The organism is Nocardiopsis lambiniae (assembly GCF_031845465.1).
Classification (GTDB): domain Bacteria; phylum Actinomycetota; class Actinomycetes; order Streptosporangiales; family Streptosporangiaceae; genus Nocardiopsis; species Nocardiopsis lambiniae.
The window spans coordinates 228766-285462 of record NZ_JAVREP010000007.1; the positions used below are offsets into that span (position 1 = coordinate 228766).

51 protein-coding genes, 1 pseudogene and 2 riboswitches (2 of these 54 cut by a window edge) are annotated in these 56697 nt (G+C 73.4%); of the genes and pseudogenes, 35 read left to right on the forward strand and 17 right to left on the reverse strand.

Features of this window, described 5'->3' with window-relative positions; genetic code table 11:
• A protein-coding gene (locus RM479_RS13195; protein ID WP_311512013.1) for an ATP-binding cassette domain-containing protein crosses the window boundary here: on the reverse strand, nucleotide 1 shows a 1-nt sliver of it. Its footprint begins 2255 nt before the window's first position; just 1 of its 2256 coding nucleotides falls inside the window; only part of the start codon is in view: it crosses the left edge, with 1 base visible at nucleotide 1; its stop codon lies off the left edge, out of view.
• Between the two features lie 62 nt (nucleotides 2–63).
• Here RM479_RS13195 and RM479_RS13200 point away from each other — a divergent pair, with 62 nt between their 5' ends.
• Nucleotides 64–1029 (forward strand): helix-turn-helix transcriptional regulator, encoded by a 966-nt coding sequence (locus tag RM479_RS13200; protein ID WP_311512014.1) that lies wholly within the window; start codon nucleotides 64–66, stop codon nucleotides 1027–1029.
• Between the two features lie 69 nt (nucleotides 1030–1098).
• On the forward strand, nucleotides 1099–2211 hold the full coding sequence (locus RM479_RS13205) for an NADH:flavin oxidoreductase/NADH oxidase (RefSeq protein WP_311512015.1): 1113 nt from the start codon (nucleotides 1099–1101) through the stop codon (nucleotides 2209–2211).
• 30 nt (nucleotides 2212–2241) lie between these two features.
• On the opposite strand, the gene RM479_RS13210 is transcribed toward RM479_RS13205, so the two are convergent.
• Nucleotides 2242–3705: an alanine/glycine:cation symporter family protein gene (locus RM479_RS13210; RefSeq protein WP_311512087.1), complete on the reverse strand. Its 1464-nt coding sequence runs from the start codon at nucleotides 3703–3705 to the stop codon at nucleotides 2242–2244.
• A 332-nt stretch (nucleotides 3706–4037) separates the two neighbouring features.
• On the opposite strand from RM479_RS13210, the gene RM479_RS13215 reads away from it, so the two are divergent.
• A complete protein-coding gene (locus RM479_RS13215) occupies nucleotides 4038–4160 on the forward strand; it encodes a hypothetical protein (RefSeq protein WP_311512016.1) in 123 nt (40 codons plus the stop codon).
• Nucleotides 4161–4679: 519 nt separating this feature from the next.
• Here RM479_RS13215 and RM479_RS13220 read toward each other — a convergent pair.
• From RM479_RS13220 to paaK, 4 genes are all read right to left on the reverse strand, one after another.
• Nucleotides 4680–5081: a RidA family protein gene (locus RM479_RS13220; protein ID WP_311512017.1), complete on the reverse strand. Its 402-nt coding sequence runs from the start codon at nucleotides 5079–5081 to the stop codon at nucleotides 4680–4682.
• A 19-nt stretch (nucleotides 5082–5100) separates the two neighbouring features.
• Nucleotides 5101–6342, reverse strand: coding sequence for an MFS transporter (locus RM479_RS13225; RefSeq protein WP_311512018.1), 1242 nt, complete (start codon nucleotides 6340–6342; stop codon nucleotides 5101–5103).
• Nucleotides 6343–6433: 91 nt separating this feature from the next.
• The gene (locus RM479_RS13230; RefSeq protein ID WP_311512019.1) at nucleotides 6434–6907 is read right to left on the reverse strand and encodes an RrF2 family transcriptional regulator; all 474 of its coding nucleotides are present in this window, start codon (nucleotides 6905–6907) and stop codon (nucleotides 6434–6436) included.
• Between the two features lie 243 nt (nucleotides 6908–7150).
• Complete coding sequence (gene paaK, locus RM479_RS13235) at nucleotides 7151–8512, reverse strand: phenylacetate--CoA ligase PaaK (RefSeq protein ID WP_311512020.1); 1362 nt, start codon at nucleotides 8510–8512, stop codon at nucleotides 7151–7153.
• A 249-nt stretch (nucleotides 8513–8761) separates the two neighbouring features.
• Between paaK and RM479_RS13240 the strand changes: the two genes are divergently transcribed.
• From RM479_RS13240 to paaI, 10 genes are all read left to right on the forward strand, one after another.
• Nucleotides 8762–9997: a thiolase family protein gene (locus RM479_RS13240; protein ID WP_311512021.1), complete on the forward strand. Its 1236-nt coding sequence runs from the start codon at nucleotides 8762–8764 to the stop codon at nucleotides 9995–9997.
• 11 nt (nucleotides 9998–10008) lie between these two features.
• Nucleotides 10009–10767, forward strand: coding sequence for an enoyl-CoA hydratase/isomerase family protein (locus RM479_RS13245; RefSeq protein ID WP_311512022.1), 759 nt, complete (start codon nucleotides 10009–10011; stop codon nucleotides 10765–10767).
• Complete coding sequence (locus RM479_RS13250; protein ID WP_311512023.1) at nucleotides 10764–11663, forward strand: 3-hydroxyacyl-CoA dehydrogenase family protein; 900 nt, start codon at nucleotides 10764–10766, stop codon at nucleotides 11661–11663. Before RM479_RS13245 ends, RM479_RS13250 begins: the two co-directional genes overlap by 4 nt.
• A 4-nt stretch (nucleotides 11664–11667) precedes the next feature.
• Nucleotides 11668–12456: an enoyl-CoA hydratase/isomerase family protein gene (locus tag RM479_RS13255; protein WP_311512024.1), complete on the forward strand. Its 789-nt coding sequence runs from the start codon at nucleotides 11668–11670 to the stop codon at nucleotides 12454–12456.
• 152 nt (nucleotides 12457–12608) lie between these two features.
• Complete coding sequence (gene paaA / locus RM479_RS13260) at nucleotides 12609–13601, forward strand: 1,2-phenylacetyl-CoA epoxidase subunit PaaA (protein WP_311512025.1); 993 nt, start codon at nucleotides 12609–12611, stop codon at nucleotides 13599–13601.
• A complete protein-coding gene (gene paaB / locus RM479_RS13265) occupies nucleotides 13598–13930 on the forward strand; it encodes a 1,2-phenylacetyl-CoA epoxidase subunit PaaB (protein WP_311512026.1) in 333 nt (110 codons plus the stop codon). The genes paaA and paaB overlap by 4 nt, the downstream gene beginning before the upstream one ends.
• A gap of 40 nt (nucleotides 13931–13970) precedes the next feature.
• Nucleotides 13971–14849 (forward strand): 1,2-phenylacetyl-CoA epoxidase subunit PaaC, encoded by an 879-nt coding sequence (gene paaC / locus RM479_RS13270; protein ID WP_311512027.1) that lies wholly within the window; start codon nucleotides 13971–13973, stop codon nucleotides 14847–14849.
• Complete coding sequence (paaD, locus tag RM479_RS13275) at nucleotides 14843–15364, forward strand: 1,2-phenylacetyl-CoA epoxidase subunit PaaD (RefSeq protein ID WP_397222068.1); 522 nt, start codon at nucleotides 14843–14845, stop codon at nucleotides 15362–15364. Before paaC ends, paaD begins: the two co-directional genes overlap by 7 nt.
• 2 nt (nucleotides 15365–15366) lie before the next feature.
• Nucleotides 15367–16467 (forward strand): 1,2-phenylacetyl-CoA epoxidase subunit PaaE, encoded by a 1101-nt coding sequence (gene paaE, locus RM479_RS13280; RefSeq protein WP_311512029.1) that lies wholly within the window; start codon nucleotides 15367–15369, stop codon nucleotides 16465–16467.
• Complete coding sequence (gene paaI, locus RM479_RS13285; RefSeq protein WP_311512030.1) at nucleotides 16464–16889, forward strand: hydroxyphenylacetyl-CoA thioesterase PaaI; 426 nt, start codon at nucleotides 16464–16466, stop codon at nucleotides 16887–16889. The genes paaE and paaI overlap by 4 nt, the downstream gene beginning before the upstream one ends.
• Before the next feature lie 108 nt (nucleotides 16890–16997).
• On the opposite strand, the gene RM479_RS13290 is transcribed toward paaI, so the two are convergent.
• Entirely contained in the window at nucleotides 16998–18656 is a 1659-nt protein-coding gene (locus RM479_RS13290) for a catalase (RefSeq protein WP_311512031.1), read from the reverse strand.
• Nucleotides 18657–19812: 1156 nt separating this feature from the next.
• On the opposite strand from RM479_RS13290, the gene lhgO reads away from it, so the two are divergent.
• From lhgO to RM479_RS13310, 4 genes and pseudogenes are all read left to right on the forward strand, one after another.
• Nucleotides 19813–21027 carry an L-2-hydroxyglutarate oxidase gene (gene lhgO, locus RM479_RS13295; protein ID WP_311512032.1) on the forward strand — a complete coding sequence of 405 codons (1215 nt, stop codon included), beginning with the start codon at nucleotides 19813–19815 and terminating at the stop codon, nucleotides 21025–21027.
• 50 nt (nucleotides 21028–21077) lie between these two features.
• Nucleotides 21078–21218, forward strand: a complete 141-nt coding sequence (locus tag RM479_RS13300; RefSeq protein ID WP_311512033.1) for a hypothetical protein — start codon at nucleotides 21078–21080, stop codon at nucleotides 21216–21218.
• A 76-nt stretch (nucleotides 21219–21294) separates the two neighbouring features.
• Nucleotides 21295–23625: a serine/threonine-protein kinase gene (locus RM479_RS13305; protein ID WP_311512034.1), complete on the forward strand. Its 2331-nt coding sequence runs from the start codon at nucleotides 21295–21297 to the stop codon at nucleotides 23623–23625.
• A gap of 449 nt (nucleotides 23626–24074) precedes the next feature.
• A pseudogene (locus RM479_RS13310) lies at nucleotides 24075–24413 on the forward strand (ADP-ribosylation/crystallin J1); the annotation flags it as partial.
• A gap of 385 nt (nucleotides 24414–24798) precedes the next feature.
• Here RM479_RS13310 and RM479_RS13315 read toward each other — a convergent pair.
• Nucleotides 24799–24975: a hypothetical protein gene (locus RM479_RS13315; RefSeq protein ID WP_274813010.1), complete on the reverse strand. Its 177-nt coding sequence runs from the start codon at nucleotides 24973–24975 to the stop codon at nucleotides 24799–24801.
• Between the two features lie 275 nt (nucleotides 24976–25250).
• Between RM479_RS13315 and RM479_RS13320 the strand changes: the two genes are divergently transcribed.
• The 4 genes from RM479_RS13320 to RM479_RS13335 all read left to right on the forward strand — a co-directional run bounded on the left by RM479_RS13320 (nucleotide 25251) and on the right by RM479_RS13335 (nucleotide 29576).
• The gene (locus tag RM479_RS13320) at nucleotides 25251–26354 is read left to right on the forward strand and encodes an LLM class flavin-dependent oxidoreductase (RefSeq protein ID WP_274813009.1); all 1104 of its coding nucleotides are present in this window, start codon (nucleotides 25251–25253) and stop codon (nucleotides 26352–26354) included.
• The gene (locus RM479_RS13325; RefSeq protein ID WP_311512035.1) at nucleotides 26351–26971 is read left to right on the forward strand and encodes an FMN reductase; all 621 of its coding nucleotides are present in this window, start codon (nucleotides 26351–26353) and stop codon (nucleotides 26969–26971) included. Before RM479_RS13320 ends, RM479_RS13325 begins: the two co-directional genes overlap by 4 nt.
• Before the next feature lie 112 nt (nucleotides 26972–27083).
• Nucleotides 27084–27752 carry a maleylpyruvate isomerase family mycothiol-dependent enzyme gene (locus tag RM479_RS13330; RefSeq protein WP_311512036.1) on the forward strand — a complete coding sequence of 223 codons (669 nt, stop codon included), beginning with the start codon at nucleotides 27084–27086 and terminating at the stop codon, nucleotides 27750–27752.
• A 441-nt stretch (nucleotides 27753–28193) separates the two neighbouring features.
• Nucleotides 28194–29576: a cellulase family glycosylhydrolase gene (locus RM479_RS13335; RefSeq protein ID WP_311512037.1), complete on the forward strand. Its 1383-nt coding sequence runs from the start codon at nucleotides 28194–28196 to the stop codon at nucleotides 29574–29576.
• 69 nt (nucleotides 29577–29645) lie between these two features.
• Here the strand turns inward: RM479_RS13335 and RM479_RS13340 are convergent, their stop codons facing one another.
• On the reverse strand, nucleotides 29646–30242 hold the full coding sequence (locus RM479_RS13340) for a flavin reductase family protein (protein WP_311512038.1): 597 nt from the start codon (nucleotides 30240–30242) through the stop codon (nucleotides 29646–29648).
• 69 nt (nucleotides 30243–30311) lie between these two features.
• Here RM479_RS13340 and RM479_RS13345 point away from each other — a divergent pair, with 69 nt between their 5' ends.
• Nucleotides 30312–31277 (forward strand): threonine ammonia-lyase, encoded by a 966-nt coding sequence (locus RM479_RS13345; protein ID WP_311512039.1) that lies wholly within the window; start codon nucleotides 30312–30314, stop codon nucleotides 31275–31277.
• Between the two features lie 75 nt (nucleotides 31278–31352).
• Here RM479_RS13345 and RM479_RS13350 read toward each other — a convergent pair whose 3' ends face one another.
• On the reverse strand, nucleotides 31353–31529 hold the full coding sequence (locus tag RM479_RS13350; protein ID WP_311512040.1) for a hypothetical protein: 177 nt from the start codon (nucleotides 31527–31529) through the stop codon (nucleotides 31353–31355).
• Between the two features lie 197 nt (nucleotides 31530–31726).
• The gene (gene purB / locus RM479_RS13355) at nucleotides 31727–33157 is read right to left on the reverse strand and encodes an adenylosuccinate lyase (RefSeq protein ID WP_311512041.1); all 1431 of its coding nucleotides are present in this window, start codon (nucleotides 33155–33157) and stop codon (nucleotides 31727–31729) included.
• A gap of 132 nt (nucleotides 33158–33289) precedes the next feature.
• On the opposite strand from purB, the gene RM479_RS13360 reads away from it, so the two are divergent.
• Both RM479_RS13360 and RM479_RS13365 read left to right on the forward strand, forming a co-directional pair.
• Nucleotides 33290–34675 carry a sensor histidine kinase gene (locus tag RM479_RS13360; RefSeq protein ID WP_311512042.1) on the forward strand — a complete coding sequence of 462 codons (1386 nt, stop codon included), beginning with the start codon at nucleotides 33290–33292 and terminating at the stop codon, nucleotides 34673–34675.
• Entirely contained in the window at nucleotides 34642–35325 is a 684-nt protein-coding gene (locus RM479_RS13365) for a response regulator transcription factor (RefSeq protein ID WP_311512043.1), read from the forward strand. The genes RM479_RS13360 and RM479_RS13365 overlap by 34 nt, the downstream gene beginning before the upstream one ends.
• A 72-nt stretch (nucleotides 35326–35397) precedes the next feature.
• On the opposite strand, the gene RM479_RS13370 is transcribed toward RM479_RS13365, so the two are convergent.
• A complete protein-coding gene (locus RM479_RS13370; protein WP_311512044.1) occupies nucleotides 35398–36108 on the reverse strand; it encodes a nuclear transport factor 2 family protein in 711 nt (236 codons plus the stop codon).
• A 249-nt stretch (nucleotides 36109–36357) separates the two neighbouring features.
• Here RM479_RS13370 and RM479_RS13375 point away from each other — a divergent pair, with 249 nt between their 5' ends.
• The 8 genes from RM479_RS13375 to RM479_RS13410 all read left to right on the forward strand — a co-directional run bounded on the left by RM479_RS13375 (nucleotide 36358) and on the right by RM479_RS13410 (nucleotide 44440).
• Nucleotides 36358–37287 carry an oxygenase MpaB family protein gene (locus RM479_RS13375; RefSeq protein WP_311512045.1) on the forward strand — a complete coding sequence of 310 codons (930 nt, stop codon included), beginning with the start codon at nucleotides 36358–36360 and terminating at the stop codon, nucleotides 37285–37287.
• Between the two features lie 148 nt (nucleotides 37288–37435).
• Nucleotides 37436–37969 carry a GNAT family N-acetyltransferase gene (locus RM479_RS13380; protein ID WP_311512046.1) on the forward strand — a complete coding sequence of 178 codons (534 nt, stop codon included), beginning with the start codon at nucleotides 37436–37438 and terminating at the stop codon, nucleotides 37967–37969.
• A gap of 314 nt (nucleotides 37970–38283) precedes the next feature.
• Nucleotides 38284–39774: an aminopeptidase P family protein gene (locus RM479_RS13385; RefSeq protein ID WP_311512047.1), complete on the forward strand. Its 1491-nt coding sequence runs from the start codon at nucleotides 38284–38286 to the stop codon at nucleotides 39772–39774.
• A gap of 253 nt (nucleotides 39775–40027) precedes the next feature.
• Complete coding sequence (locus tag RM479_RS13390; protein ID WP_311512048.1) at nucleotides 40028–40228, forward strand: hypothetical protein; 201 nt, start codon at nucleotides 40028–40030, stop codon at nucleotides 40226–40228.
• A gap of 156 nt (nucleotides 40229–40384) precedes the next feature.
• A riboswitch (cobalamin riboswitch) is annotated at nucleotides 40385–40588 on the forward strand.
• A 54-nt stretch (nucleotides 40589–40642) separates the two neighbouring features.
• Complete coding sequence (locus RM479_RS13395) at nucleotides 40643–41518, forward strand: nitrite reductase (protein WP_311512049.1); 876 nt, start codon at nucleotides 40643–40645, stop codon at nucleotides 41516–41518.
• Nucleotides 41515–42180 carry a precorrin-8X methylmutase gene (locus RM479_RS13400; protein WP_311512050.1) on the forward strand — a complete coding sequence of 222 codons (666 nt, stop codon included), beginning with the start codon at nucleotides 41515–41517 and terminating at the stop codon, nucleotides 42178–42180. The genes RM479_RS13395 and RM479_RS13400 overlap by 4 nt, the downstream gene beginning before the upstream one ends.
• Nucleotides 42177–43694: a precorrin-2 C(20)-methyltransferase gene (locus tag RM479_RS13405; protein WP_311512051.1), complete on the forward strand. Its 1518-nt coding sequence runs from the start codon at nucleotides 42177–42179 to the stop codon at nucleotides 43692–43694. Before RM479_RS13400 ends, RM479_RS13405 begins: the two co-directional genes overlap by 4 nt.
• Nucleotides 43679–44440, forward strand: coding sequence for a cobalt-precorrin-4/precorrin-4 C(11)-methyltransferase (locus RM479_RS13410; protein WP_311512052.1), 762 nt, complete (start codon nucleotides 43679–43681; stop codon nucleotides 44438–44440). The genes RM479_RS13405 and RM479_RS13410 overlap by 16 nt, the downstream gene beginning before the upstream one ends.
• 39 nt (nucleotides 44441–44479) lie before the next feature.
• Here RM479_RS13410 and cbiE read toward each other — a convergent pair whose 3' ends face one another.
• Nucleotides 44480–45712: a precorrin-6y C5,15-methyltransferase (decarboxylating) subunit CbiE gene (gene cbiE / locus RM479_RS13415; protein WP_311512053.1), complete on the reverse strand. Its 1233-nt coding sequence runs from the start codon at nucleotides 45710–45712 to the stop codon at nucleotides 44480–44482.
• A 19-nt stretch (nucleotides 45713–45731) separates the two neighbouring features.
• A riboswitch (cobalamin riboswitch) is annotated at nucleotides 45732–45902 on the forward strand.
• Between the two features lie 25 nt (nucleotides 45903–45927).
• On the opposite strand from cbiE, the gene RM479_RS13420 reads away from it, so the two are divergent.
• From RM479_RS13420 to RM479_RS13430, 3 genes are all read left to right on the forward strand, one after another.
• Complete coding sequence (locus RM479_RS13420) at nucleotides 45928–48036, forward strand: VWA domain-containing protein (protein WP_311512054.1); 2109 nt, start codon at nucleotides 45928–45930, stop codon at nucleotides 48034–48036.
• Nucleotides 48036–48650: a cob(I)yrinic acid a,c-diamide adenosyltransferase gene (gene cobO, locus RM479_RS13425; protein ID WP_311512055.1), complete on the forward strand. Its 615-nt coding sequence runs from the start codon at nucleotides 48036–48038 to the stop codon at nucleotides 48648–48650. Before RM479_RS13420 ends, cobO begins: the two co-directional genes overlap by 1 nt.
• 77 nt (nucleotides 48651–48727) lie before the next feature.
• A complete protein-coding gene (locus tag RM479_RS13430) occupies nucleotides 48728–51178 on the forward strand; it encodes a cobyrinate a,c-diamide synthase (RefSeq protein ID WP_311512056.1) in 2451 nt (816 codons plus the stop codon).
• An 826-nt stretch (nucleotides 51179–52004) separates the two neighbouring features.
• Here RM479_RS13430 and RM479_RS13435 read toward each other — a convergent pair.
• The 4 genes in view from RM479_RS13435 to cobN are tightly spaced (each overlapping or abutting the next) and all read right to left on the reverse strand, a layout consistent with a single transcriptional unit that may run on beyond the window.
• Nucleotides 52005–52724: a cobalt-precorrin-6A reductase gene (locus RM479_RS13435; RefSeq protein ID WP_311512057.1), complete on the reverse strand. Its 720-nt coding sequence runs from the start codon at nucleotides 52722–52724 to the stop codon at nucleotides 52005–52007.
• Entirely contained in the window at nucleotides 52721–54250 is a 1530-nt protein-coding gene (locus RM479_RS13440) for a cobyric acid synthase (protein WP_311512058.1), read from the reverse strand. The genes RM479_RS13435 and RM479_RS13440 overlap by 4 nt, the downstream gene beginning before the upstream one ends.
• A complete protein-coding gene (cobF, locus tag RM479_RS13445) occupies nucleotides 54211–54933 on the reverse strand; it encodes a precorrin-6A synthase (deacetylating) (protein WP_311512059.1) in 723 nt (240 codons plus the stop codon). Before cobF ends, RM479_RS13440 begins: the two co-directional genes overlap by 40 nt.
• Nucleotides 54930–56697 carry the 3' end of a cobaltochelatase subunit CobN gene (cobN, locus tag RM479_RS13450; protein WP_311512060.1) on the reverse strand. 1823 nt of this gene lie beyond the right edge of the window, so 1768 of the gene's 3591 nt are visible here — the last part of the coding sequence; its start codon lies off the right edge, out of view; its stop codon occupies nucleotides 54930–54932. The genes cobF and cobN overlap by 4 nt, the downstream gene beginning before the upstream one ends.

Genomic DNA, 56697 nt, shown 5'->3' on the forward strand with positions numbered 1-56697 from the left:
TGGCGGCGAGGCTAGAACCGGATGTGGCCGGAAAACGACCGCGATCTCGGCGAGACTGGACCCATGGCGGACGTCACCGGGCGCATCCTCGCCCTGCTCACCACCCTCCAGTCCGGGCGTTCCTTCACCGGGGAGGAACTGGCCGCGCGGCTCGACATCAGTCCCCGGACCCTGCGCCGCGACGTCGAACGCCTGCGCGGCTACGGCTATCCGGTGAGCACCCGCCCTGGGCCCGGCGGCCACTACCGGTTGGTGGCGGGCGCCGCCATGCCGCCGCTGGTGTTCGACGACGACGAGGCCGTCGCCACCCTCCTGGGGCTGGCCGCCCTCGCCGTCGGAGGCGACGCCGAGGGCGGGAGCGTGGAGGAGGCCGCGACCCGCGCCTACGGCAAGGTCGACCAGTACCTGCCCGCCCGGCTGCGGCACCGCGTCGCCCGGCTCCGCGAGAGCCTGGAGAGCACCGCCGTGCCCGGTCCGGCCACCGCGGCCCGGGACCTGTCGACCCTCGCCGACGCCGTCCGGCGTCGACGGATCGTCGCCTTCGACTACCGGGGTCGTACGGGGGAGGTCTCCTCTCGACGGGTCGAGCCGCACCGCCAGATCCACCACCGACGACGGTGGTACCTGCTGGCCTGGGACGTCGACAAGGAGGACTGGCGACTGTTCCGGACGGACCGCGTCACCGACCTGCGGGTGACGCACGGGGTGCACGGGCCGCGACCGCTGCCCGCCGACACCGCCGCGGACTACCTGCGGCGAGGGCTGGACCGCGACCGCACCCGGGTCGTCCTCACCGTGGACGCGCCCTCGGCGGCGGTGGCGGACGCCTTCGCCGAGCACGACGCCGAGTTCGAGGCCCTCGACGACGCCCGGACCCGCGTCGCGGTGATGACCGACACCTGGGAGTGGCTGTTGCCGCCCCTGGCGTTCCTGGCCGCCGGGGTCACCGTCCACGAACCCGACGCGATCCGTGAGGCCCTGCGCGGGTTCGGCGCGCGCCTGCGCGGGGGCGACGCGATGGTCCGATGAACACCGTAGTACGATGTTCGTCGTACCAAAGTCCGCCGGACTCCCCCCACCGAGGAGCGAAGAGCCGCCGTGAGCTCCCTGTTCACCCCGCTGACCCTGCGGTCACTGACCATCCCCAACCGCGTGTGGATGGCCCCGATGTGCATGTACTCGGCCGCCGACCAGGGCCCCGAGGCCGGTGTGCCCACCGACTTCCACCTCGCCCACCTGGCCTCCCGCGCCGCCGGCGGAACCGGCCTGGTCATGGCGGAGGCCACCGCCGTGCGGCCCGAGGGCCGGATCAGCCCCGCGGACCTGGGCCTGTGGAACTCCGCCCAGCAGGCCGCCTTCACCCGCGTCACCTCCGTCATCGCCGACCACGGCGCGGTCCCCGCCGTCCAGCTCGCCCACGCCGGCCGCAAGGCCTCCGTCGACCGCCCCTGGAACGGCCACCGCTCCGTCCCCGGGAACGAGGGCGGCTGGACCCCCGTCGCCCCCAGCGCCGAGGCCTTCCCTCCCCTGCCCGTGCCCCACGAGCTCACCGTCGACGAGATCGAGCGGCTGATCGCCGACTTCGCGGCCTCCGCCGAACGCGCCCTGGCCGCGGGCTTCCGCGTGGTGGAGGTGCACGGTGCCCACGGCTACCTCCTCAACTCGTTCCTGTCCCCGGTCGGCAACCACCGCACCGACGCCTACGGGGGGAGCTTCGAGAACCGACTCCGCCTCCCGCTCGCCGTCGTCGACGCGGTGCGCGCGGTCTGGCCCGAGGACCTGCCGGTGTTCTTCCGGGTCTCGGCCACCGACTGGCTCACGGAGAACACCGAGGATCCCCGCGAAGGGTGGACCGGCGAGGACACCGTCCGCCTGGCCAAGGAACTCCAGGCCCGGGGCGTGGACCTGCTCGACGTCTCCACCGGGGGCATGGCGCCCAAGGCGCGCATCCCGGTCGCGCCGGGCCACCAGGTGCCCTTCGCCGAACGGGTGCGCGCCGAGACCGGCATGCCCACCGGAGCGGTCGGCCTCATCACCGAACCGGCCCAGGCCGAGGAGATCGTCGCCTCCGGCCGCGCCGACGCCGTCCTGCTCGGCCGTCAACTCCTGCGCGAGCCCTACTGGGCCAACAGGGCCGCCGCCGAACTCGGCGCCACGCCCCGCTGGCCCGAGCAGTACGGCTACGCCATCACCCCGCGCGCCGGGAGGTAGCGGACGCGGTGGGAGGGCGGGAGGAGGAGGTCAGACACCGGCCTCCTCCTTCCGCTCCGGGGCCGGGTCCGGGGCCCAGCACCGGACGTTGGGCAGCTCCGGCAGCCGGTCGGCGGTGAACACCGGGTCCAACCCCTGCCCGCGCTGCTCCGTGTAGTCCTTGAGGAGCTTGAGCGCGACGCCCGCCAGCGGCACGATCGCCGCCAGGTTGAGCAGGGCCATGAACCCCATGGTGGTGTCGGACAGCGTCCACACCAGCTGGATCGAGCCGATGGAGCCCAGGAAGGTCGCCACCAGGAAGACCCACTTGTAGGCGGTCAGCAGCCTCTCGCTCGGGTTGAGGAAGCCGATGTTGGACTCCCCGTAGTAGTAGTTGCCCAGCACCGAGCTGAAGGCCAGCAGGAAGATGATGACCGTCAGCGCGTGCACCGCCCAGGCGCCGAGGTTGGCGCCCAGCGCGTCCTGGGTCATCGTGGCGCCCAGATTCTCACCGTAGGAGGGGTTGGAGAGCAGGATGATGAAGGCGGTGACCGAGCAGACGACCAGGGTGTCGAAGTAGACGCCCAGCGTCTGCACCAGCCCCTGCTTCACCGGGTGGCTGACGCTGGCGGTGGCCCCGGCGTTGGGGGCCGAACCCAGTCCCGCCTCGTTGGAGAACATCCCGCGCCGCACGCCCTGGATGATCGCGGTGCCCAGGCCGGCGGCGGCGATCTCGCGCAGACCGAACGCGTGCGCGAACATGAGCGAGACGACGCCGGGGATCTGCTCGATGTTCATGAGCACGACGGTGATGCCCAGCAGCAGGTAGGCCAGCGCCATGAACGGGACCAGCAGCTGCGCGACGTGGGCGATGCGCCGGATGCCGCCGAAGATGACGCCCGCGGTCAGCGCCACCAGTGCGACGCCGACGGCGGCGGGCAGCCACGGCATGGCGTCGGTGTCGGCCCCCAGTTCGGACGCGGAGCCGACGAGGGTGCTGGAGATCGTGTTCGCCTGCACGGCGTTGAAGACGAAGCCGAAGGTCACCGTGATGGTGATCGCGAAGACCACGCCCAGCCAGCGCTTGCCCAGTCCGTACTGCATGTAGTAGGCCGGGCCGCCCCGGAAGCCGTCCTTGTAGGGCACCTTCCACAGCTGCGCCAGCGTGGACTCCACGAAGCTGGCGGCGCCGACGAGGAGCGCCATGAGCCACATCCACACCACGGCGCCGGGGCCGCCCAGGGAGATCGCGGTGGCCACGCCCGCGACGTTTCCGGTCCCCACCCGGGCCGCGGCGGACACCGCGAACGCCTGGAAGGAGGAGATGGACCGCCTGTTCCCGTCGTCCGCGTGCCCCGAGCCGGCCAACGCACCGAACATGGCGGGGAGGAGCCGGAACTGCACCAGCCCCAGCCGGACGGTGAAGTAGAGGCTCGCGGCGACCAGCACCACGATGACCAGGGGCCAGAAGAGTTCGTTGTTGAAGACGCCGATGGCGTCGGTCAACCCTTGCATGAGAGGGGAGCTCACCGTTTCCACAGAGGATGGGGGATGTCCGTACGGAGGCCCTTACTCGCCCGATTCGTCCGGATTAAACACGGTGCGTCCGTTCGGAGTTCTTCCGTCATGGAATCGTTGCCGACGAGCGGTGCGGAGCCCCCCGGGGGCCTCGCGAGCGCCGCCGGCCCCGCCCGCCCGGTGCCCCTCGCCCCGGCGCGCGCCGCCCGCTCAAGAGAGAGTCCCGGCCCCGCCCGGCGGTGGCCCCTGGAAAACCCGGAGGACACGTGAACTGAATCTCCCCGGGTGTGATGGAGGCTCTGGCATGTACCGGCAACACACCCCGGGTGATGGCCTCCCCCCGCAGCACCGCGATCGGGCTGCTCCGAGTGGTCGGGTTCGACAACCTCACCGAGGCCAACCGCCACATGATCCGCGACGAGATCCGTCCTCTCGGACTCCTACAGACCTGACTTCGCCGGGACCCCGGGTGCTCAGAGATCCCGTGCGGAGTGGGCAGGTGAGCCTGGTCAGGTTCTGGCCGCAGTCGACCACGGCCGGGAACTCGCTCCAGGAGACCTCGACCTCGTGATCGAGCGGACCGAGCGGACACAGTGAGGCGGCGAGCATCGCGCTCCGTTCCGCCGCCTCCCGCTCGACGCCCGAAGTGCGAATCCGCTGGACAACGCCTTGTGGGCCGAATCGCCCCACCCCGGGGATGCGTTCGGCGCGAGAACCTGGCAGGCTTCCACCACGGTGTGACCGGGTGGGAAGCGCAGCCTCGCGGGGCCAACGACACCCACCCGGCGCACGGTCACCGCCTCGCGGGGCGATGACGAGGCCCTCACCTCCCCGGTCGAGCCGACGAGTGAACGCTCGGAGGCCGTAAGGCCGACGCCACGGGGACCACGCCCCGCCCCACACCCCCGCACGACGGCGGCCGGAAGGACATGGCGGGCCTGTGCCGCGCCCCTCCGGCCGGCCTCCTTCCCTCAGCCCCGGTCGCGAACGGCGATCGCGTCGACCTCGAAGAGCATCCCCGGCAGGGCCAGGGCGGCGACGCCGAGCAGGGACTGCGTGGGCGGCCGAGCGCCCCAGGTCCGCTCGACGCGCGCGGTGAGCACCCCGAGCCGGTCGAGGTCGAGCCCCACGACGTAGGTGCGCAACTGGACGACGTCCCGCGGGCCGACCCCGCCGGCGGCCAGGGCGGTCTCCAGGTTCTCGAAGGAACGCTCCACCTGTCGGGCGAAGTCGTCGGGGGAGACGACCCCGCCGTCGGCGTCGGAGGCGTACTGGCCGGCGACGAACACGAATCCCTCGGTGCTCGCCAGATGGCTGTAGCCGAACCCGACGGGGTCGTGCAGGGTGGCCGGGTTGATGACGGTGTGGCTCATGGTTGTCTTCCTTCTTCTTTCATTCTCGATGTCGAGGTCGGCCGCGCGGCGGTGACGTTCGGGGGAGCGCCGGGCCACGGACGGTCAGCAGGAGCAGCGCCGCCGCGAGGAGGATCCCGGCGAGGGCGAGCACCCCGGTCGGATTCGTCAGGGTCAGGGCCAGCCCTCCGAGCAGGGCACCGAGGGCGATGGCGGCGTTGAAGGCCGCGACGAACAGGGAGGTGGCGGGTTCGGCGGCCTGCGGGGCGACGGTGAGCATCCACGTCTGGAGGCCGACCGAGACGCCCCCGTAGGCCAATCCCCACAGGCCGACCACCAGGAGGGCCGCCCACGGGGTGTGGCCGACCAGGGCGAACACGAGCATCGTCAGCGCGAGCGTCGCCGTGATGGTCCACAGCGCCCCGCGCACATGATCGGCGCCGAGCATCCCCGCCATGAAGTTGCCTACCAGACCGGCCGCCCCGAACAGCAGGAGCGCTCCGCCGACCGCCGTGGCGGTCATGCCGGCCTCCTCGTGCAGCAGGGGGCGGACGAAGGTGTAGGCGGTGAAGTGCCCGGCCACCAGGAGCAGGGTCAGGATCACGCCGAGCCGGACCCCACCGTCGCGGCCGAGCAGCAGTCCCCCCAGGTCGGCCTGCCGCAACGACCGTTCGACGGGCAGGGACGGCACGGCGGCGAGCACCCCGGCCAGAGCGATGAGCCCGAGCAGGCCGGCCGCCCCGAAGGGGAGGCGCCACCCGTGCGCCTCGGCGAGCAGCGTGCCGAGCGGCACCCCGACCACCGAGGCGGCGGCGACCCCGCTGAAGATGACCGCCGTGGCCCTGCCGACGTGGCGCGCCGGGACCAGGCGCGGCGCCAGACCTCCGGCGACGGCCCAGAAACCACCGATCGCCGCGCCGATCGCCACCCGTGCGGCGAGTACGGCCGTGAGGCTCGGGCCGACGGCGGTGACGACGTTCCCCGCGATCAGCAGCGCCAAGAGACCCGCCAGGACGAGACGCCGGTCGAGGCGGCCGATGACGGTCGCGGTGAGCGGCGCGGACACCGCCGCGACGATGCCGGGGACGGTGACCGTCAGGCCCGCGCGGGCCTCCTCGACCCCGAGGTCCCGGGCCATCGGGGTGAGCAGGCCGACGGGCAGCAGCTCGGTCGTCATGAGGGCGAAGATGCCCAGGGTGAGGGCGCCGACGGCGCACCACCCACGTGTCCCGCCCGGTGCGGTCCGGGCCGGCACCGGGGGAGAGGACGGTTCCGGGCTCATCGGGACCTCCTGTCAAGGAGTTCCCGGATATTTGATATCGATGATATGTCCATGCCAAGGTCTCCTGTGGGGGAGTGGATCGGGGAAGGTCCTACCGGAGTCGCTCGCGGGTGGCCTCCGGGGCCGTCGGGTCCCGCTGTTCCACGGTGCGGCGGACGTCGGCGATCGTCTGCTCGGCCAGCGCCGTGCGCCAGGCGAGTTCGGCCTTGCGCATGGCCTGGGAGATCGTGCAGGTGCGCCGGTAGTCGACGTCCGGGCGTCCGCCCGGCCCGTCCTTGAGGATCTGGCGGCAGCGGAAGGCGTCCTCCGGGCCCTCGATCGCGGTGACGACGTCCAGCAGGGTGATCGAGGCGGGGTCGCGTCCGAGTCGGAAGCCGCCGCGCGGTCCCGTCGTGGAGATGAGGATGCCGGCCCGGGCCAGGGCCTGGAGGTGCTTGCTCAGGTAGGCCGTCGGCAGTGAGAAGACCTCCGCGAGCCGCGCGGCGGGCACGGCGTCACCGGGGTCGGTCCAGGAGAGGTTGACGCAGGTGTGCAGCGCCCACTCGACCCCTTCGCTCATCTTCATGATCCCGGATGTTATATGTCCTGAATGGGTCGTGGCAACACGCCGTGCGCCCGTCTCCTCGGCCCGTACGCCCCTCCCGCCCTGTCGGTGGTCTTGGACCACGCGCCCTTGTGGAGTCCGACGGGCCCGGCACCCGGCGCACGGTCCCACCCCGCGCACGGCGACGGCCCCGTCCCCACCCGCCGTGGCCGCCCGCCGCGGCACGGGTGGGAGCGGGGCCGACACGGGCCCCTCTCCGGGGTCCTACTCCTTGGGGCGGTCGTCGATGACGCGGCGGAACTTGCCCACCGACCGCTCGATCCGCTCCGGGTCCACCACGTCCACCGTCACGCTCACCCCGACCCGGTCCTTCACCGTCGCGGTGATCTCCCGGGCCAGCGCCTCGCGCCGGTCGGCCGTGCAGTCCGGCGCCGCCTCGATCCGCACCGTCATGCGGTCCAGGCGCCCCTCCTTGGTGAGCACCAGCTGGAAGTGCGGCGCCAGCCCGTCCAGGCCCAGCACGATCTCCTCGATCTGGGTCGGGAACACGTTCACCCCGCGCAGGATGATCATGTCGTCGCTGCGACCCGTCACCTTGTCCATCCGCCGCATCGGCCGGGCGGTGCCCGGGCGCAGCGTGGTCAGGTCGCGGGTGCGGTAGCGGATGACGGGCATGGCCTGCTTGGTGAGCGAGGTGAAGACCAGTTCGCCCTCCTCGCCGTCGGGCAGCACCTCGTGGGTGATCGGGTCGAGCACCTCGGGGTAGAAGTGGTCCTCCCAGACGTGCAGGCCGTCCTTGGTCTCCACGCACTCGTTGGCCACGCCCGGACCCATGACCTCCGAGAGCCCGTAGATGTCCACGGCGTGGATGTCGAAGCGCTCCTCGATCTCGGTGCGCATCTTCTCGGTCCACGGTTCGGCGCCGAAGACGCCGATCTTCAGGGACGTGGTGCGCGGGTCGATGCCCTGGCGCTCGAACTCGTCCATGAGCGTCAGCATGTAGCTGGGCGTCACCATGATGATCTCGGGCTCGAAGTCCTGGATCAGCTGGACCTGTTTGGCCGTCTGCCCGCCCGAGGCCGGGATGACCGTGCAGCCGAGCTTCTCGGCGCCGTAGTGGGCGCCCAGGCCGCCGGTGAACAGCCCGTAGCCGTAGGACACGTGCACCTTGTGCCCCGGGCGGCCACCGGCCGCGCGGATGGAGCGGGCCACCACGGTCGCCCAGGTGTCGATGTCCTCGCGGGTGTACCCCACCACGGTGGGCTTGCCGGTGGTTCCGCTGGAGGCGTGGACGCGCGCCACCCTCTCCTGGGGGACCGCGAACATGCCGAACGGGTAGTTGTCGCGCAGGTCGGTCTTGGTGGTGTGGGGAAAGTGCCGCAGGTCCGCGAGTTCCCTCAGATCCTCGGGGCGCACGCCGGCCTCGTCGAACCTGCGCTTGTACAGGGGCACGTTGGTGTAGGCGTGCTCCAGGGTCCACCGCAGCCGGTCGAGCTGGAGGGCCCGCAGCTCGTCGACACCCATGCGCTCGGCCGGATCCAGGGTCTCGGGGGCGGGGCCCTCTCCGAGACGGGGGGTGCTACCGGTGACACCGGTCGACCGCCGGATGGTGTCGTGGCTCGCCATATGAGACTCTCCGTGTGCGAGTGCGCGGTGGGGCCGCCGGGCCGACGCCCGGGAGGGTGATGCGGTGGGTGCGCCGCGCGTTCGAGGTGGGGGTCGGCCCGCTGTGGGGTGGGTCGACTTGCTTACTGACCGAACGTTCGGTTACTAATGCATTAAGTCAGTCTCCGAGATCCGTGTCAAGGAGACCTGTCGGTCAGTTCACTGTCGACGGTGGCGCAGGCCACCGTCAACCATCATGGGAGGCCGTTCGTGAGCGACGTCTATGTGGTCGACGGGGTCCGCACCCCGCAGGGTCGGTACGGCGGCGCCCTCGCCGCGGTCCGCCCCGACGATCTGGCCGCCGTCGTCATCGCCGAGGCGGTCCGCCGCGCCGGGGTCCCCGGGGACGCCGTCGACGAGGTGATCCTGGGCGCCGCCAACCAGGCCGGTGAGGACAACCGCAACGTCGCCCGCATGGCCGCCCTCCTGGCCGGGCTGGACCCGCGCGTCCCCGGCTACACCGTCAACCGCCTGTGCGCCAGCGGCCTGACCGCCGTCTCCTCCGCGGCCCAGGCCATCCGTGCCGGTGAGGCCGACGTCGTCGTGGCCGGCGGCGTGGAGTCCATGACCCGCGCCCCCTGGGTGATGGCCAAGCCCGGCACCCCCTGGGCCAAGCCCGGCGAGGTCGCCGACACCTCCCTGGGCTGGCGCTTCACCAACCCGCGCTTCGCCGCCCACGACGCCGACGTCCCCGCCGACGCCTCCCCGGACGACCTGCGCTACACCCTGTCCATGGGGGAGACCGCCGAGGAGGTCGCCGTCCTGGAGGGCATCACCCGCGAGGAGTGCGACGCCTTCGCGCTGGGCAGCCACGCCAGGGCGATCGCCGCCGCCGAGGCCGGCCACTTCGACCGCGAGATCGTCCCCGTGACGGTGACCGGCCGCAAGGGCGCCACGCACGAGGTCACCGTCGACGAGGGCCCCCGCCCCGACACCGACGCGGCCACCCTCGCCGGGCTGCGCCCGGTGTTCCGCAAGGGCGGCATCGTCACCGCCGGTAACTCCTCCTCCCTGTCCGACGGCGCCTCCGCCCTGGTCCTGGCCTCCGCCGAGGCCGTCGAGCGCCACGGCCTCACCCCGCGCGCCCGCGTCGTGGCCTCCGCCTCGGCCGGTGTGCCCCCGCAGATCATGGGCCTGGGCCCGGTCCCCGCCACCGAGAAGGTGCTGGCCCGCGCCGGCTGGACCCTGGACGAGGTCGGCTCCGTCGAACTCAACGAGGCCTTCGCCGCCCAGTCCCTGGGCGTCATGCGACGACTCAAGCTCGACGCCGCGCGCGTCAACGCCGACGGCGGCGCCATCGCCCTGGGCCACCCGCTGGGCAGCTCCGGCGCCCGCATCCTCGTCACCCTCGTCAACCGCATGGAGCGCGAGGGCAGTGACCGCGGCCTGGCCACCCTGTGCGTGGGCGTGGGCCAGGGCGCCGCCCTCCTGGTCGAGCGGGTCTGAGGGGGCGCACCGTGACCGGACACGAGGAGAAGAACGACTTCACGACCCTGCGCGCGGAGTGGCACGAGGACCGCGTCGTGGTGGAGCTGCACCGCCCCGAGGCCCGCAACGCCATCAACGGGGCCATGATCGCCGAGCTGCACGAGGTGTGCGCGCGAATCGAGGCCGACCCCCGGCCGCTGCTGCTCACCGGCCACGGCACCGTGTTCGCGGGCGGCGCCGACATCTCCGAGCTGCGTGAACGCGGCCGTGAGCAGGCGTTGGCAGGCGTCAACAGCCGCCTGTTCGAGCGCCTGCACCGCCTCCGGGTCCCCACCGTTGCGGCCGTGGACGGCTGGGCGCTGGGCGGCGGCGCCGAACTCTCCTACGCCTGCGACATCCGCATCGCCACCCCCACCGCCGTGTTCGCCCAGCCCGAGCCGGGTCTGGGCATCATCGCCGGGGCCGGCGCCTGCTGGCGGCTCAGGGAGTTGGTGGGCGTCTCGGTCGCCAAGCAGGTGCTGCTGGGCGGCTACCGCCTGGACGCCGAGGCGGCGCTGCGCCACGGCCTGGTCGCCGAGATCGTCCCCTCCGAGGAGTTGCGCGCGAGCGCCCACGCCCTCATCGACCGGATGGCCGCCTCCTCGGCCATGGCCCTGCGCATGACCAAGATGGTGGTGGACGCCGACGGGCCCCACCCGCTGGCCGACGACCTGACCCAGGCGGTGCTGTTCGAGACCGCCGACAAACACGACCGGATGACCCGGTTCCTGGAGAGGAAGAAGCGTTGAGCACCACCTCCGCCGTTCCCGGCGGCGCGGCCGACACCGCCGTTCCCGCGCTCGTCGCCGTCATCGGCGGCGGCACCATGGGCGCCGGGATCGTCCAGCAGTTCCTCACCACGGGCGCCTCGGTGACCCTGGTCGAGGCCACCACCGAGGCCGCCGAGGCGGGTCGCGGCCGGGTCGCGGCCGGTCTGGCCGCCTCCCGCGAGCGCGGCAAGATCGACGGTGGGCCCGACGCGTACCTGGCCCGGCTGGCCACCGTCACCGACGCCGCCGACATCCCCGCCGGCACCGGTCTGGTCGTCGAGGCCGTGCCCGAGAGGCCCGAGCTGAAGATCGCCGTCCTCACCGCCGCCGAGGCGGCCGTGGGGGAGGAGACCGTGCTGGCCTCCAACACCAGCTCGCTCTCGGTCACCGAACTGGCCGCCGCGCTCAAGCATCCGCGCCGCTTCCTGGGCACCCACTTCTTCAACCCGGTGCCCGCCTCCAAGCTCGTGGAGATCGTCACCGCCCCCGACACCGACCCCGCCGTCACCGAGGCGGTGCGCGGCTGGGTCGGCGCCCTGGGCAAGACCGAGATCGTGGTCCGCGACGCCCCCGGGTTCGCGACCAGCCGCCTCGGCGTCATGCTCGGCCTGGAGGCCATCCGCATGGTCGAGGAGGAGGTCGCCTCCCCGGCCGACATCGACACCGCCATGGAACTGGGCTACCGCCACCCCATGGGACCGCTCAGGCTCACCGACCTGGTCGGCCTCGACGTGCGCCTGGCCATCGCCGAGTACCTGGCCGCCGAGTTGGGAGACCGGTTCGCCCCGCCGGAGCTGCTGCGGCGTATGGTCGCGGAGGGGAGGCTCGGCAAGAAGACCGGACAGGGCTTCCACACCTGGAACAAGGGAGAGTAGGGCGTTGAGCGAACAGAGGGCGGCGGAGTTCTCCGAGTCCGACGGGGTGGCCGTGGTGCGGCTGAACCGTCCCGCGCTGACCCGGGAGGTGAAGGAGGAGCTGCTGGCCGCGCTGCGCGAGGCCGCCGCCTCCACCACCGCCCGCGCGGTGCTGCTGCTGGGGTCGGACAAGGCGTTCTGCGTCGGCCAGGACCTGGCCGAGCACGCGCGCATCCTTCGGGAGGGGACCGGCCAGGCCCTGAACACCGTGCGCGAGCACTACAACCCGATCGTGCTGACCCTGGAGTCGATCCAGGTGCCGGTGGTGGTCGGCGTCGGCGGTGCCTGTGTGGGCGCCGGGATGGGCTTCGCCCTGGCCGGGGACGTCCGGGTGGCGGCCCGCAAGGCCAAGTTCGGCACCGCGTTCACCGGCATCGGCCTGGCCTCGGACTCCGGGCTGGCCCACCGCCTGGTGACCTCGCTGGGGCAGGCGCGCGCCATGGAGCTCATGCTGCTGGGCACCGTGTTCGGCGCCGACCGGGCCCTGGAGCTGGGCCTGGTCACCGAGGTCGTCGACGACGACGCCTGGGAGAAGCGCGCCCGCGAGTTGGCGGCGGTCCTGGCGAGCGGTCCCACCAGCGCGTTCGTCGCCGCCAAGCGCGAGGTGCGCGCTGCGGCCGAGGGCGGCCGTCCCCTCCCCGAACTGCTGGAGGAGGAGGCCGACCTCCAGAACCAGCTCGGGCTCACCGCCGACCACGTGGGGGCGGTCGACGCCTTCCTGGACAAGCGCACGCCCACCTTCACCGGTCACTGACCCGCGGCGGGCCGGCGCCGCCCGGTCCGTCCACGGCGGGTCGGCGGTGTCCGACCTGCCGTGATCTCCGCCCGCCCGGACTTGACCCGGGCGGGCGGATCCGTGGATACTAATTACTGACCGAACGTTCGGTTATGAATGGGGAGCGAGCAATGACCGTGACGCAGGAGGCCCGACCCGGTGCCGACGACGCGTTCCAGGCCGATTTCGACGCCAAGATCGCCGCCGATCAGCGCATCGAACCGCGCGACTGGATGCCCGAGGCCTACCGCAGGACCCTCGTGCGCCAGGTCTCCCAGCACGCCCACTCGGAGATCATCGGCATGCAGCCCGAAGGCGACTGGATCGCCTCCGCGCCCAGCCTGCGTCGCAAGGCCATCCTCCTGGCCAAGGTCCAGGACGAGGCGGGCCACGGCCTGTACCTGTACGCCGCCGCCGAGACCCTCGGAGTGGACCGCTCCGACCTCACCACGCGGCTCATCGAGGGCCGCCAGAAGTACTCCTCGATCTTCAACTACCCGTCGCTGAACTTCGCCGACGTCGGCGTCATCGGCTGGCTGGTCGACGGCGCCGCCATCTGTAACCAGGTCCCCCTGTGCCGCAGCTCCTTCGGTCCCTACGCCCGCGCCATGGTCCGCATCTGCAAGGAGGAGTCCTTCCACCAGCGGCAGGGCTACGAACTGCTCATGCGCATGATGGAGGGCACCGAGGGCCAGCGGCGGATGGTCCAGGACGCCGTCGACCGCTGGTGGTGGCCGTCCCTGATGATGTTCGGCCCGCCCGACGCCGACTCGCCCAACACCGCCCAGTCCATGGCCTGGCGCATCAAGCGCGACACCAACGACGACCTGCGCCAGAAGTTCGTCGACATGAGCGTGCCCCAGGCCGAGAAGCTCGGCGTCACCCTCCCCGACCCCGAACTGGCCTGGAACGACGAGCGCGGCCACTACGACTTCGGCGAGCCCGACTGGGTCGAGTTCAAGCAGGTCGTCTCCGGCGCCGGCCCCAAGAACGCCGAGCGCATCGCCCGCCGCCGGGCCGCCCACGAGAAGGGCGCCTGGGTGCGCGAGGCCGCCACCGCCTACGCCGCCAAGCAGGCCGCCAGGGCCCGCACCACCACGAACCTCCAGGAGGCCTCGGCATGAGCAACGACACCACCGCCACCACCGGGGGGACCGACTCCGGCGCCGCCCGCCCCGAATGGCCCCTGTACGAGGTGTTCGTCCGCGGCAAGCGCGGACTCAACCACGTCCACGTGGGCTCCCTGCACGCACCCGACGACACCATGGCGCTGCACAACGCCCGCAACCTCTACACCCGCCGCAACGAGGGCGTCAGCATCTGGGTGGTCCGGGCCGAGCACGTCACCGCGTCCAGCCCCGACGAGAAGGACCCGTTCTTCGCGCCCAGCGGAGACAAGGTCTACCGCCACCCGACCTTCTACCCCATCCCCGAGGACGTCCCGCACATCTAGGCGACGGACCGGGACGACGAGGCTTCGAGGAACAGAACACATGAGTGGCGACAACATTTTCACCGGCCTGGTCGAAGAGCACCAGGGCGACGCCCGCTGGGCCTTCGGCACCGGGTTCACCGACGCCCTGGCCGGCGTCGACACCACCCTTCCCGCGGGGGTGGACGGCACCGACCTGGCCCTGTACTGCCAGATGCTCGGCGACGACGCGCTGGTACAGGCCCAGCGGCTCGTCCAGTGGGTCACCGACGCCCCCGAGCTGGAGGAGGAGGTGGCGCTGGCCAACATCGCCCTGGACCTGCTCGGCCAGGCGCGGCTGCTGCTGGCCCGCGCCGGCCAGGCCGACGGCACCGGGCGTGACGAGGACGCCTTCGCCTACCGGCGCGCGGCGCACGAGTTCCGCAACGTGCGGCTGACCGAGGCTCCGCGCGGCGACTTCGCCCGCGCCGTCGTCACCCTGCTCGTGCTCTCCAGCCAGCGGCTGGCGCTGTTCGGCCGGCTGGCCGACAGCACCGACCCCGTGCTCGCCGCCATCGCCGCCAAGGGCGTCAACGAGCTGGCCTACCACCGCGAGTACGCGGTCTCCTGGGCGCTGCGCCTGGGCGACGGCACCCCCTACTCGCACGAGCGCATGGTCGAGGCCGTCGCCGACGTGTGGCCGCTCACCGGCGAACTCTTCGCCACCCACCCGGTCGAGGCCCGCCTCGCCGCCCAGGGCGCGGCCGTGGACCCCGCCACCGTCCGCGACGAGGTCCACGCCGTGCTGACGCGGGTGTTCACCGAGGCCACCCTGGCCGCACCCGCCCCCTTCCCCGAGGCGACGGTCGCCGGGCGCGACGGTCGGCACACCCCCGCGCTCGCCCCCCTGCTGGACGAACTCCAGAAGGTGGCCCGAGAGCACCCGGAGGCGACGTGGTGACCGCGACACCGGTCCGGGACGTCGAGCGCGCCCGCGCCGCGGCTGCCGCCGTCACCGACCCCGAACTGCCCATGCTGACCCTCGCCGACCTGGGCATCCTGCGCCGGGTGGAGATCGACGAGGAGGGCACCGTCCAGGTGTGGATCACCCCCACCTACTCGGGCTGCCCGGCGCTGGCCGAGATGCGGGTGGACGTGGACCGCGCGGTGCGCGCCGCCGGGTTCGACGCCGTGCGGGTGCGCACCGAGCTGTCCCCGGCGTGGACCACCGACTGGATCACCGACGAGGGCCGGCGCAAGCTCACCGAACACGGCATCTCCCCGCCGGGGGCCGCCCCCCGCCGCGCGGCCGGACCCGTCCCGCTGACCCTGCTGCCCACCCGGACCGTCCCGCACTGCCCGCTGTGCGGATCGTCCGACACCGAGGAACTGTCCCGGTTCGGCGCGACCTCCTGCAAGTCGCTGCACCGCTGCCGGGCCTGCCTCGAACCGTTCGAGCACGTCAAGGAGATCTGACCGTGACCACACCCGTCACCGACGCCCCCGCGGCCCCGCGTCGCGGGTCGGTGTTCCACCGGCTGCGCGTGGCCGCCGTCGAGAAGCTGTGCGACGACGCCGTCGCCGTCACCTTCGACGTGCCCGACCACCTGGCCGAGGAGTTCGCGTTCACCCCCGGGCAGTCGCTGACCCTGCGCCGGCAGGTCGACGGGGTCGAGGAACGGCGCAGCTACTCCATCTGCGCCCCGGTGGGCGAGGCCCCCCGCGTGGGTGTGCGCCTGGTCGCGGGCGGCCTGTTCTCCACCTGGCTGGTGGAGGAGGTGCGTCCCGGCGAGGAGATCGAGGTGGGCGCGCCCACCGGCCGCTTCTGCCCCGACCTGACCGCCGCCGGGCGGCACGTGATGATCGCCGCCGGATCCGGCATCACCCCGATGCTGTCCATCGCCGCGTCGCTGCTGCGCCGCACCGACTCCCACGTCATCCTGCTGTACGGCAACCGGCGCAGCGACACGGTGATGTTCGCCGACGAGCTGGCCGACCTCAAGGACGCGTTCGGGCCGCGCCTGGAACTGGTGCACGTGCTGTCCCGGGAGCCGCGCGAGACCGAGCTGTTCACCGGACGCCTGGACGGCGCCAAGCTCGACGCGCTGCTGGACACCATCGTCGCGGCCGACGCCGCCGACCACTGGTGGCTGTGCGGGCCCTACGGGATGGTCACCGACGCCCGGCGCGTCCTGGCCGAGCGCGGGGTGTCCGCCGAACGTGTCCACCAGGAACTGTTCTTCGTCGAGGGCGCCGAGCCGCCGCCCCAGGCCCGCCACGACGAGCCCGGGGTGGACGGCCCGTCCAGCGAGGTCACCGTCGTCCTGGACGGCCGCACCACCACGCTGACCCTGCCGCGCGGGGTGCCGGTGCTGGACGCCGCCCAGCGCTACCGGCCCGACCTGCCCTTCGCCTGTAAGGGCGGGGTGTGCGGCACCTGTCGGGTCAAGGTCTGCGACGGCGAGGTGCGCATGCTGCGCAACTACGCCCTGGACGAGGCCGAGCTGGCGGCCGGGTACGCGCTGTCCTGCCAGGCCCTGCCGGAGACCGACAGCGTGACCGTGGACTTCGACTCATGAGCGGCGACGGCGTCGCCGGGACGCGCAACGAGGCCGCCTGGACGATGTTCGAGGCCGACCGGGCCTCCAAGAACCTGGGGATGCGCCTGTTGAGCGCCCATCCGGGGACCGCGGTGGTGGAGATGACCGTGGGGCCGCTCATGGTCAACGGGCACGGCATCGCCCACGGCGGATTCGTGTTCACCCTCGCCGACACGGCGTTCGCCTGCGCCTGCAACGTGGACGGGCGCGGGGTGACGGTGGCCTCGGGGGCCGACATCACGTTCGTCGCGCCGGTCCGTGAGGGCGACGTGCTGGTGGCCACGGCCCAGGAGCGGACGGTGTTCGGACGCAGCGGCGTCTACGACGTCACGGTGCGCCGGGGCGAGGAGGTCGTCGCCGAGTTCCGAGGGCGCAGTCGCACCCTGTCCGGCCGCACCTGACCCGGGCACGCACGTCGGGGCCGCCCGGGGGATCCCCCGGGCGGCCCCTCGCGCTTTCGTTCGCCTTCGGTCGCGGGGCCGTCCTTCGACCGATCCCCGCGGGCGGTGTCAGCGCTCGACGACGTGCCGTTCGTTGGGGACGCAGTGGGTCATGGTCAGCCCCGAGACGTCCCGGGGACCGTTGGCGCCGAGGTCGGCCAGACGCCGGCGGTCCTCCTCGGTGAGGTCCTGGCTCTGGAGCGGCTCCAGGTGGGCGACGTCGTCGGGGCCGATGCCCAGACCCTTGCCCACGCGCAGCCCCAGGTCGTCCTCCACCAGCAGGAAGTGCCAGACCATGCGCTCCTGGATGGGCCGGTCGCACTGGGAGAGCAGCGTCGTGAAGTTGTGCACGAGGTCGTCGCGCTCCCACTGCTCCATCAGCAGGTAGCGCTGACCGGCCTGCCGGTAGTCGTTGGTGCGCGGGATGCGCTTGCGTGTGAGCCTGCCCGTGATCTCCGGGCCCTGCTCGTCGTGCGTGGGGTAGCGCCCCTCGCGCAGGCCGCCGGTGATGGACGGCTCGTAGTTGACGTGCGGGTTCTCGCCGGCCGTGTCCTGGTGGTACGTCATCAGGCCGTCGCGCTGGTTGGTGCGCACGTTCGCGTTCTTGGCCTGGTTCACCGGCAGTTGCAGGTAGTTGGGCCCCACCCGGTAGCGCTGGGTGTCGCTGTAGGAGAAGGTGCGACCGACCAGCATCTTGTCGTCGGAGAAGTCCAGGCCGTCCACGAGCACACCGGTGCCGAAGGAGATCTGCTCGTTCTCGGCGAAGTTGTTCGACACGTTGCGGTCGAGCACGATCCGCCCCACCGGCTTGGGCGGGAAGTCCTGTTCCGGCCAGGTCTTGGTGTCGTCCAAGGGGTCGAAGTCGAGTTCGGGGTGCTCGTCGTCGCTCATCATCTGCACGAGCAGTTCCCACTCGGGGTACTCGCCCCGGTCGATGGCCTCGTGCAGGTCCCTGGTCGCGTGCCCGGTCTCGGTCGCCTGGACGTTGGCGGCGTCGGCCTCGGTCATGCTGCGCACGCCCTGCTTGGGCATCCACGTGTACTTGACCAGGACGGTCTCGCCCGCCTCGTTGACCCACTTGTAGGTGTTGACGCCGAAACCCTGCTGGTGCCGGTAGTCCGCCGGGATCCCGCGCGGGCTGAACAGGTTGACCAGCATGTGCATGCACTCGGGGGTCTGCGACATGAAGTCGAAGATGCGGTTGGGCTCCTGCCGGAAGGTCACCGGGTCCGGCTTGAGGGCGTGGATGACGTCCGGGAACTTGATGGCGTCGCGGATGAAGAACACCGCGAGGTTGTTGCCCACCAGGTCCCAGTTGCCGTCCTCGGTGTAGAACTTGATCGCGAACCCGCGCGGGTCGCGGGCGCACTCGGAGGAGTCCCGTCCACCGATGACCGTCGAGAAGCGCAGGGCGATGTCGGTGCGCTTGCCCTTGCCCTGGAAGAGCTTGGCGCGCGTGTACCGCTCGATCGGCTCGTCGCCCCAGGCGCCGTAGGACTCGAAGTGCCCGAAGGCGGTCACGCCCCGGGCGTGCACCACCCGTTCGGGGATGCGCTCCCGGTCGAAGTGGCTGATCTTCTCCAGGAACTGGTAGTTCTCCAGGGTGGCGGGCCCCCGCTCGCCGACCGTCCGCTGGTTCTGGTTGTCGTGGACCGGGTGCCCCTGGCGGTTGGTGAGCACCTCGCGGTCGTCCCCCGACCGCGGTCCCTGACTGGATACGTCCGTCATGCGAGTGGTCCCCCACCTCTCGTCGTGTCCGTTCTCCAGGGCCCCCTGCCCACTATCGGGTGGAGGGATTCACCCGTGGAAGAGAAATGGACGAGTTCTTGCCCATCTGAGGTGGTGACCAGGGGCCGCCGGTCGAACGGTGCCAGAGGAGGCCAGAGAAGGACCGCGCCCAACGCGACGAGGGGGCCGGGGGGCCGGAGAGGAGCACGACGCCCGTGCACAGGACGGTGAAGGACGTCGCCGGCGCCGCGCAGGCCGGGGGAGCGGGTCGGACGTGCCGGGGGCGTGGGTTCGTACGCCGATCGTGCCAACGGTAGGGCCCGGCGGCCATCGGGAAGGCCACCCGGGGGCGCTGGGGCGGGTGTGGACATGGAGGTGCCCGGGGGCGCCGTCGGGTGGGGACGGCGCGCTCCCGGGCACAGGCCGGACCCATGTCCCCCAACACGGGCCCAGCGGGCGCGGCCGGGATGCACGGGGTGCGGTCCGGCCGCTGGGAAGGCGAACGTGGCGGTCGGGTACGTGCCGGAAACCCCCATCGCCGGCACGAGCGCTCACGTTCGCGCATGGTCTCGCTGTCACGCTCTCGGATCCCGCTGCGGGTTCCGTCCGCGTTCACCTGAGAGAACGCCCCGTAAGAGGCGGATGTTCCCGGCTAGCACGTTTCATGAGAGATGTCCAGGTCACACTTTCGTACCCTCGACCCCGCACGCGCCGGCCGGACGTCCGTCCCGCCGGCGATCCGGTTCCCCCGGGGCGCCGGCTCCTCGGTGATCCTCCGCCGAGGCCGAGGCCGTGAGCCCGGGAAAGGAGGCGTGCACCGTGCGGACCGAGGTAGCGCGCGTCGGTGTGCGCGAAGCGCGTTGTAGCGTCGTGCGCACCGGATCCCCACGATCGAGACAAAGGCCGTTCATGCGCACTCGCGTTCTCGTCCCCCCGCCATGCGGCGACACCGTGGTCGTCGAACCGGCGGGTGGGACACCGCCGTCCACGCTCCACCCGGCCCGTGCCCGGACCGAGGGGGGACCGTCCGAAGGGGCCCGGGGCGCGGTCACGGGCCGCGCCTCCCGGATCTCCGGCGTGGCCCGTTTCCCCACCCGTGTCGAGACCGCCGTCCCGCACCCGTGCGCCCCGACCGATGGGACGGGGTCGGACGGCCGTGGCTGACCGGACCGTCGGCATCGTCGGCGCGGGCATCGTCGGCCTCGCCGTCGGCCGCGAGATCGGCCTGCGCCGCCCCGGCACCCGCGTCGTCGTCTTCGAGAAGGAGGACCGGGTCGCCGCCCACCAGAGCGGCCACAACTCCGGGGTGGTCCACGCCGGCATCTACTACGAGCCCGGCGGACTCAAGGCGCGCCTGTGCACACGCGGCCGTGACCTGCTGCGCGGGTACTGCGCCGACCGGGGCCTGCCCTACGAGGAGTGCGGGAAACTCGTCGTCGCCGTCACCGAGGACGAGGTGGCGCGCCTCGACGCCCTGCACACCCGTGCCGACGACAACGCCGTCCCCGGGCTGCGCAGGATCGGGCCCGAGGAGATCGGTGAGATCGAGCCGCACACCATCGGCCTGGCGGCCCTGCACTCACCGCGCACCGCCATCACCGACTACCCCCGGATCTGCGGGTCCTTCGCCGAGGACATCGCCGCCGCCGGAGGGGAGATCCGGCTCGGTGCCCCGGTCACCGCCGTGCGAACCGACGGTGCGGGGCCGCGGGTCATCGCCGGCGGCGAGGACACCCGTGTGGACGAACTGATCGTGTGCGCCGGCCTGCACGGCGACCTCGTCTCCCGTGCCGCCGGTGACGAGGTCGGCCCGCGCATCGTGCCGTTCCGGGGGGAGTACATGCTGGTGCGCCCGGAGAAGGCGCACATGGTGCGCGGTCTCGTCTACCCCGTGCCCGATCCCCGTTACCCCTTCCTCGGCGTGCACTTCACCCGACGGGTCTCCGGGGACGTCGAGGTGGGCCCCAACGCCGTCCTCGCGTTCGCCCGCGAAGGCTATCGGCGTTCCGACATTCGCCTCTCCGATCTGGGCGACACGCTCACCTGGCCCGGTTTCTGGGCCATGGGGCTCCGCCACTGGCGCACCGGGATCGGCGAGATGTACGGGTCGTTCTCCACGCGCGCCTACATGCGGGCGGCACGTCGCTATGTCCCCGACATCGGACCGGCCGACGTGGTGCGGGGCGGGTCGGGCGTGCGCGCCCAGGCCCTGGACCGCGACGGCTCCCTGGTCGACGACTTCCGCGTGCACCGGTTCGGCCGGGTCACCGCGGTGCGCAACGCGCCCTCGCCCGCGGCCACGTCCTGCATGGCCATCGCCGAGCACATCGTCGACATCGTGCACGGCGGGAACGGTCGCCCGCCCGCCTGACCCTCCGTGCCCCCGTCGAGCCCCGGCGCCGCCCGCCGCGCGAGCGGGGCGTGCCGCGCGAACGTCCGCCGGCCTCCGGGTACCGGAGCGCCGGGCCGGACGAGGACGGCCGACGGTGCGCCGAGCGCACCTGGAACCGCGAGGTCGAACGGGAGCGGGACCCGGCCGCGAGCGGTGGCCGACCGATGTGAACGGTTCCGGTGAGGGGGGCGTCACAAACGTCGAGACGGGTCACCCCGTGCGCGACGTCGAAGAGCCGGAGACCGTATGAGCACCTCCCTCACCCCCGAACCGGCCTCCCCCGAATCGGGCCTCCCCGAACCGGGCGCCCCCGAACCGGGCGCCCCCGCCGGACCGCCGCCCGGCCTGACGCCCCTGCTCGCGGGCGATCCCCGTTCCCTGGGCCCCTACCGGCTGGTGGGCCGGATCGGCGCGGGCGGGATGGGCGCCGTCTACGGCGGGATGGACCCCTCGTCCGGGCGCTGCGTCGCGGTCAAGACCGTGCACGCCCGGTACGCCCGCGAACGCCGCTACCGGGAGGCGTTCGCCCGCGAGGTGGGCATGCTGGCCCGCGCCCACGGCATCGGCACCGCCGAACTCTACGCGGCCGACGTCGACGCCACGGTGCCCTGGCTGGCCTTCGAGTACATCCCCGGCCGTGACCTGCGCGCCCACGTGCGGGCCTTCGGTCCCCTGGAGGGGGAGATGCTGCGGGCGTTCGCCGCCGGTACCGCCGAGGGGCTGGCCGCACTGCACGCAGCCGGGATCGCCCACCGCGACATCAAACCCGGCAACGTGGTGCTGTCCCCGACCGGACCCAAGATCGTCGACTTCGGCATCGCCACCGAGATCGGCGCAGACCGCTCCACCGACCGTTCCGCCTCCTACGGCACCCCGGGCTGGGTGGCGCCCGAACGCTACACCGGGGTCACCGCGGCCCCGGCCGCCGACGTGTTCGCGTGGGGAGGACTGGTGGCCCTGGCCGCCACCGGCCGCGATCCCTTCGGGAAGGGCACGCCCCAGGAACTGCGGGACCGGGTCGAGGCCGGGGACCACGACGTCGACGGGGTCCCCGAGACCCTCCGCCCCCTGGTGGAGGCGGCGTTGTCCGTGGACCCGGAGGCGCGTCCGCGCGCCGTGGCGCTGATGCGCGACCTGCTGCCCGAACCGGCGGAGGTCGGCCTGGCCGGTGAGGAGCGGGTGCCGGCCGCACGGACCCTGCGGGCGCTGCTGGACGCCCACTGGCGCGGTGTCGACGCCGCCGGACACGACCCGCTGCGCTGGGCGGGCGCGCTCGGGCTGACCTCGGCGGCCGGCCTGGCCGGGGCCGCACTGCTCTCCGGGACCGGTACGGGGACCGGGGGAGCGGGAGCGGCGGTCGCGGGGACCACCGGAGGGGCCGCCACGACCGGTACCGCCGCCTCCGGAGCCACGGCGAGCGGCGGCGTGATCACCGGCCACACGGCCACCGGGGCCGCGGCCGGAACCCAGGGTGGCGGAGTGCTGACCACCGTGGCCGGCTCCAAGGTGGCGACGGCGAGCGCCGGCGTGCTCCTCGCGGGGGGCCTGGCCACCGGGGGCTACCTGATCTACGACCAGGTCGCCGGCGGGCCGGAGGAGGTGGTGCTCACCGCCGCCGGGGTCTTGGAGGACGGGGAGGGGTTCACCGCCCGCGTGGAGCGTTCACCCGTCGGCGGAGGCGAGCCGGTCGTCGAGGAGTACGCCTATTCGGCGGAGGGGCGGACCTTCCTCATGAGGGGAGAGGCGATGGGGGAGGGGACGGTCGCCACCGCCGTCCATCGCGGCGAGCTGTACGTGTACGCCCCGCGCACGGAGGACCTCTCCATCGGGACCTGGTACGACTCGGCCGGGAGCGTGCCGGTCGACGCGAGCGTGACCGCCGACTCCGTCTCCTCCGTCCTGGTGACGGATCCGCTGCGGGCCCTGGCCGAGTCGGGCCGGGTGACGCGGGACGAGGGGGAGGGCGTGTACTCCGGGCCGACCACGCTCGGGATCCTGGACGGGGGCGTGCTGACCGAGTCGGAGGCGGTCGGCCTCGTGGAGGTCGGCGGCGACGGAGCGCCGGTGCGGGCCGAGTACACCACCGACCGGTGGGAGGTGCGGATCGACTTCACCGCCACGGACGGACCGGTCGCGGTGGAGGATCCGCAGCTGTCCTCCGTCGGGGACGGGTTCGGCTGGGCCGCGGTCCACGCGCCGGTGTGCGGGAGCGTGTCCATGGCCGGCCGGGAGTGGGACGTCCAGGCCAGCGGCTGGGAGGTGGACTGCGCGTACGCGATGGAGGTGTCGGAGATGATGAACGACGCCGAGTCCTACGGGGAGAACGCGGATCCGGGGCGTGCCGAGGTCCTGCGCGGCTACAGCGGGACCGGCGGTACCACCTGGCTGGTCGACGAGGCGATGGCCTGCTCCATCTTCCGTCGTGACCTCGGCGGGACGATCGAGGGTCGCACCTTCTTCCTCTCGCCCTGCACACCGGTCACCGTCGTGGGCGAATCCGACGAGGACCCGCTCTTCTCCTTCGTGGAGGTGGAGTTCGGGGGCAGGACCCTGATCGACTACCACGAACGGGCCTGACGGGCCGAACGTGTCGGGGGCCGCCGCGCGGTGGCGGCGACCCCCGGACACAGGCCGGGCCCGCGTCCCCCAACGCGGGCCCGGCGGGCGCGGCCAGAAGCACTGAGTGCGGTCCGGCCGCTGGGAGGCGAACGTGGCGATGATCTCGTGTCGGAAACCCCCATTGCCGACACGAACGCGCACGTTCGCGCATGGTCTGTGGTGTGGCGCCTCGGGGACCTTCAGGGTGGTGTGCGGGTGTTCGGGGTCTGCGGGGTTCTTCGGTCCGGGGTTTCGGGGCGCTTCATAGAGGAGAACGCTTCGTACAGGTGAGGTGTTCCCCGTGGGGACGCGGATTCTCGCGCCGTCCGGTAAAAAGCGGGTGCGGACAGGGCCACGGAATCCCTAAGCTCCCCTTCGCGCGGGTTCCCGCGACACGAACGGAGAAGGTGATCGGTGTGGCCGGGGTCATGACGCTGTGGCGTCCGACGGGTCCGGAGGAGCTGGCGCTGGTGCGCGCCTCGGGGTGGCGGGAGTGGCCGCCGCGCCTTCCGGAGCAGCCGATCTTCTACCCGGTCCTCAACGAGGACTACGCGGTGCGCATCGCCCGCGAGTGGAACCTGCCCCGGGACGGTGAGGGGCACGTGACCCGCTTCGACGTGGACGCCGACTTCGCCGCCCGCTATCCGGTGCGCCAGGTGGGCGGCGGCACGATCCTCGAACTGTGGGTGCCCGCCGAGGAACTGGCGGAGTTCAACGCGCACCTGGTGGGCCCGATCCGCCTGGTGCGCTCCTTCCTGCCCGAGGACCCCGAGGGCGTGCGGGGTCGAGGGGCCGACCCGGGGGAGTCGGAAACGCCGGCGTCCCGGACCGTCGAGGTCGGGGACCAACGGCCCTGATCCGGGTCGGCCCGCGGGCGCGTCGTCGACGACGTCGAACCGGGCGTCGTCGAGGGGCGGACCGTCTGCCGGATTCGCAGGAGGGCCGTCCTCGGTACGGACCCGGCCGTTCGCGTTCGCTCGGGGACGGACCACCGCGCCCTCTGCCGGGGTTCTCCGCCGAGGCGGTGCGGTCCCGTCCGGTTCCAGGGCGCAGCGGGCCGGGGCTCGGCGTTCCGGGGTGCGGGACGCCTGGGGACGGCACCTTCACGGCCGTGTCGACGCTATGTCGGCACGGCCGTCCGTGCGTTCGGGCTCAGGCCTCGCCGAGGCGCAGCGCGGGGGCCAGGTCGGGGTCCAGGCTGCTCAGCGTCATCATGACGTCGGCGAGCGCGTCGCCCAGGACCACGGGCTGACGCGTGTCGTCGGTGGTGTGTTCGCGGTCGTCGGGTCGGTGGTGGGGAAGCCGCCGGGGGTCGAGGGTCACGGACATGCGGTTTCGGGCGCGGGTCGAGGGCGCGCCCTCCTCCTTCGGTGTGTTCGACGTCCTCGTCGTCCGGCCGACCATGACTCCGGGTGACCGGATCGGTGTCGGCTTTACCAGGAATAGCAGGTGCGGATGACATTCTGCGGATACGGAGAGTGCCTGTGGATGAACGGGGTCGGTCGTCACGGACACGCGAGGGGAATAGGCGACCGGTCACCATGGTTCCGGCATGGTAGTTTCTGGGGAAACTACTTCTTAGAAAGCTACTTCGGGAGCAGGCCATGCAGTTCGGAATCTTCTCGGTCGGCGACGTGACCACCGACCCCACCACCGGACGGACACCCACCGAGCACGAGCGCATCAAGGCCATGGTCGAGATCGCGCTCAAGGCCGAAGAGGTCGGGCTCGACGTCTTCGCCACCGGTGAGCACCACAACCCGCCGTTCGTGCCGTCCTCGCCGACGACCATGCTCGGCTACATCGCGGCCAGGACCGAGCGGATCGTCCTGTCGACGGCGACCACCCTCATCACCACCAACGACCCGGTGAAGATCGCCGAGGACTACGCCTTCCTCCAGCACCTCGCCGACGGCCGGGTGGACCTGATGATGGGTCGCGGCAACACCGGACCCGTCTACCCCTGGTTCGGTTACGACATCCGCGAGGGCATCCCCATGGCCCTGGAGCACTACAACCTGCTCCACCGCCTCTGGCGCGAGGACGTCGTGGACTGGGAGGGCAGGTTCCGCACACCGCTCCAGGGCTTCACCGCCACCCCGCGCCCGCTCGACGGCGTCCCGCCGTTCGTCTGGCACGGCTCCATCCGCAGTCCGGAGATCGCCGAGCAGGCCGCCTACTACGGTGACGGCTTCTTCCACAACAACATCTTCTGGCCCGCCACCCACACCAAGAAGCTCATCTCCCTGTACCGTCGCCGCTACGAGCACTACGGTCACGGCAAGGCCGACCAGGCCATCGTCGGCCTGGGCGGGCAGGTGTTCATGCGCAAGAACTCCCAGGACGCCGTCAAGGAGTTCCGTCCCTACTTCGACCACGCGCCCGTCTACGGCGGCGGCCCCTCCCTGGAGGAGTTCACCCGCGAGACGCCCCTGACCGTCGGTAGCCCGCAGCAGGTCATCGACCGGACCCTGACCTTCCGTGACATGTTCGGCGACTACCAGCGTCAGCTCTTCCTCATGGACCACGCCGGACTGCCGCTCAAGACCGTCCTGGAGCAGCTGGACCTGCTGGGCGAGGAGGTCGTCCCGGTGCTGCGCGAGGAGTTCGCCGCCAAACGACCCGCCCGCGTCCCCGACGCGCCCGTCCACGCCTCGCTGCTCGCCGCCAAGCGGGCCGAGGAGGAGAACCCGGAGGTCCCGGCATGACCGTCCGCCGCATCGTCACCGTCTCGGCGGGGCTGAGCACCCCGTCGTCCACCCGACTGCTCGCCGACCGGCTCACCGCCGCCACCGAACGCGCCCTGGGCGACAAGGGGATCCGTGCCGAGGTGCGCACGGTGGAACTGCGCGAGCTCGCCCACGACGTCATGAACGCCATGGTCACCCAGGTGCCCACCGGAGAGCTGCCGGGCGTGCTGGCCGACGTGGCCGACGCCGACGGGATCATCGCGGTCACGCCGGTGTTCAACGCCTCCTACAGCGGGCTGTTCAAGTCGTTCTTCGACGTGATCGAACCCGGTGTGCTGGACTCCGTCCCGGTGCTCATCGGGGCCACGGGCGGCAGCCCGCGCCACTCGCTGGTGCTGGAACACGCCCTGCGGCCGATGTTCTCCTACGCCCGCGCGCTGGTCGTCCCGACCGGGGTGTACGCGGCCTCGGAGGACTGGGGCTCGGGCGACGGGGGCGCCCGTGAGCTCAACGAGCGCATCGAACGGGCCGGCCGCCAGTTGGCGCTGTCGGCCGCCGACCACGAGAAGCGCGACGACGACCCGTACGGGGAACCGGTCGCCTTCGCCGACCTCATGTCCGGCCTGGGCACCTGACCCGCCCCGCGCGGCCCCGGGCCCCGGTTCGGCGGCCCGGGGCCGCCCCCTCGCCTTCGCGGACGGCCTCCCGGCACCCACGATCCGAACGGTGTTCGGTAAAGTGGCCCGCATGGATTCCGTGCTCATCTACAGCGAGGTCCAAGGGCGCCTGCTCGCCCTGGCCGACGAACTCGACGCCGCCGCCCTGGACACCACCGTCCCCGCCTGCCCGGCGTGGACCGTGCGGCAGACCTACGCCCACCTGGCGGGACTGTGCGTCGACGTGGCCGCCGGAACCTTCACCCCGCCCGCCACCGACGAGGTCACCGCCCGCCAGGTCGCCGAGCGGGAGGGGCGGGACATCGCCGCCCTCTGCGACGAGTGGCGCGCGGCGACCCCCGCCCTCCTGGACCTGCTGGGCACCGAGACGCGCCTGCGCTACCGGCTGCCCGCCGTGGACGTGTGGACCCACGAGAACGACATCCACGGCGCCCTGGGCATGGCGCCCGCCACCGGCCACGCCGACGCCCTGCTCGACTTCGCCTTGACCGGCCTGGGCCGGGCCTGGGCGGGGCGGACACCCGGGCTCACCGTCACCGCCACCGACGTCGACCGTTCCTGGACGATGGGGGAGGGCGACGGCCCGCACTGGCGCGGCACCGCCTTCGAGCTGTACCGCGCCCTCATGGGCCGGCGCACCCCCGGACAGATCGCCGCCATGGACTGGACCGGGGACCCCGCGCCGATCCTGGGCGACCTGTCCCTGCTGCCCGCCGCCGAGGAACCCCTCGGCGTCTGAGTCGGCCCCCGCGATGGCGTGGCCCTCCGCCCCCGGCGCGACCTGCGACGGTGGCCGCGCCGGGCCGGGGGCGGGGACGCGGGCCGGGTTCGGTTCCCCGCCGAATCGGTTTCCCCTCCATTGCGCCACCGCGCCGTCGGTGTTAACTTCTCCACATCGTTCTGGGAGCGCTCCCGTCAGGGGGCGTCCACGAACGAGAGGGACGCGACCCGCTCGTGTTCCGGCGGTGGTGTCGGTGCCGAGACCCCGTTCCCTGCCCCCCGTCCCCTCACCGGGGTTCGCGGCCGTGCTCCGGTCCCGCCCTCACGGCGGGCGTCCGGAGTCGCCCCGTCCCGTGATACCGCACTGTTCCCGTGCGAGATGACAACGTTGTCTTTGTGGTTCGCGCCGTCTTGGCGCAAGAAGACAACGTTGTCCTTCACTTCTGAGGAGAAACCCCCCATGCTCCAACGTCTGTCCGTGGCCTTCGTGGCCCTGATCGGGATCGTCGCCCTCGCCTTCGCGTGGGCCGCTCCCGGTGCGCCCTCCCCGGCGCACCTCACCGCCTCCGGCCAGGCCGACACCGGCTTCCGGATCGAGAACGGCCGTCTCGTCGACGCGGCCGGCAACGACTTCGTCATGCGGGGCGTCAACCACGCCCACACCTGGTACCCCCAGGAGACCGGCTCCCTCGCCGACATCAAGTCGCTGGGCGCCAACACCGTCCGCGTCGTGCTCAGCAGCGGCGACCGGTGGACGGAGAACGGCGTCGCCGACGTGGCCGCGGTCGTCGCCGACTGCAAAGCCAACCGGTTGATCTGCGTGCTGGAGGTGCACGACACCACCGGCTACGGAGAGCAGGCCGGGGCCGCCACGCTCGACCAGGCCGTCGACTACTGGGTGCGCGTCCAGTCGGCCCTCCACGGCGAGGAGGACCACGTCCTGGTCAACATCGGCAACGAACCGTACGGCAACGACCAGCAGACCGTGTCGAACTGGGCGGCGGACACCTCCGCCGCGATCGACCGGCTGAGGGACGCCGGGTTCCACCACACCCTGGTCGTGGACGCGCCCAACTGGGGGCAGGACTGGTCGCACACCATGCGCGACGGCGCCGCCTCCGTGTTCGCCTCCGACCCGGACGCCAACACCGTCTTCTCGATCCACATGTACGGCGTCTACGCCCAGGAGTCGACGGTGGTGGGCTACCTGGAGCACTTCGTCGACGCCGGGCTGCCCCTGATCGTCGGTGAGTTCGGGTTCGACCACAGTGACGGGAACCCCGATGAGGACGCCATCCTGTCGCACACCCGCCGCCTCGGACTGGGCTACCTCGGCTGGTCGTGGAGCGGTAACAGCGGTGGCGTGGAGTACCTGGACCTGGTGGAGGACTTCGACGTGAACCGCCTCACCCCGTGGGGCGAGCGGCTCTTCCACGGGCCCGACGGCATCGCCGAGACCTCCGTCGAGGCGCCGGTCTACGGTGACGGCGAACCGACCGAGGAGCCGACCGAGGAACCCACGGAAGGGCCAACGGAAGGCCCCGGCGAGGGTGACTGCGAGGCGGTCTACACCATCTCCCAGGAGTGGTCGGGCGGGTTCCGGGCGGACGTGACCGTCACCGCCGGCACCGACCTGGACGGGTGGACCGTCACCTGGACCCACGCCCCCGGCCAGCACGTCGCCCACGCGTGGAACGCCGAGGTCACCGCCGACGGCGCGAACGTCACCGCCACGCACGTCTCCTACAACGGGACGCTCGCCGCAGGGGGGTCGACCACGTTCGGCTTCACCGGGACCAGCGAGGGGAGCCCGCAGGTCCCCGCGCTCACCTGCGCCTCCTGACGCCCGTTCCGACTCCGGCCGCGCGGAACCACCCCGTCCGCGCGGCCGGAGGCCCCGGCGGCCGATCCCTCAGGGGCGGTAGGGGAGGCGGTCGACGGCGTGCACCTCGCCCAGCGTGGACCACTCGTTGCGCCCCAGCCGGGCCAGTGGCCGCAACCGGGTGACGTCGGGCAGGCCGTCCTCTCCCAACACGGCGGTGTCCGCGGCCACGTGCACCACCCGGCCGAACACCACCGTCGAGGTGCCCAGCCCCACCGTCGAGTGGAGCACGCACTCCAGCGCCACCGGGGAGGCCGCCACCCGGGGTGGGCGCACCACCGCACTCGCCTCCCGCCCGATCCCGAGGGCGTCGAACTCGCCCACCTCCGGCGGATAGGGGGTCCCGGTCGCGTTGACCTCCCTCCACAGCGGCTCGGAGGCCAGGTTCACCACGAACTCGCCCGTCGCCTCCACGTTGCGCAACGAGTCCTTGCGCCCCATCGAGGTGAACTGCACGATCGCCGGATCGCCGCACGCGATGGTGAAGAAGGAGTGCGGGGCCAGGTTGTCCACCCCGTCGGGAGAGGTGGTGGAGACCCACGCGATCGGTCGGGGCACCACCACCGCGGTCATCATCCGGTAGAAGGCCGGGCCGGGCAGGTCCTCGGGAGTCCATTCGGTGCGCATGACCCCCGATTATCCACCGTGCGCCCCGGGTTCCGTGACGACGACCGATCCGGCGGGCATACCACCGGGATGGAACTGGTCACCGAAGACGACATCCGCGCAGCGGCCACCCGCCTCCGGGGGGAGATCGTGCGGACCCCCTTGACCGCCGGGCCGGCCCAGGGCCCGCCCTTCCTCCTCAAACCCGAGAGCCTGCAACCGACCGGCGCCTTCAAGCTGCGGGGCGCCACCAACGCCATCGCCCTGCTCGATCCCGCCCGGCGCGCCTCGGGCGTGATCACCCACTCCTCGGGCAACCACGGCCAGGCCCTGGCCCACGCCGCCGCCCGCTTCGGCGTCCCCTGCACGGTGGTCGTTCCCGAGGGCGCGCCGAAGGTCAAGGTGGACCGGATGCGCGCCCGGGGCGCCCGCGTGATCATGGTCCCGCCCGACCGGCGCGTCGAGGTCGCCGAGGAGACCTCCCGTGCCGAACGCCTCGCCCTGATCCCGCCGTTCGACGACCCCACCGTCATCGCGGGCCAGGGCACGGTGGGCCTGGAGATCCTCGAACAGTCGCCGGAGGTGGCCACGATCGTCGTCCCGGTCGGCGGGGGCGGGCTGGCCTCCGGGGTGGCCACGGCCGCCCTGACCGTCCAGCCGCACCGGGTGCGGGTCATCGGGGTGGAACCGGAACTGGCCGCCGACGCCGCCGAGAGCCTGGAACGGGGCCGTCGGGTCGCCTGGGATCCCGAACGCACCCACCGCACGATGGCCGACGGGGTGCGGGTGTGCCTGTCGGACCTGACCTTCGAGCACCTGCGTCACCGACTGGACGGGATCGTCACCGTCACCGAGGACGAGATCGCCCGTGCCATCGCCCACCTGGCCCTGGGGGCGCGCGTCGTGGCCGAACCCGCGGGGGCGCTGGCCGCCGCGGCGATCCTGGCGGGCCGGGTGCCCACCGTGCCGGGGCGGCCGGAGGCCACCGTCGCGGTGGTCTCCGGCGGCAACATCGACCCGGCCCTGTTCACCCGCATCCTCGCCGAACACGGCTGAGCGCGGGCGCCGTCGAGACCGTCGGGAGGCCCTGGACCTCCTGGCCGCCCCGGGTGAGTCGACGGCCGGGGCCGGTCAGGTCGTCGTGCGGATCCGCTCACGGTCGTCGGCCTCGCGGCGGGCCCGCTCCTCGCGGTCCTCGCCGCGGCGCAGCGCCATGTCGGTCAGGGCGGCCACACCGAAGGCGAGCACGATCCCGATGATGAGCAGCAGGGTCCACAGGGCGGTGCCGAAGGAATCGGGGTCGGTCAACGGAACCTCCAGGGGGTACGGGACGGCGACACCCCAACCGTAATAGGCGTTAACTTTCGGACCCAGTGTTCGCGAGGGTGAACTGCGCCATAATCCACCGGATTCTGGGGATCCGCCGGTTCCGCGCCGAGCCCGCACACGACGGAGGGGGCCGGGATCGCACGCGATCCCGGCCCCCTCCAGAGCATCGAGGACGATCAGAGGATGGACCCCGGCGCGTACCCCGCCGCCTCCGGGTGCTCGGCCGTGATCGCGTCGATCCGGGCCACGACCGCCGCGACCTGCTCGGCCGCCGCGCCCGTGAACGTGATCCGGTCCGCCAGCAGCGCGTCCAGCTCCGCCCGGTCCAGCGGGAAGCGCTCGTCGTCGGCCAGCCGGTCCAGCAGCCGGTTGCCCACGCCCTCCTGGCGCATCGCCAACGCCGAACCCACCGCGTGCTCCTTGATCAGCTCGTGCGCGGTCTCCCGGCCCACGCCCGCGCGCACCGCGGCCATCAGCATCTTGGTGGTCGCCAGGAACGGCAGGTACCGGTCCAGCTCCGCCGAGATCACCGCGGGGAAGGCGCCGAACTCGTCCAGCACCGTCAGCATCGTCTCGACCAGACCGTCGAAGGCGAAGAACGCGTCCGGCAGCGCCACCCGGCGCACCACCGAGCACGACACGTCGCCCTCGTTCCACTGGTCGCCGGCCAGTTCCCCGGCCATCGACGCGTACCCGCGCAGGATCACCGTCAGCCCGTTGACCCGCTCGCACGACCGCGTGTTCATCTTGTGCGGCATCGCCGACGACCCGACCTGGCCCTCGGCGAACCCCTCGGTGACCAGCTCGTGCCCGGCCATCAGACGGATCGTCCTGGCCAGCGACGACGGACCCGCCGCCAGCTGCACCAGCGCCGTCAGCACCTCGAAGTCCAACGACCGGGGGTAGACCTGGCCCACGCTGGTGAACCGGTGCGCGAACCCCAGATGGGTCGCCACCTCGTCCTCCAACCGGGACAGCGCCGTCCGGTCGCCGCCCAACAGGTCCAGCATGTCCTGGGCGGTGCCCACCGGGCCCTTGATCCCGCGCAGCGGGTACCGGGCGATCAGCTCCTCCAGCCGCCCGTACGCCACCAGCACCTCGTCGGCGATCGACGCGAACCGCTTGCCCAGCGTGGTGGCCTGCGCCGCCACGTTGTGGGACCGGCCCGCCATCACGGTCTCGTCGTACTCGGCCGCGAGCCGGCCCAGCCGCGCCAGCAGAGCCACGGTGCGGTCGCGCACCAGCAGCAGGCTGTCGCGCACCTGCAACTGCTCGACGTTCTCGGTCAGGTCGCGCGAGGTCATGCCCTTGTGCACGTGCTCGTGCCCGGCCAGGGCGTTGAACTCCTCGATCCGCGCCTTGACGTCGTGGCGGGTGACCCGCTCACGGGCGGCGATGGACCCCAGGTCCACCCGCTCCAGGACCTTCTCGTAATCGGCCACCACGCCGTCGGGGACGTCCACGCCCAGACGCGCCTGCGCGCGCAGGACGGCCAGCCACAGTCGCCGCTCGGCGACCACCTTGTACTCCGGGGACCACAACCGGGTCAGCTCCGCCGAGGCGTATCGGGCGGCCAGGACATCGGGGATAACGGGTTTCGCGCTCACGTTCGTCCACCCTACCGTCCTGAACAGGGACGCCCGCGCCCCGGAGTCGCCCGACGGGGTGGGGCGGTCCCTACCCCCGCCCCGGTGCCCCGGCCGATTCCCCCGGGCGCCCCGACTTCCTAACGTGAGTGCATGACCACCGGAACCGTGCGACCGCGCACACCGAACACCCTCATCGGGGCGCTGGCCCGACCTCGCTTCCTCCTCACCCCCTGGCCCTGGCGGGCCCTGCTCCACTCGGTGGGCACCTCCCTCGTGGGCCTGGCCGTCATGGTGATCACCGCGCCGATCTACTCGCCCTGGGCGATGGTCCTGGGCCTGATGATCAGTCGCCCCTGGGACACGATGGAGATCGGTCGGCCCTCCGTCATCGGCCTCCTGGTGGGCCTGTTCATGATCGTGGTGTTCGCACCGCTGGTCGCCCTCCCCCTGGGCGCCCTCGAACGCCTCCGCCTGCGCACGGTCTCCACGGGCCCCTTCAACCACGGCCACCGCGAACCCCCGCCCGGCCTGTGGGGGTGGATCAGGACCCGCTACACCGAGAGCGCCACGTGGCGCGAGGTCGCCTACATGTTCCTGCTCATGCCCCTCTCCCTGCTCGTGATGATGATCCTGAGCGGTCTGGCCGGCGCGGTCGCCGTGACCGCGCTGGCGCCGCTCCTGATGCGGGACGCCCCCGACGCCGTCATCGACCTGGGCCTCTACACCGTCACCACCGTCGAGCAGGGCGTACCCCTCGTCCTCCTCAGCCCGCTGGTCGTCGTCGTCCTCCTCTACGCCTCGGGGATCCTGGCCCAAGGGCACGCCGTGATCGCCCGTGCCCTGCTCGTCGGCCCGCCCAAGGAGGAACTGCGCGCCGAACTCACCGAGGTCACCGACTCCCGGGCCCGCCTCGTCGACGCCTTCGAGTACGAACGCCGCCGCATCGAACGCGACCTGCACGACGGCGCCCAGCAGCGCCTGGTGGCGCTCAACATGGACCTGGGCATGGCGCGCCTGGACCTGGAGGAGGGCTCCGAGGCCGACCGGCGCGTCGTCGCGGCCCAGCGCAAGGCCGACGACCTCATCACCGAGCTGCGCGAACTCGTCCGCGGCATCCACCCGCGCGTCCTCACCGACCGCGGCCTGCCCGCCGCCCTGGGCGAACTCGCCGACCACTCGCCCGTCCCCGTCACCGTTCGGACCGACCTGCCCCGCCGGCTCCCCTCCCACGTGGAGGGCACCGCCTACTTCGTGGTCGCCGAGGCGCTCACCAACGTCTACAAGCACACCGAGGCCGCCGCCGCCACCGTGCACGTCTCCCTGCTCCCCGGCCCCGGCGGCGACACCCTGGTCGTGGAGGTCACCGACCACGGTCCCGGCGGCGCCGACCCCGGCCGCGGCAGCGGCCTGACCGGGATGCGGGACCGGATCGCCGTCATGGGCGGCACAATGGACCTGTCCAGCCCTCCGGGAGGGCCCACCCGCATCCGAGTGGAGCTGCCGTGCACGATCGACCGGACGGACCCGGTGAGGTGACGCCCGTCCCCACCGTGCTCGCCGAGGACGGGGTGCTGCTGCGGGAGGGGCTGGTGGGCGTCCTCGAACGCTTCGGGTTCCCCGTCGTGGCGGCGGTCGGCGACGGTGACGACCTCCTGAAGGCCGTCGACGAGCACCGGCCCGGCCTGGTCGTCACCGACATCCGCATGCCCCCCGACCTCACCGACGAGGGACTGCGCGCCGCCGTCGAGCTGCGTCGCCGCCACCCCGGCCTGTCCGTGGTGGCGCTCAGCCAGTACGTCGAACTCAGCTACGCCTCCGACCTGCTCGACTCCGGTGACGGTCGGGGCGTGGGCTACCTGCTCAAACAGCGCGTGGGCGACGTGCGCGAGTTCGCCTCCGTGCTGCGCCGGGTGGTGGAGGGCGCGACCTTCGTCGACCCCGAGGTGGTCCGCCAGCTCCTGCGCCGCCGCTCCGACCCGCTGGAGCGGCTCACCCCGCGCGAACGCGAGGTCCTGGCCCTGATGGCCGAGGGCCACTCCAACGGGGCCATCGCACGAGAGCTGGTGGTCGGCGACGCCGCCGTCGGCAAGCACGTCGGCAACATCCTCGCCAAACTCGACCTGCCCCCCGACGAGGACGTCCACCGCCGCGTCCAGGCGGTCCTGGCCTACCTGCGCGGCAGCTGACCGGTCCCGGTCCGGTCCCGGTCCGGTCCCGGCCCCGACGGTGATCCGTCGGCGCCGTTCCCGGACCGGGGGTCAGTCCTTGCCCGTCCAGTCGATCGCCACGACCGGCTCGTCACCGACCACCCACGCGTCGTGCCGGGGCGGGACGAACGCGGTGCAACCGGCGGTCACCTCCTCCTCGGCGCCGTCCTCCGGCCGTACCCGGAGGGTGCCCGACAGGAGCAGAACGGTGTGCGTGAGCTCGCACAGGTCGGTGCCGGCCCTCTCGCGCATGTGCTCCGACCAGCGCCATCCCGGCTCCATGGTGGTCCGGACGACGTTGTGGCCGCCGATCCGCACCATCTCGGCGTGCCCGTGATCGAAGGACTCCCGCGTCTCGGACGCGTCGAAGTCGCCGACCTGGACCCGGTCCGACTCCTCCTCGTCCCAGGCCTGCACGGTGACCTGGTGCGCGATCCCCCCGTCGCGCAGGTCCATCATCGTGCTGCTCATGACCATGTTGCCTTCGGGGTAGACGCACCGCTCGGTATAGGCGACGTGGTCGCCGTCGCTGACGACCTGGAGGATCTCGTGCCTCATCTCCCGCTCGCACAACTCGCGCACGACCGGGGCGATGGCGTCCTTGCCGTGCCACACCGCCGGCGAACCCGGCGGGGTCCGCTTGTCGAACATCTCCATCTCGGCGTCGTCGGTGAACATCGCGATCAGGGTGTCGGCGTCCGACTCCTCAAGGGCTCGCCGGTACGCGTCGGCCTCGAAGGAGATCGCTTTCTGTGCGGACATGTCCCACTCCTCGTACGAAGGGAAAAGGTCGCGGGCCGCGGCACCGAGGGGCTGGCCCGGGGGCGTCCCACCACACCAGGTTGCGCCCCATGCGGGTTCTCCGGGTGTCAAGAATCGGTCCGTTCTCGGCAAGAGGCGTGACGGCCGGGGCGCCGAGGGGGCGGCCCGGCCTCCCCGTATCGTGGTCGTGCGGGCCGCCCCGTACCCGGCCCCGGCGCGAGACCCCCGCGCAGCCCTGGAGGAGAGCCGATGAGACCGACCGTCGCCGCCCCCGAGAGCGTCACCTGGACCGTCCACCTGGACCGCGCGATGTGGGTGGCGGGTGTGCGCGCCCTCATGCTCCAGGCCCTCCACCCGGTGGCCATGCGGGGCGTCTGGCAGCGTTCGGACTTCCGCTCCGACCCCACCGGCCGGCTCCTGCGCACCGCCCACTTCGTCGCCGTCACCACCTACGGCTCCCCCGAGGAGGCCGATCGGCTGGGCGAGCACGTGCGCCGGGTGCACCGGTCCCTGTCCTTCACCGATCCCGACACCGGACGCCGCCACCGCGTCGACGAACACGACCTGCTGGTGTGGGTGCACTGCGCCGAGGTCACCTCCTACCTGGAGACCGCGGTGCGCGCCGGGGTGCCCCTCACCCCCGCCGAGTGGGATCGCTACCTCGACGAACAGTCGACCACCGCCACCTACGTCGGCCTGTCCCGCGACGACGTGCCCCGCTCGGTCGCCGACATGCGCCGCTACCTGGCCTCGGTGCGACCCGTTCTGCGGGTGACCCCCGAGGCGAGGCGGGCGGTCCGGTTCCTGCTGTGGCCCAAGGTCCCCGACCACCTGGCCGCGCTGGCCCCGCTCAAGCCCCTGTGGTTCCCCGTCGGCGCCCTGTCCTACGCCACCCTGCCCGATTGGGCGCGTCGCGAGTACGGGGTCCTGCCCGCGCTCCCCGGCGCCGGGGCGGCGGCCACCGCCGGTCTGCGCGCCCTGCGCCGCGGACTCGACGTCGTGCCCGAGCGCTACTACAACCTCATCTTCGACGAGGCCACCGTGCGCAGCGCCGAGGAGGCCAAGGAACGCCTGCTCGCCGCCGGGTACCGGGTGGAGAACGGGTTCCGCGCACTGCGTTCGCGCACCCGCTTCCGCCCCCCGCAGGTGCCCGCCCCGAGGTCTCCGGCCGACGCCTGAACGCCTGATCGGGCACCGGCCGGACATCCGGGAGCACCGTCCGCCGGACGTGACCGATCACGTGTGGCCGCGTTCCGTGACGGTGGATAGCATTCCCGGCGGGCGCCCGCCGAGGGGCGATCGGTCACGTGGACGGGAAGAGGCGGCGATGACACGGCCGGGAATCGAGGAGACGATCGGGGCGACCGGCGTCGACGGGGTGCGCATGCTCACGGTCCGCCACGACGATCCCCGGGTGGAGGGACTGCTCGCCGGACTGTCGGAGGAGTACACCGAACGCTACGGTGCCGAGGGCGCCGCCAACGAGCTGTCCCGCTACCCCATCACCGAGTTCGCCGCACCCCACGGCCGGGTCGTGCTCGCCGAACTCGACGGTGGGATCGTCGCCGGGGGAGCCCTGCGCCCCTACCGTCCGCGACCCGGGATCGACCCGACCACCGCCGAGTTCAAGCGGATCTGGACCTCCTCCCGGCACCGACGGCGCGGCCTGGGCCGCAGGGTCATGACCGCGCTGGAGGCCGCCGCCCGCGAGCTGGGCTACCGCGACGTCATCCTGTTCACCGGGCCCAACCAGCCCGAGGCCGTCGCGCTGTACGAGCGGATCGGCTACCGGTGGGTGGACCCCGCCACCATCGACGACCTGCCCTACTCCAGGGCCATCCCGTTCGTCCACGGACTCTGACCTCGTCCTTCGGTCCCCTCCTCTCCTCCCCGCAGAGGAGAGCGCGGGACCACCCGCCGACGGTCCGGGGCGCCGACGTCCGCTCCTCGGGGGCCGACGCGCGCCGGTACCCACCTTCGCCCGCTCTCACCTGCGCCATTGACGGTAACGAGGGCATAACGCGGGGTGTCCGTGCGTTATGGGGTTCGCTATGTCCGCGTAACGGTCACGGCACCGACCGTCCCCCTACGATGGGCGGCGAAGGCCGTCACCGGCGGCCCCGTTCGGCCGTCCACCCCACGGCCACCGACGACCACGACGAGGAGAGTCACGACGTGAGCGAGCAGCAGCGCCCCGGAACCGACCCGAGCACCTTCGTGTTCACGCCACGCAAGAACGGCCAGGCGCAGACGGTCTCCGACGAGCTCGCCGCGTGGATGAGCACCGGGTGGGCCGACACCGCCCGCCGCGACCTCGACCCCATCGAGCAGGCGGAGCACACCGCCCGCCGCCGCGCCGCCCTGGGCGCCGCCTTCCCCGGTGAGCGCCTCGTCATCCCCGCCGGGCGACTGCTCACCCGCTCCAACGACACCGAGTACCCGTTCCGCGCGGCCTCGGATTACGCCTACCTCACCGGCGACACCTCCGACGGCGGCTGCCTGGTCCTCACCCCGCGCGCGGACGGCGGCCACGACTCCGTCCTCTACCTCAAGCCGCGCTCCGACCGCGAGAACGGCGAGTTCTGGCTCGGCGGCTACGGCGAGCTCTGGACCGGTCGCCGCAACAGTCTGCCCGAGGCCGCCGACCTGTTCGGCGTGCCCACCGCCGACGTCACCACCCTCACCGACGTCCTGCGCGCCACCGACACCGCCGTGCGCGTCGTGCGCGGCCACGACGCCGAGCTCGACGCCGTCGTCGACGAGGTGCGCGCCGACGTCGACGAGGAGGCCCGCGCCAAGTCCGCGACCCTGGACGAGGAGTTCGCCATCACCCTGGCCGACCACCGTCTGGTCAAGGACGAGTGGGAGATCGCCCAGCTCCAGCTCGCCGTCGACGCCACCGTTCGCGGTTTCGAGGACGTCGCCAGGACGCTGCCGCAGGCCAAGGACACCTCCGAGCGCTTCATCGAGGGCACCTTCTTCCTGCGCGCCCGGGTGGAGGGCAACGACGTCGGTTACGGCACCATCGCCGCCTCCGGCCCCAACGCCACCACCCTGCACTGGACCCGCAACGACGGACCCGTCCGCGACGGCGACCTGCTGCTGCTCGACGCCGGAGTGGAGACCACCGGCCTCTACACCGCCGACGTCACCCGCACCATGCCGGTCTCGGGGACCTTCACCGATGTCCAGCGCAAGGTGTACGACCTGGTGTACGCCGCCCAGGAGGCGGGCATCGCCGCGGTCGCACCGGGCGCCCCGTTCATCGCCTTCCACCAGGCCGCCCAGCGGGTACTGGCCGAGGGCCTGATCGAGTGGGGCCTGCTGGAGGGACCGGTGGACCACGTCCTCGAACTGGGGCTCCAGCGCCGCTACACCCTGCACGGCACCGGCCACATGCTCGGCCTGGACGTGCACGACTGCGCGGTCTCCCGCCAGGAGGTCCACCTGTACGGCGACCTCGAACCCGGCATGGTCCTCACCGTCGAGCCCGGCCTGTACTTCCAGGCCGACGACCTGACCGTCCCCGAGGAACTGCGCGGCATCGGCGTGCGCATCGAGGACGACGTCCTGGTCACCGAGGACGGCCGCACCGTCATGTCGGCGGCCCTGCCCCGCTCCTCCGCCGAGGTCGAGGCCTGGCTGGCCGAGCGCCTGCCGCGCTGATCCGGCTCCGGGCCCACAGCCCGACTCCGGCTCTCCGGGCCGCCCTTCCGTCCCTCGGGAGGGCGGCCCGGCCCTTGTCCCGGATTCCCCCGGGCGGGTGTCGAATCCGGGACCCGTCGTCGTCATCCTCGCGGACCGCCCCTCCGGGTGGCCACGTGCAACGACGACGAGCAGGAGCCGACACGCGCCACGTCCTCCTGCCGCACGACACCGAACCCGACCCGAGGAGATCTCGCAGGAGGAGATCGAGGCCGTGCGGGAGGCCTTCGGCGCCCACGGGCGTGCCCTGGAGGCCGCCGGGGTGCCGGTCCCACCGCACGCCACCAACGCGCTCACCCCGCGCGAGGGTGACCCGCGCGTCCGGGACGTCGAGGTGCGCGGCGCGGACGGTCGCGGGTACGACGTCATCGTCGACCTGTCCGGCGAGGTCGTCGACGTCCGCGAGGACGACTGACCGCCCGGCCTGTCCGCCCGTCCGGCGCGGGACCACCGTCACCGGCCGGTGTTCCCGCCCATGGCGGGCCGCCCCCTCGCCGGATTCGCCTGTCGGGGTTCGGGTGCCTTCGACCGGGGTGAAGGCAAGACCGCTGGTCGGAGCCGTAGGTGGACGTTGTACGCTCTTCGGGCCAGTCGTACTCCACTTCGTGGGGCAGGGAACCCGGTGCGAATCCGGGACTGACGCGCAGCGGTGAGGGTGACGGGCGGGCACGCTCCGGGACTTCCGTCCCGGGCAGCCACTGGGGCACCGCCCCGGGAAGGCGCTCCGCACCGGCCGACCCCGAGTCCGAAGACCTGCTGGCGCTGGCGGTCACGGGCCGCCAGGTCACCCGCGGGCCCCGCGTACGGGCCCCCGAACCGAAGGACGTGCATGTTCCCCGCGGACGCCCCCGCGCCCCGCACCCGGCGCGACCGCTGCCCCGGTGCCCTCAGACCCTGGAAGGCCGAGGACGGCCTGCTGGTCCGGCTCCGCCTCATCGGCGGACGCCTCCCGGCACGGTCCCTGACCACCCTGGCGGCCGTCGCCCGGGAGTACGGCTCCGGGCGTGTCCACGTCACGGGGCGGGCCAACCTCCAGGTGCGCGCCCTGCCCGAACGGGACGGACGGCTCACCCCGGACGCGCTCCGGGCCCTGGAGGCGACCGGGCTGCTGCCCTCGCCCACCCACGAACTCGTCCGCAACGTGATGGTCTCCCCGCTCACCGGCCTGGAGGGCGGGCGCGCCGACCTGCGCCCGGTCGCCGCCGCGCTGGACGCGGCCCTGTGCTCGGCCCCGCACCGCGCCGCCCTGCCCGGCCGCTTCCTGTTCGCCCTCGACGACGGACGCGGCGACCTCGTGGCGCGCGCCTGCGACCTCGGCCTCGTCGCGCTCGACGATCGCACCGCCCGGCTGCGCATCGGTGACCACCACGGCCCGGTGGTCCGGCTGGACGAGGCGGCCGACGCCCTCGTCCGTCTCGCCGACGCGTTCCTGGAACGGCGCGGCGACGGCCCCGGAGCGCCGTGGCACGTCGCCGAGCTCCCCCTCCCGCTGTCCGCCCCCGAACCGCCCGACCCGCGCCTGCCGGACCCCGCCCCGCCGCTCCCGTACGGCCCGCTGCCCTTCGGCGGGCGCCACGTCCACGTGCCCGAGGAGGGCCTGGGCCGCGCCGACGCCGACGCCCTCGCCGAGGAGGCCCTCGCCGCCGGCGGGGAACTCGTCGTCACGCCCTGGCGCGGCGTCCTCGTCCCCGGGACGGCGCGGTGACCGCCCCCCGCCGGCCGAACCGGCACTACGGCTACATCGACGACGGCCCCGCGATCTACGTGGACTCCTTCGCCCTCATCCGCGAGGAGGCGTGTCTGGGGCACCTGCCCGCCGACGCCGAGCGTCTCGCCGTGCGGATGATCCACGGCACCGGACAGGTGGACCTCGCCGCCGACCTCGTGGTCCACCCCGATCTGGTCAGGGCCGCCCGGTCCGCCCTGCGGGCGGGCGCGCCCGTGCTGTGCGACGCGACCATGGTCGCCACCGGTGTGACCAGGAGCCGCCTGCCCGCGGACAACGAGGTGCTGTGCCTCCTGGGCGACGACCGCGTCCCCGACCTGGCCCGCCGCTGGGGCACCACCCGGTCCGCCGCCGCGGTCTCCCTGTGGGAGCCGCGGCTGGAGGGCGCCGTCGTCGCCTTCGGCAACGCGCCCACGGCGCTCTTCCACCTGCTGGAGATGCTGGTCGACGGAGCCCCGCGCCCCGCGGCGATCGTCGGCTGCCCGGTCGGGTTCGTCGGCGCCGCCGAGTCCAAGCAGGCCCTGGAGGAGTTCGCCGACCGCCACGGCGTCGACATCCCCTACGTTCTCGCCCGAGGCCGCCGAGGCGGCTCCGCGATGGCCGCCTCGGCCCTCAACGCCCTCGCGAAGGAGGAGGAGTGACCGGCAGATTCCACGGTGTCGGGGTCGGCCCCGGCGATCCGGAGCTGATCACCCTGAAGGGCGCGCGCCTCATCGCCGCGGCCGACGTCGTCGCCTACCACTGCGGCCCGGGCAAGGAGTCCAACGCCCGCCGCACCGCCCGGGACCTCATTCCGGCGGGGGCGGTCGAGGAGAGGCTCGTCTACCCGGTGACCACCGGAACGGCCGACCATCCGGGCGGCTACCAGGGGGCCCTGGCCGACTTCTACGAGGAGTCCGCCGCCCGCCTGGCCGCCCACCTCGACGCCGGGCGCGACGTCGTCCTGCTCTCCGAGGGCGACCCGCTGTTCTACGGGTCGTACATGTACATGCACGACCGCCTGGCCGAGCGGTACGGGGCCGAGATCGTCCCCGGGGTGCCCGCCCTCGCCGCCGCCACCGCCGCCGCGGCCTCCCCCCTGGCCCGCCAGACCGACGTCCTCACCGTCCTGCCCGGGACCCTGCCCGAGCCGGAACTCGCCCGTCGGCTCGCCGACACCGACGCGGCCGTCATCATGAAGCTCGGCCGCACGTTCCCGGCCGTCCGCCGCGCCCTGGAGGCGGCGGGCCGGCTGGAGCACGCCGTGTACGTGGAGCGCGCCTCCATGGAGGGCGAGCGCCGCCTGCCGGTGGCCGAGGTGGACCCGGACGCGGTGCCCTACTTCTCCCTGATCCTGGTCACCGGGGACAGCCGCAACGGCACCCGCTCCCGGAACCGGGGCGCGGCGGAACCGGCGGCCGACACCGGACTCCCGGCGTCCGCGGAGGAACTGCTGGTCGTCGGCCTGGGCCCCGGCCCCGACCGCTGGCTCACCCCCGAGGTCCGGGAGGCGCTCGCGGGGGTGGACCACGTGGTGGGCTACGGTCCCTACGTCGCCAGGGTCCCCCAGCGCCCCGGGCTGATCCGGCACGCCTCGGGCAACACCGTCGAACTCGACCGCGCGCGGCTCGCCCTCGACCTGGCCGCCAAGGGCGAGCGCGTCGCCGTCGTCTCCGGCGGCGACGCCGGGATCTTCGGCATGGCCACCGCCGTGTTCGAGGCCGCCGAGGACCCCCGGTACCGGGACGTGCCCGTGCGCGTCCTGCCCGGGGTGAGCGCCGTCCAGGCGGTCGCGGCACGGGCCGGCGCCCCCGTCGGCGGTGACTTCGCGGTCATGAGCCTCTCGGACCGGCTCAAACCGTGGGACGTCATCGAGCGCCGGCTGCGCGCCGTCGCCGACGCCGACCTCGCCCTGGCCCTCTACAACCCCGCCTCGCGCTCTCGCACCGGACAGATCGCCACCGCGCGACGCGTCCTGCTGGAGCACCGCGACCCCGACACGGTGGTCGTCGTGGGGCGGGACGTGGGCCGGGACGGGGAGGACCTGACGGTGACCACCCTGGGAGGGCTGGACCCCGCCGCCGTCGACATGCGCTGCCTGCTCATCGTCGGCGCCTCCGGTACCCGGGTCTCACCCTCGGGCCGTGTCTGGACCCCCCGGTGGGTGAAGCCGTGACCGTCCACTTCGTGGGGGCCGGCCCCGGCGCCGCGGACCTGCTGACCGTGCGCGCCACCCGGATGCTCGGCGCGGCCGACGTGGTGCTCTACCCCGGGACGTACCTGGACCCGGACGTCCTGTCCCACTGCGCGCCCGGGGCCGACCTGGTGGACACCCAGGGCCTGGACCTGGACGGCATCACCGACCGGCTGGTCCTCGCGCACCGGGCCGGGCACGACGTCGTCCGGCTGACCTCCGGCGACCCGTCGCTGTACTCCGCCCTCGCCGAGCAGACCCGTAGGCTCGACGCCCACGGGGTCCCCTGGGACGTCACCCCCGGCGTGCCGGCCTACGCCGCGGCCTCGGCCCTGGTGGGCCGGGAGCTGACCGTGCCGCTGGTCGCGCAGTCGGTGGTGCTCACCCGGACCCGGGCGCGCTCGACCGCGATGCCCTCGACGGAGTCCCTGGCGGCGTTCGCCGCGACCCGGGCCACCCTGGTGCTGCACCTGGCGATCATCCGGGTCCGGGCGCTCATGGAGGAGATCGCGCCCGAGTACGGCGGGGACTGCCCCGTCGTCGTGGTCCACCGGGCCAGCCAGCCGGGTGAGGTGGTCCTGCGCGGGACGGTGGCCGACATCGCCGACCGGGTGGAGGAGGCCGGGTTCCGGCAGGCCGCGGTCATCCTGGTGGGGCGGGCCCTGGACCCGCGGGGCGGCGGTGACTCCTACCTCTACGACCCGGCCCGCCCCCGGCCCGGCGGTTAGCCGCCCGGGGATCGGGGCCGGGCACCGCACGGCGTCGGGTCACGGGCCCCAGGCCCACTGGGTGACCGTGCGCGCGGGCGTCCACCCGGTGAACCCGCCGATCGGCGCGGCCGTCTCGACGGAGATCCGGGTCAACTCCCCGCCGTGGTCCCGGTGCGCCTCGGCCAACAGCCGCTCGGTCTCCAGGGTCACCCCGTGCACCACCAGGCGGCCCCCCGGGCGCAGCGCCCCCAGACAGGCCTCCAGTACCCCGGGTCGCGTGGCGCCGCCGCCGACGAACACCGCGTCGGGTCCGGGCAGCCCCGACAGCGCCTCCGGGGCACGCCCGGTGACCACGCGCAGCCCCGGCACCCCGAGCCCGCCCGCGTTGCGTCCGATCCGCGCGGCCCGCTCGGGGTCGGCCTCCACCGCCGTCGCCGTGCACGTGGGGTGCGCCCGCATCCACTCGATCCCCACCGACCCCGCACCGGCGCCCACGTCCCACAGGTGCAGACCCGGGGCGGGCGCCAGCCGGGCCAGCGCGGAGGCGCGCAGGTCCCGCTTGGTGAGCTGTCCGTCGTGTTCGTACGCGTCGTCGGGCAGCCCGGCCGTCAGGCCGTGGCCGGGCGGGCCGACGAACTCCAGGGCGAGGACGTGCAGCGCGGGCACGGACCCGGGATCCACCCGGGACCATCCGTCGGCCGTGCCCTCCAGGCGCGACTCGGCGTCCGAGCCCAGGTCCCCGAGCACGGTCATGCGGCTGCCCCCGTACCCGGCGCCGCTCAGCAGGGCGGCCGTGAGCGCGGGGGTGCCCGCGTCGGAGGAGAGCACCAGCAGGCGCCGGCCGGGGGACGGCCACCGCAGCAGCAGGCGGGGGTCGCGTCCGACGAGGGTCACCACCGCGCACCGTTCCGCGGGCCAGCCCATCCGTGCCCGGGCCAGCGCCACCGAGGAGAGGGCGGGTTCCACCCGCACCGCGTCCGCGCCCAGCAGGTCGATGAGCGTGGTGGCCACACCCGACACCAGCGGGTCGCCCGAGGCCAGGGCCACCACGGACCCGCCGTCGCAGGAGGCGAGCAGCGGCGGCAGCCCCTCCCGCAGGGGTGAGGGCCAGACCTCGCGGCGCTGCCCCGCCCGCTCCGGAAGCATCGCCAGGTGCCTGCGCCCGCCCAGCACCACACCCGCGTCCAGCACCGTCCGGCGCAGGCGCTCGGGGAGTCCCGGCCAGCCGTCGGCGCCGACGCCGACGACCGTGACTCGGGGTTCGGGGACGGGGCGGGTGTCGATGCTCATGGGGTGGACGCTATCGTCGAACTCTGGTGCGAGGTGCTCCGGCCTCCCCACCATCGGAAACGGTGGGAAGGGCGACCGGGGAGAATCTGGGAAGCCGGTGAGATTCCGGCACAGGCCCGCTGCGGTGAACCGAGCCTCCTTACAGGAGGACCCGGCAAGTCCGAAGACCGGCCCCGCACCCGTCAGACCCATGGCGAAACGAGCGGGAGCCTCACATGCCATTGCGGCCATCGCACTATCCCTTCTCCGCGATCGTCGGCTGCGACACCGAGCCGATGGACGACCTCGGGCTCGCACTGGTCCTGGCCAGTGTCTCCCCGGAGATCGGCGGCGTCCTGGTACGGGGGGAGAAGGGCACCGCCAAGTCCACCGCGGTGCGGGCCCTGGCCTCCCTCCTGCCGCCCGTCGAGGTCCATCGGGGCGACCGCTTCTCCGTCGACCCGGCCGACCCCGCGCAGGAGTCGCCGGACGGCCCCTTCCCGCCCGGCACGGCAGTGGAGAGCCGCCCGGTACGCCTGGTCGAACTCCCCGTGGGCGCCACCGAGGACCGCGTCCTGGGCTCCCTGCACCTGGAGCAGGCGCTCACGCACGGCCAGGTCGCCTACGAACCCGGTCTGCTGGCGCGGAGCCACCGCGGCCTCCTCTACGTGGACGAGGTCAACCTGCTCCACGACCACCTGGTCGACCTCCTCCTCGACGCCGCCGCGACCGGCCGGGTGACCGTGGAACGCGACGGGTTCTCCGTGGAGCACGCCGCGCGGTTCCTGCTCATCGGCACGATGAACCCCGAGGAGGGTGAGTTGCGCCCGCAGCTCCTGGACCGGTTCGGGCTCACCGTCGAGGTCTCCGCGCCCTCCGACCCCGCCGCCCGCGTCGAGGTGGTCCGCAGACGCATGGCCTACGACTCCGACGCGGCGGCCTTCACGCAGCGCTACGGGCCGGCCGAGAAGGCCCTCGCCGAGCGCATCGCGGCGGCCAGGGACACCGTCCGGCGCGTCCGACTGTCCCACGCCGCCCTGCTGAAGATCGCCCAGGTGTGCGCGGCGTTCGAGGTCGACGGCCTGCGCGCCGACATCGTGACCGCCCGCACGGCCCTCGCGCACGCCGCCTGGGAGGGCCGGACCTCGGTCACCCGGGCCGACATCCGCCGCGCGGCCCTGCTGGCGCTGCCGCACCGGCGCCGTCGCAACCCCTTCGACGCGCCGGGCATCGACGAGGAACTCCTCGACCGCGTCCTGGGAGACGAGGAGCCGCCGCCGGACGACCCCGAACCGCCGGGCGGCTCCGACGACCCCGTCGACTCCGGTGACCCCGCCCCCGGTGAGGACGGCGCCCCCGACACCGACGGGCCGGAAGAGGACCCCTCCCAGGCCCCGAACACCGGTCACGACGAACCGGAAACGTCCCCCGCGCCGCCCCGGGGGCCGGAGGACTCCCGGGAACCGGAAGCCGCCCAAGAGCCGGAGGAGTCCCGGGAGGTCGAGGCCGACGGCACGGCGCCCCGGCCCGCGGCGGGCACCACGGTCCGGGCGAGCACCCCCTATCGCCCCCGGGCGTTCACCGTGCGGGGCACCGGGGCCGGCGCCGACGGCCGACGCAGCCGCGCCATCGGCACCCGGGGCCGCAGGATCGGTGCCGAGCCGCCCGGCCGGGGTCCCGGAGGCTCGCTCCACCTGGGGGAGACCGTCAAGGCGGCGGCCTCCCGCCCCCACACCGGCGGTCGGGTCGGCCTGCTTCCCCGCGACCTGCGCGTCGCGGTGCGCGAGGGCCAGGAGAGCAACCTGGTGCTGTTCTGCGTCGACGCGTCCGGCTCCATGGCGGCGCGCAAGCGCATGGGCGAGGTCAAGACCGCCATCCTGTCCCTGCTCCTGGACGCCTACCGGCGCCGCGACAAGGTCGGCCTCGTGACCTTCCGGGGAACGAGGGCCGAACTGGTGCTGCCGCCGACCCGTTCGGTCGACACCGCCGCCGCCCGCCTGGACGCACTGCCCGCCGGCGGGCGGACCCCGCTCGCCGAGGGCCTGCTGGAGGCCGCCCGGGTCCTGCGGCGCGAACGCTTGCGCGATCCGAGACAGCGTCCGCTGCTCGTTCTGGTGACCGATGGCCGGGCCACCGGCGGCCGGGGCTCCGTCGGCCGCTCACTGGAGGCCGCCGACCACGTCGCCGGACTGGGTGTGGCCACCGTCGTCGTGGACGGTGAGTCCGGTCCGCTGCGACTGGGGCTGGCCGCCGATCTCGCCCGGCGGCTGGGAGCCGAACACATCCCCGTGTCCGAGGTCAGCGCCGACGCACTGGGCGACGCCGTGAGAGAGAGGGCCGCCTGATGCCCCAGGGCAAGCCGCTCGTCGTCCCCGACGACGGGCTCACCACGCGCCAGCGCCGCAACCGACCCGTGCTCGCCGTCCACACCGGTGACGGCAAGGGCAAGTCGACCGCCGCCTTCGGGCTCGCGCTGCGCGGCTGGAACCAGGGCTGGCGGATCGGGGTGTTCCAGTTCGTGAAGTCGGCGAAGTGGCGCATCGGCGAGCAGACCGTGCTCGAACGCCTGGGCCGGCTCCACGAGGAGACCGGTGAGGGCGGCCCCGTGGAATGGCACAAGATGGGCTCGGGCTGGTCCTGGAGCCGCCGCCAGGGCAGCGCGGAGGACCACGCCGCGGACGCGGCCGAGGGCTGGGAGGAGATCAAGCGCAGGCTCGCCGACGAACGGCACGACCTGCTCATCCTCGACGAGTTCACCTATCCCGTCCACTGGGGCTGGGTCGACGTCGAGGACGTCGTGGCCGCCCTGCGGGACCGGCCGGGCCGCCAGCACGTGGTGATCACCGGCCGCCGTGCCGCCCCCGAGCTCCTGGAGGTGGCGGACCTGGTCACCGAGATGACCAAGGTCAAGCACCCGATGGACGCGGGCCGCAAGGGCCAGCGGGGGATCGAGTGGTGAGGACCCCGGCGGCTTCCGAGCCGACGGGGTCGTCCCGGCCGACCCCCCCGGTACGGCCGACGGCCCTGCCCCGACTGATGGTCGCCGCCCCCATGACCGGGCAGGGCAAGACCACGGTCGCGACCGGGCTGATGGCCGCCCTCCGTGACGCCGGACACGTGGTGAGCGGCCACAAGGTCGGCCCGGACTACATCGACCCGGGCTACCACGCCCTGGCCACCGGTCGTCCCGGACGCAACCTCGACCCCCACCTGGTCGGTGAGGAGCGGGTGACGCCGCTGCTCCTGCACGGGGCCCGGGGCGCCGGCGTCGCCGTCGTCGAAGGGGTCATGGGTCTGCACGACGGGCGGATCGGCACCGGCGGGTTCGCGTCGTCGGCGCACGTCGCGGCCCTCACCCGGACACCGGTGGTCCTGGTCGTGGACGTGTCCCGCATGTCCCGGTCCGTGGGAGCCCTGGTGGCGGGCATGGCCGACTACGACCCGTCGATCGAGGTCGTCGGCGTGATCCTGAACAAGGCCGGTTCGGCGCGCAACGTCGCCGAGATCACCCGCTCGGTCGCCCCGCCCGTCCTCGGCGTGGTCCCCCGCGACGAGCGGATCGCCAGCCCGTCCCGCCACCTCGGGCTCGTCCCGGCGTCGGAGCGGGAGGACTCGGCACGGGTGGTCGAACGCCTCGGTGAGCACGTCGCGAACCATGTCGACCTGGACGCCCTGCTGGAGGTGGCCCGCTCCGCACCCGCCCTGGACGCCCGCCCCTGGGACCCGGCCGAGGAGGTGACGGCACCGGGCGCGGGCCCGCGCCCGGTTGTCGCCGTGGCCGGAGGCCGGGCCTTCACCTTCCGCTACACCGAGACCGAGGAGTTGCTCACCGCCGCCGGATGCGAGGTCGTCGGCTTCGATCCGCTCGGTGACGCCGGGTTGCCCGCCGGGACCCGGGGCGTCTACCTGGGCGGGGGCTTCCCGGAGGTGTACGCGGGCGAACTCGCCGCGAACCGGGGGCTGCTGGCCGACCTGCGCGACGCGGTGCGTGACGGGGTGCCCACCGTCGCCGAGTGCGCCGGTCTGCTCTACCTCGCGGAGTCGCTCGACGGTCGGTCCATGGCCGGGGCCGTCCCGGCGCGCGCCCGGATGACGGAGCGCCTCACCCTGCGCTATCCCGAGGCGGTCTCGCCCCGGGACATGCTGCTGACCCGGGCGGGGGAGAGGGTGACCGGGCACGAGTTCCACCGCACCCGGATCACCCCGGAGACCGGTGCGGACGGACCGGCGTGGGAGATCGAGGGAGCCGGGGAGGGGTTCGCCTCGCCGACCCTGCACGCGTCCTACCTCCACGTCCACTGGGCCGGGCACCCCCGGCTCGCCGCCCGCTTCGCCGACGCCGTGTCCGGTTCCGGCGCCCTCGCGGCCGACCGGCCCGCCCGGGAGGGGGCGGCAAGGGCCCCGGAAGCGCCTTCCGGGGACGCCCACGGCGCGCCGGGCCCCGTGTCCGGGCCCGCCGCGACGGACATCCCCGACACGTCACCGGTGGACCCGCTGCGCCACCACGGCGACGCCGAGACCGGCCCCGGGCTGCTCGACCTGGCGGTCAACGTGTACGCGGGCCCGCGCCCCGACTGGCTCGACCGCGCCCTGCGCGCGAGCCTGGACGACGCCGCCGCCTACCCCGACCCGGCCCCCGCGCGCGCCGCCATCGCCCGCCGCCACGGACGCGACCCCGCCGGGGTCCTGCCCACCGCCGGGGCCGCGGAGGCGTTCACCCTCATCGCGCGGCTGCGGCCGTGGCGCCGACCGGTGGTCGTGCACCCCCAGTTCACCGAGCCGCACGCCGCCCTGGAGCAGGCCGGGCACACCGTCACCACCGTGCTCTGCGAGGAGGACGACGGCTTCGTCTTCGACCCCACCGCCGTTCCCGAGGGCGCGGACCTGGTGATGGTCGGCAACCCCACCAACCCCACCGGGGTCCTGCACCCCGCCGAGACGCTGCGCGCCCTCCGCCGCCCCGGCCGCCTCCTCGTCGTCGACGAGGCGTTCATGGACGCCGTTCCCGGCGAACCCGGGTCACTGGCGGGGGAGGGGCTCCCGGGTGTGGTGGTCCTGCGCAGTCTCACCAAGCACTGGTCGATCCCCGGCATCCGGGCCGGATACCTCGTCGGGGACCCGGCGGCGGTTCGCGAGCTGGCCCGGGTGCAGACGCCCTGGTCGGTGTCCGCGCCCGCGATCGCCGCCACCGTCGCCTGCATGAGCGCCGAAGCGGTCGCGGAAGCGGAGCGCCGCGCGAAGGAACTCGACGACCGGCGCATCGAGCTGGAGGCCGGGCTGCGTGGAGCGGGGATCGGGTTCGTGCCCTCCCGGGCCCCGTTCGTCCTGGTGAAGGCGGGTCAGGGAGTCCACGCGCGGCTGCGGGAACGGGGCATCGCCGTACGCCGGGCCGACACCTTTCCCGGTCTGGACGCCGCCTGGGTGCGCGTGGCCGTGCGCCCGTCCGAGATCACGCGCACGCTGCTCGCCGCCCTGTCGGCGGGGTAGCCGAGCTGCCGTGTTCCCGTTCCCGGCGGGCAGGTGGACGACGCGGGCACCGCCCGGGTTCTGAGCCCGTGGGCGGGGGCGGGCGGATCGGTGCGCGGCCACAGCACCAGGAGGAGGGCGTCGACGTCGGGGGCATCGACCATGCCGGTGGGGGACCACGCCGGTGGGGGTGACGGCCCAGAACACCGGGTGGCGGTGGCTGGCCCGGACCCGTGCGGCCTGCACGTGCTCGCGGGCGAACTCCAAGACATGGCCGCCCAGGCGGGGTCAGGCGCAGGCCCTCCTTGGTGCGGTACACGCGCGGGGTGTGGCTGCCGCCCGAGCCTGACCGGATTCCCGCCCCTCCCTCCCCGTGATCTTGCTACCAGAGGCAACCTCGGCGCCGAGGTTGCCTCTGGTAGCAAGATCACGGGGAGGGAGGGGTTTCGGAAGCAGTGGACACTCAGGGGCAGGGTTTTGGGCGTGAGGGGGTTTCGGGCTGGGTGGTAACTGATGGGTTTGGCCGGGCCGGGTGGTAACTGATGGGCGGGCTGTCCGGGCGAAGGGCGGGAGGTGCCTACCGGCCCGGCCACTCTCCCCCTTCCCGATGGCCGCCGACCCGCCGTCCACACCGCCACCGGAATTCCCACCTACCTGCTGGTGGACCGTGACACGAACGCCCCGGTGGTCCACTCACGGCCCGAACGCGGTGAACCCCAGGACAGGTCGAGGCACCTCCACCGCGACAGGTCCGGGATCCCCGGTACCGGGATGACCCCGGACACCGACGGGCTGAAGAAGCGGTCCGCCCGCTGACGGCCACCGAACACGGACCGACGGCCTTCGCTCACCCCAGGCCGGTCACCCAGTCGAAGGCGTCCACCACCCCGTGCACGGTGGGCACCCCCTGCGGGCCCGGTGGGCGCCGCACCACCACGACCGGGACACCGAGCCTCCCCGCGGCCTCCATCTTCGGCCAGGTGTAGGTACCCCCGGAGTCCTTCGTGACGAGCACGTCCGCCCGGTGCCCTGCCATCAGCTCCAGCTCACCCTCCAGGTGATACGGGCCCCGGCTGGTCAGCAGCCGCCAGGCGCCGGGGAGTTCGAGTTCGGGCACGTCCACCACCCGGGCCAGCACCGCGCGCTCTCCCAGGGAGGGCACGAGGCGGGACAGCTCCTGGCGGCCGACCGTCACGAACGGTCGCCCGCCGAGCCCGGCCGCCGCCTCCGCCGCCTCCTCGTGCGTGTCGGCGTAGTGCCAGGCCGGGTCCGGCTCCCACCCCGGCCGCTCCAACCGCAGCAGCGGCAGGTCCGTGCAGGCGGTCGCCGCGTTGGCGGTCATGCCGAGCGCGAAGGGGTGGGTGGCGTCCACGACCGCGTCGTAGTCGGCCAGCGCCGCCCGCAGTCCGGCCACCCCGCCGAATCCGCCGATCCGCACCCCGCCCACCGGCAGGCGCGGCCTGGCCACCCGCCCGGCCAGCGACGTGGTCACGTCCACGCCCGCCTCGACCAGCAGGGCGGCCAGCTCACGGGCCTCGGACGTGCCGCCCAGCAGCAGGAGCCTCATCGGACGGGCTCCTGACCGAGCAGGGGGAGTCCGGCGGGAGACCCCTCCCGGGCCAGCCCGAGCAGCGCGTCGACGTCCAGGTGGCGTTCCACGAGGTCGGCGAGCAGGTCCATGCGCCGCTCGCGCGCGGCGGGGAAGTCCACCCCGGAGGGCCCGTATCCCAGCGTCCGGGCGAGGAAGGCGGCCCGGAAGGCGTCGCCCTCCAGAGTGCCGTGCCACATGGTGCCGAAGACCTCGCCCGCCCGCGCTCCGCCCAGGAACCCCTCCGCGTCCCCGCCCACCGTGATCCGGCCGTGGTGGATCTCGTAACCGCTCGCGGGCGCGCCCAGCGCCTCACCCTCGGGCAGGCGCAGGGTCTTGTCGGCGGTGAAGTCGGTGCGCACGTCGAGGAGCCCCAGACCCTCCGCCGACGAGCCCGGCGCGGCCTCGACCCCCTCGGGGTCGGTGACGACGCGCCCGAGCATCTGGAACCCGCCGCAGATCCCCAGCACCGGACGTCCCCGGCGGACGTGCCCGATGATCGCCTCGTCCAGGCCGCGCGAACGCAGCCAGGCCAGGTCGGCGAGGGTGGCACGGGTGCCGGGCAGCACCACGAGGTCGGCGTCGGCGATGTCGCGCGGGCCGGAGGCGAAGACCACGTCGAGCCCGGGTTCCAGGCCGAGCGCGTCCACGTCGGTGAAGTTGCTGATCCGGGGCAGGCGCACCACGGCCACCCGCGCCACCGCCCCGGGCGCCGCCCGCCCGTCGGCCCGCCGCCCCTCCAGGTCGAGGGCGTCCTCGGAGTCCAGCCACAGCCCGGGGTCCCAGGGCAGTGTCCCGAACACCCGGCGGCCGGTGATCCGTTCGAGGTCGTCCAGGCCCGGTTGGAGCAGGGAGTGGTCGCCCCGGAACTTGTTGACCACGAAACCGGCGATCAGCGCCTGGTCGGCGGGCTCCAGCAGCGCCACCGTCCCGTACATCGCGGCGAACACCCCGCCCCGGTCGATGTCGCCGACCACCACCACGGGCATCCCCGCGTGCCGGGCCAGGCCCATGTTCACGTAGTCGCCCGCGCGCAGGTTGATCTCGGCGGGACTGCCCGCGCCCTCGGCGACCACCACGTCGTAGCGCTCGGACAGGTCGTCGAAGGCGGCGTGCGCGGCCTCGGCGAGGTGGCGCCGGCCGGCCTCCCAGTCCGAGGACGACACCTCCCCTGCGGGGTGGCCCATCAGCACGGCGTGGCTGCGCCGGTCGCCGCCGGGCTTGAGCAGCACCGGGTTCATCGCGGGTTCGGGGACGGCGCGCGCGGCCAGTGCCTGCACCCACTGGGCCCGGCCGATCTCCGCCGGACGGCCGTCCGGGCCCGGGCACACCATGGAGTTGTTGGACATGTTCTGCGCCTTGTACGGGGCGACCCGCACGCCGCGGCGCGCGAAGGCCCGGCACAGGCCGGTGGTGACCACGCTCTTGCCGGCGTCGGAGGTGGTCCCGGCGACGAGGAGGCCGTTCACTCCGGTCTCCTGAGCAGCGCGGTGTCCATGACCCATCCGTCCTTCTCCCGGGCCCGTCCCCGGGCCGCCTCGATCTCGGGCAGTACCTCGCCCACCCGTCCCGCCACCAGCTCCTCGCCGTCGGTTCCCAGGTTGGCGCCCCACCACACGGACCAGTCCGCCAGGCCGCCGAACCCGTGCCGCCCGCCCAGCATGACGACGATGTCGCGGTGGCCCGCGGCCACCGCCTCCTCCAGGCGGCGGGCCGGGGTGACGTGGACCGGCCGGCCCACCCCGTGCAGCACGATCCGGTGCCGGGCGGCCAGCATCTGGGGGGCGCTGATCCCCGGCAGCACGTCGTACTCCACCGGGACGGCCCCCCGCGCGGCGACGGCCTCCACGATCCGCAGCGTCGAGTCGTACAGGGCCGGATCCCCCCAGACCAGGAACGCCGCCGTGCCCCCGCGCGCGCCCAGGACCCGCTCGTAGGCGGTCACCCGGGCCTCGTGCCAGGCGGCGACGGACGCCGCGTAGTCCGCGGCGTCCCGGTCCCGCTCGGGGTCGGGCACCTCCACCAGCGGCACGCCGTGCGCCGCGCAGACGGCCCGCCGCAGTTCCAGCAGCCCGTCGTCGTCGCCCTTGCGGGCGGCGACCGCGTAGTCGCACGCCCGCAGCGCCTCGACGACCTCGCCGGTGAGCTGGCGGGGTCCCATGCCGATCCCCAGGACGCGGACCCTCACTCGGCCCTCTCCTCCAGGTCGCCCTCGACCTCCAGGTACACCTCGGTCAGCGCCTGGAGGGTCGCGGGGTCCGGTTCCGCCCACAGGCCGCGCCTGGCCGCCTCGTGCAGTCGCTCCACGATGCCGTGCAGCGCCCACGGGTTGGAGCGGCGCATGAACTCCTGCGTGGTCTCGTCGAGCACGTACTCCGCCGCCAGCCGCTCGTACATCCAGTCGTGCACGACCCCGGCCGTCGCGTCGAACCCGAACAGGTAGTCGACGGTGGCGGCCAGCTCGAACGCCCCCTTGTAGCCGTGCCGCCGCATCGCCGAGATCCAGCGCGGGTTGACGACCCGGGCCCGGAACACCCGGGCGGTCTCCTCCGCCAACGGCCGGGTGCGCACCGCGTCGGGCGAGGTGGAGTCGCCCACGTACGCCTTGGGGTCGGACCCGGTGAGCGCGCGCACGGTGGCGATCATGCCGCCGTGGTACTGGAAGTAGTCGTCGGAGTCGGCGATGTCGTGCTCGGCGCTGTCGATGTTCTTCGCCGCGACCTTGATCCGCCGGTAGTTGGCCCGCATGTCGTCGGCGGCCGGGACGCCGTCGAGGCCGCGGCCGTACGCGAAGCCGCCCCACGCGGTGTAGACCTCCGCCAGGTCGCTGTCGTCGCGCCAGTTGCCCGACTCCACCACCTGGAGGATGCCCGCGCCGTAGGAGCCGGGAGCGGAACCGAAGATCCGGGTGGTGGCGCGCCTCATGTCCCCGTGCGACTCCAGGTCGGCCAGGGTGTGCGCGCGGACGAAGTTGCGGTCCCGCGGCTCGTCGAGACCGGCCACCAGGGCCACGGCGTCGTCGAGCATGGCGACCACGTGCGGGAAGGCGTCCCGGAAGAACCCGGAGATGCGCACCGTCACGTCGATCCGCGGGCGCCCCAGCTCCTCCAGCGGCACCACGTCCAGGCGGTGGACCCGTCGGGACGCCTCGTCCCACTCCGGGCGCACGCCGAGCAGGGCCAGCACCTCGGCCACGTCGTCCCCCGAGGTGCGCATCGCCGAGGTGCCCCACACCGACAGCCCCACCGACTCCGGGTAGGTCCCCGTCTCGTCCAAGTGGCGGCGCAGCAGCGAGTCGGCCATGGCCTGGCCGGTCTGCCAGGCGAGCCGGGACGGCACCGCCCGGGGGTCCACGGTGTAGAAGTTGCGACCGGTCGGCAGGACGTTGACCAGGCCCCGCAGCGGGGACCCGGACGGACCGGCCGGGACGAACCCGCCGGCCAGGGCGAGCAGGACGTGGTCCAGCTCGTCGGTGGTGCGGGCCAGGCGCGGGACGACCTGCTCGGCGGCGAACGCCAGCACGGAGCGCACCTCCGCGTCGTCGTGCAGGCCCGGTACCGCGGCCGGGTCCCAGCCCGCCGCCTCCATGCGCTCCACCAGACCGCGGGCGAGCGCCTCCACCGCGTCCACCTCGGCGGTCGGCGCGCCCTCCTTCAGGCCCAGCGCCGCGCGCAGCCCCGGCACGGCCCGGCCCACGCCTCCCCACACCTGGGCCGCACGCAGCACGGACAGGACCAGGTTCACCCGGGTCTCCGAGCCGGGGGCGTCTCCGAGCACGTGGAGCCCGTCGCGGATCTGGGTGTCCTTGATCTCGCACAGCCAGCCGTCGACGTGCAGCAGGAAGTCGTCGAACTCCTCGTCGTCGGGCCGCTCCGCCAGACCCAGGTCGCGGTGCATCTCCGCGGCCCGCATCAGCGACCAGATCTCGCCCCGGATGGCCGGCAGCTTCGCG

What these genes read in the sequence shown, in the direction of transcription:
- RM479_RS13200 (WP_311512014.1), top strand. Translation starts at nt 64, where the DNA reads ATGGCGGACGTCACCGGGCGCATCCTCGCCCTGCTCACCACCCTCCAG.
- RM479_RS13210 (WP_311512087.1), bottom strand. Translation starts at nt 3,705, where the DNA reads ATGCAAGGGTTGACCGACGCCATCGGCGTCTTCAACAACGAACTCTTC.
- RM479_RS13215 (WP_311512016.1), top strand. Translation starts at nt 4,038, where the DNA reads ATGGCCTCCCCCCGCAGCACCGCGATCGGGCTGCTCCGAGTGGTCGGG.
- RM479_RS13220 (WP_311512017.1), bottom strand. Translation starts at nt 5,081, where the DNA reads ATGAGCCACACCGTCATCAACCCGGCCACCCTGCACGACCCCGTCGGG.
- RM479_RS13225 (WP_311512018.1), bottom strand. Translation starts at nt 6,342, where the DNA reads ATGAGCCCGGAACCGTCCTCTCCCCCGGTGCCGGCCCGGACCGCACCG.
- RM479_RS13230 (WP_311512019.1), bottom strand. Translation starts at nt 6,907, where the DNA reads ATGAAGATGAGCGAAGGGGTCGAGTGGGCGCTGCACACCTGCGTCAAC.
- paaK (WP_311512020.1), bottom strand. Translation starts at nt 8,512, where the DNA reads ATGGCGAGCCACGACACCATCCGGCGGTCGACCGGTGTCACCGGTAGC.
- paaA (WP_311512025.1), top strand. Translation starts at nt 12,609, where the DNA reads ATGACCGTGACGCAGGAGGCCCGACCCGGTGCCGACGACGCGTTCCAG.
- paaB (WP_311512026.1), top strand. Translation starts at nt 13,598, where the DNA reads ATGAGCAACGACACCACCGCCACCACCGGGGGGACCGACTCCGGCGCC.
- paaC (WP_311512027.1), top strand. Translation starts at nt 13,971, where the DNA reads ATGAGTGGCGACAACATTTTCACCGGCCTGGTCGAAGAGCACCAGGGC.
- paaI (WP_311512030.1), top strand. Translation starts at nt 16,464, where the DNA reads ATGAGCGGCGACGGCGTCGCCGGGACGCGCAACGAGGCCGCCTGGACG.
- RM479_RS13290 (WP_311512031.1), bottom strand. Translation starts at nt 18,656, where the DNA reads ATGACGGACGTATCCAGTCAGGGACCGCGGTCGGGGGACGACCGCGAG.
- RM479_RS13305 (WP_311512034.1), top strand. Translation starts at nt 21,295, where the DNA reads ATGAGCACCTCCCTCACCCCCGAACCGGCCTCCCCCGAATCGGGCCTC.
- RM479_RS13315 (WP_274813010.1), bottom strand. Translation starts at nt 24,975, where the DNA reads ATGTCCGTGACCCTCGACCCCCGGCGGCTTCCCCACCACCGACCCGAC.
- RM479_RS13320 (WP_274813009.1), top strand. Translation starts at nt 25,251, where the DNA reads ATGCAGTTCGGAATCTTCTCGGTCGGCGACGTGACCACCGACCCCACC.
- RM479_RS13325 (WP_311512035.1), top strand. Translation starts at nt 26,351, where the DNA reads ATGACCGTCCGCCGCATCGTCACCGTCTCGGCGGGGCTGAGCACCCCG.
- RM479_RS13330 (WP_311512036.1), top strand. Translation starts at nt 27,084, where the DNA reads ATGGATTCCGTGCTCATCTACAGCGAGGTCCAAGGGCGCCTGCTCGCC.
- RM479_RS13335 (WP_311512037.1), top strand. Translation starts at nt 28,194, where the DNA reads ATGCTCCAACGTCTGTCCGTGGCCTTCGTGGCCCTGATCGGGATCGTC.
- RM479_RS13340 (WP_311512038.1), bottom strand. Translation starts at nt 30,242, where the DNA reads ATGCGCACCGAATGGACTCCCGAGGACCTGCCCGGCCCGGCCTTCTAC.
- RM479_RS13345 (WP_311512039.1), top strand. Translation starts at nt 30,312, where the DNA reads ATGGAACTGGTCACCGAAGACGACATCCGCGCAGCGGCCACCCGCCTC.
- RM479_RS13360 (WP_311512042.1), top strand. Translation starts at nt 33,290, where the DNA reads ATGACCACCGGAACCGTGCGACCGCGCACACCGAACACCCTCATCGGG.
- RM479_RS13370 (WP_311512044.1), bottom strand. Translation starts at nt 36,108, where the DNA reads ATGTCCGCACAGAAAGCGATCTCCTTCGAGGCCGACGCGTACCGGCGA.
- RM479_RS13375 (WP_311512045.1), top strand. Translation starts at nt 36,358, where the DNA reads ATGAGACCGACCGTCGCCGCCCCCGAGAGCGTCACCTGGACCGTCCAC.
- RM479_RS13380 (WP_311512046.1), top strand. Translation starts at nt 37,436, where the DNA reads ATGACACGGCCGGGAATCGAGGAGACGATCGGGGCGACCGGCGTCGAC.
- RM479_RS13395 (WP_311512049.1), top strand. Translation starts at nt 40,643, where the DNA reads ATGTTCCCCGCGGACGCCCCCGCGCCCCGCACCCGGCGCGACCGCTGC.
- cbiE (WP_311512053.1), bottom strand. Translation starts at nt 45,712, where the DNA reads ATGAGCATCGACACCCGCCCCGTCCCCGAACCCCGAGTCACGGTCGTC.
- RM479_RS13420 (WP_311512054.1), top strand. Translation starts at nt 45,928, where the DNA reads ATGCCATTGCGGCCATCGCACTATCCCTTCTCCGCGATCGTCGGCTGC.
- cobO (WP_311512055.1), top strand. Translation starts at nt 48,036, where the DNA reads ATGCCCCAGGGCAAGCCGCTCGTCGTCCCCGACGACGGGCTCACCACG.
- RM479_RS13430 (WP_311512056.1), top strand. Translation starts at nt 48,728, where the DNA reads ATGGTCGCCGCCCCCATGACCGGGCAGGGCAAGACCACGGTCGCGACC.
- RM479_RS13435 (WP_311512057.1), bottom strand. Translation starts at nt 52,724, where the DNA reads ATGAGGCTCCTGCTGCTGGGCGGCACGTCCGAGGCCCGTGAGCTGGCC.
- RM479_RS13440 (WP_311512058.1), bottom strand. Translation starts at nt 54,250, where the DNA reads ATGGGTCATGGACACCGCGCTGCTCAGGAGACCGGAGTGAACGGCCTC.